Genomic DNA, 57,671 nt, shown 5'->3' on the forward strand with positions numbered 1-57,671 from the left:
TATGACAAAATTGCCACTAAGCATAAGAGAATGGCAATGTCCTGACTGTGAAACAGTGCATGATCGTGATTTGAATGCAAGCTTGAATATACGCAATTTCGCTTTAGCTGATGCACTAGGACATAGTACTGTATAAAGAGTTCCTGTACCGCCATACTGTCAGCGCAGTGCGGTATCGAAAGGTGCAATCTCTAAGATTGCATGGGTCGCAAAGATTCCCCCACCATAGCTCTTAACTTGGTGGTGGGAGTATGTCAAGACGATCTTATTGGGATGAAATTAAGGGAAAATTATGGGCAACCACTTTTGGTCGCCTAGTTATTGCATTGTATCTTGTGGTGGTGCAAGTTTAGAAGTTGTTAAAAAGTATATCGAAAACCAAAGAACACCAACTTCTAAAAAAAATGCAAAAAAATCCATGTCATTAAAAAAGAGCTAACCCGCCCTTAAAAGAGCGAGAATGCGCTCTTTATGCATGTTCAACATTGAATGATCAGGCGTTTTTAGTGTTTTTTAGAAGACAGTGGGGGAACTGGTCTAAAACAATAGCTTGGGCAGCATTAATATGCTGATGTCGTTATGAGTTGTTACCAGAGAAAATGGCTTGAACAAAACGAGAAAAACTTTGGTTTTGTGATGCAAAGAAACTTTGAGTCGGTGCAGCTTTAATAGATGTAAATACTTTTAAATTATCGTCTGTACGGCCTTTACCTTCAGATTTTTGCTGATTAATCGCTTTTTCGATCAATGAGGTACGTTCAGCAGGCATCGTAAGTTTGTTATTCGATGCGGTGCTGGTTGCAGCACACAAAGCAGTCTGTGCAGTAACGCTTAAACTTAAGCCTAGGCATAGTGCGTATGAAAATTTCATGTCCAAATCTCCCCCTAGTTTTGGTGATGGAACTTTTTATTTGCAAAATAGTTTTAATATTTAGACTACGATTTAACCATCTTTCGTAATTAAAAAGTAGAACTACGTCACAATTTTTACAAAAAAACTAAAAAAGTCTGTACTAGGATTACCTAAATAGACTGTTTTCTCCAAATTTTCGGATGTTTTAGCAAACAACTATGAAGATAGCATGGAGATCGCTTTTGATTGTTGCTGCATTAGCAGAATTAAAGCTTTAAATACGTTATTTTTAGATATCTTTAAAACAGAAATAGATTTGAATTTATATTATAGATAGCTGATTGTTAAAGTTATTTTTGATTTATATAGTGCTCTCAAGATCAATTTGAGTTTGAGCAGATGAAAAAAATAATAGCATCGGGCATTTTCGCATTGTTGGGTGGGGTGGCGGTACAGGTGTATGCCGCAAAAGATTTCTTAAATGTCTCATATGATCCAACACGTGAGTTTTATCAGGAATATAACCAAGAATTTGGACAATATTGGAAAAAACGTACAGGACAAGAGATTAATTTTAAACAATCTCACGGTGGCTCTGGCAAACAAGCTCGTGCCGTAGCAACGGGTTTACAAGCAGACGTTGTCACTTTGGCATTGGCCAATGATATTGATGAAATTGTGGCGACCGGACAAATCAATAAAAATTGGCAAAAACAATTTCCACATAATTCTGCTCCGTATACCTCAACCATCGTATTTTTGGTGCGTAAGGGCAACCCGAAAAAAATTAAAGATTGGAATGACCTGACCAAACCGGGCGTTGAAATTATTACGCCAAATCCAAAAACAGGTGGGGCACCGCGTTGGATCTATTTATCAGCTTGGGGATATGCTTTAAAACAACCGGGTGGCAATGATGCCAAAGCCAAAGAATTGGTGAAAAAACTCTATAGCAATGTCAAAGTTTTGGATTCAGGCGCACGTGGTTCACTCACGACCTTTGCTGAGCGCGGCATTGGAGATGTCTTACTATCTTGGGAAAATGAGGCACTATTAGCGACTCAGGGCCTAGGCAAAGATAAATATGACATTGTTTATCCTTCTATTTCGATTTTAGCTGAACCTTCGGTGGCTGTGGTAGATAAAACCGTCGATAAAAATGGTAATCGAAATTTAGCGAAGGGTTATTTAAACTATCTATATTCACCTAAGGGCCAAGAGCTAGCAGGTAAATATTTCTTCCGCCCTCGCGATGCAAAAGCCACTGCAAAGTACGCTGCCCAATTCCCGAAAGTTCAAACCTTTACCATTGATAAAGTGTTTGGCGGTTGGGCAAAAGCGCAAAAGACACATTTTGTGAATGGCGCGATTTTTGATCAAATTTATAGTGAAAAGAATAAAGAGTAAAACACCCCACCATAATGAGCGCTGTAAAAACGGATAATCTGGATTATCCGTTTTTTGCATATGTAATGCATAAAAATCTATATATAGGGAATAAGTAGATTGTTTTTGTGTATTTTAATATGAAAAACAAACAATTAAATTCATAGCGTTAGCTGTATTCAACAAAGCGTCTAAACACGCTGCAATTGCGATTTATGACTTTATTTCATATATTTAGCAGTATTGAATATAACTTTATGCTGGCTGTTATGAAAACTCAATTTAAGGCGTGGCTCAGTGCTGCGTTGCTTGCCACTGGTGTTGCTTTCTCAGCGTCTGCTCAGGCCGCTGATCGTGAATTTTTAAACGTTTCTTATGATGCAACGCGTGAATTTTATGACGAATTTAATAAGTCATTTGGCGCATATTGGAAAGAGCGTACGGGTAAAACGGTTGCATTTAAACAATCACATGGTGGTTCAGGTAAACAAGCCCGTTCTGTAGTAGACGGTTTAAAAGGTGATGTCGTGACTTTGGCCTTGGCCAATGACATCGAAGAAATTGTAAAGTCTGGTCAGATTCAGCCAGGTTGGCAAAAAGAGTTTCCACATAACTCAGCGCCATATACTTCAACGATTGTATTCATGGTGCGTAAGGGCAACCCGAAACATATTAAAGATTGGTCTGATTTAACCAAACCGGGTGTACAAATTATTACCCCGAACCCGAAAACTGGCGGTCTCCCACGTTGGGTTTACTTGTCAGCTTGGGGTTATGCTTTGAAACAGCCGGGTGGTAATGAAGCGAAAGCCAAAGATTTCGTGGGTAAGATGTACCATAACGTAAAAGTAATGGACTCTGCGGCACGTGCATCGATGACTACATTTGCAGAACGTGGTATTGGTGATGTGTTATTGACTTGGGAAAACGAAGCTTTAGTTACGCAAAAAACTTTGGGTAAAAACAAATTTGATATCGTGTATCCATCGATGTCGATTTTGACTGAGCCTTCAGTGGCAATCGTAGACAAAACTGTCGATAAAAATGGTAATAAATGGTTAGCTCAAGGCTATATCAATTATCTTTATTCTCCATTAGGTCAAGAGATGGCAGCTCGTCATTTTTACCGCCCACGTAATGCAGCAGTTTTAGCAAAATATAAATCACAGTTCCCGCCATTAAAAACCTTTACCATTGATGAAGTGTTTGGTGGTTGGGCAAAAGCTCAACAAACACATTTTGTGAATGGTGCGATCTTCGATCAGATCTACAATAACAAGCGCTAATACATCGAAATCTATGATTTGAGATGTTCAAAGACCTCCTTCGGGAGGTTTTTTAATGGATGGCAAAAAATAAAAACGGTTTTCTCTATGGAAAGTAATATTTCTGTACAAAAAGACGTTTGGAGCTTTGCTAAAACAAGGTAATAATGTGCAGTTACATTTTTAGCTGTGTTGAACGAACCCTTATGTCGCATATTTCTGTATTACTTCATGAAACTGTTGATGCTTTACTGGCAGATCGCAATACAGGAATTTTCGTAGATGGCACATTTGGGCGTGGCGGTCATACACGTTTATTACTGTCTAAATTAGATGAAAATGCACGTGTTTATGCCTTTGATAAAGACCCACAAGCATTGGCCGTTGCAGCAGAATTAGAACAAGAAGATGCGCGTTTTAAAATTATTCACGCCAGTTTTGCCGATTTAAAAGAGGAACTGCGTAGTCGTGGTATCGATTTGGTCGACGGTATAATGGCGGATTTAGGGGTGTCATCTCCGCAGTTAGACCAAGCAGAACGTGGCTTTAGCTTTATGAAAGATGGCCCACTTGATATGCGTATGGACAACTCACAAGGCCCAACAGCCGCAGAGTGGTTGGTTGATATTGAAGAAGAAGATTTGGCCAATATTATTTTTAAATATGGTGAAGAACGTTATAGCCGCCGTATTGCCAAAGCGATTAAAGCGGCAGGGTATATTGAAACCACAGCTCAATTGGCCGAAATTGTGAAAGTTGCCCACCCAAAATGGGAAAAAAATAAACATGCAGCGACACGAACTTTCCAAGCAATTCGTATTGCTATTAACAAAGAACTCGACGATATTGATATCTTCTTACCTCAAGCGGTGGATATGCTGAAACCTGAAGGCACTCTTGCAGTAATCAGTTTCCACTCTTTAGAGGATCGTTTAATTAAACAATTTATTCAAAAAGAATCTACACTTGCAGAAGACACAGGCTGGGGTTTACCACAAAAACGCGAAGATACCCGCCGCTTAAAAAAAGTGTCACGAATTAAAGCAAGTGAAGAAGAAGTTAAAGCCAATCCGCGATCTCGTAGTGCTTGGCTTCGTGTGGCAGAGCGTTTAGCTTAAAAGGCAAAGAATGAAAACCGAAGCAGTCGAAAAAAACTCTGATCAATCGCAGTCGAAGAAAATCATTACATACGGCATTTTATTGCTCTTGGTTTTTGTGAGTGCGATTATGGTGGTCTTTCAAGTCTTTGAATATCGCCAAGATTATCGTCAATTGAGTACCTATATGCGTGAAAGGGATGACCTCAACGCAGAATGGGGACGTTTGCTGATCGAACAACAAACTTTCGGTGCAACAGCCCAAATTGGGACACGTGCAGTTACCCAATTACGCATGTATTCGCCTCCTATTGCACAAACCGTTGTTATTTCATTGCCACAAACTCCAGAACAGAAAAAATAGGCTGCCGGTCACATGGTTGAAAAGAGAAACAAACAAACTCCGCGTAAAAAACAGCAGTCTGTTACTGGTCGTACAGCCATTTCGGTGGAGATGTGGCGCTATCACTTGATGTGGGCAGTGGTTTTGCTGTGCTTCATTGCATTGGTGGGGCGGGCTTTTTATGTACAAATCATTAATAAAGACTTTTTACAAAATAAAGCCAATGCTAAAATTTTAAGAACTGAAACCTTAAAAGCCATGCGCGGTGTCATCTATGACCGTCACGGTGTGCCTTTAGCGATTAGTACCCCGATCATGAAAATCGTGATCGATCCACGTGATTATTTTGACAATAAAAAACTCTTTGAAGAAACCACGGCTGAATTGGCTAAAGATCCAAACAATCGTAAATTAAAACGTCAATTACCTGATAAAAATCTAAGCTTAGATGAACTTGCCGATGTTGTCGGTATGGATCGTGCTGAACTGAAACGCAAAATGAATGAGCGTCCACGTTCACGTTATTTGGTTTTAAAGAAAGAAGTACCGCCGCAACAAGCTGAATTGATCATGAAACGTGACTTTCAGGGCGTATATACTGAAAAAAACTATAAGCGCTACTATCCACAGCCTCAGCCAAACTCACAAATTATTGGCTTAACCAATAGTGAGGGTATGGGTATTGAAGGCTTGGAAATGCAGCTGAATGAACGTCTTGCAGGCGTAGATGGTGCGCAGCAAATTGTCCGAGATAAAAAAGGCAACCGCGTTAAAGACCCTGAGATCGTGAAAGAAGTTGAGTCGGGTGAAAATATCACGCTGAGTATTGATTCACGTTTGCAATACATTATGTATCGTGAGTTGACTGCAGCCGGCGTAGCCAATAACGCACGTTCTGCAACCGCGATTGCCGTGGATGTCAAAACAGGTGAAATTTTAGCGATGACCTCTTGGCCGTCGTACAACCCGAATGATAAAAAAGGTGTCTTAAATAAAGATGCTATGCGTAACCGTGGTGCGATTGACTCCTTTGAGCCAGGTTCAACCATGAAGCCAATGACCGTGGCAATGGCGTTGGAAAGCGGTAAATACACGGCAAATACGGTGGTAAATACCACACCGGGTTCTATGCGTGTAGGGAATCATACTATCCGAGATACGCATAACTATGGCCCTCTGACTTTGGGCGGCATTATTCAAAAATCGTCTAACGTCGGTGTGGCAAAAATCGCTTTATCTCTCCCTTATGAAACATTACCAACGTTCTATCAACGTCTTGGCTTTGGTCAACGTTCAGCGGTGAAATTCCCCGGTGAAAGTGCTGGTCTGATTTTGCCGAAGAGCAAATGGAATGTGTCTGAAGTAGCAACCATGGCTTATGGTTATGGTTTGAACGCTACAGTGCTCCAACTGGCTGATGCTTATGCCATGATTGCCAACAAAGGCGTCAAAATGCCACTGAGCTTGTACAAGCTTGAGGAAAAGCCGAAAGGTGAGCAGATGGTTGACCCTAAAATTGCTGATCAAGTGCTTTTAATGATGGAAGCGGTGACCTTACCGGGTGGTACGGCACGTCAAGCCAATATTCCGGGTTATCGCGTGGCGGGTAAAACTGGTACAGCACATAAATTACGTGCAGACCGTAAAGGCTATTCGACTTCAGAATATCGAGCACTCTTTGCCGGTGTCGCACCAGTGAGTGATCCACGTTTGGCCATGATTGTTGTAGTGGAAAACCCGACAGGTCAGTATTACGGTGGTCTGGTGGCTGCACCAGTTTTCGCTCGTGTAATGCAAGAATCTTTACGTTTAATGAACGTACCATTAGATAAACCTTTAGACACTCCTAAGATCCAGTAATAGGTGATGAATGAAAATTACGTTTCAAGATCTATACACCGTTGAACAGCCCGCAGAATGGATGTTGCAATCCTTTCAGGGCTTCAATCTGGATAGTCGCAAAGTTACAGCAGGGCAAATATTTATTGCCCTGACTTCGTTTTCGCAACCTGAAAAAACAGCACAATTTGCAGGTACAGCGTTAGAAAATGGTGCGTTGGCAGTCATTTCAGAAACTGATTTGGGCTTGGATCAAAGTGTCGTGATCGCGGATGTGCGTCAATTGATGGGGCAGTGGCAAAAGCAATATTTACAGGCGACTCAACCGGTTCAAGCTGCACGGATTTTGGCTGTGACGGGTACCAATGGTAAAACCACGATCTCACGCTTAATCGCTGAATTACTCATGCTGCAAGGCAAAAAATGTGCAGTGATGGGAACCACTGGAAACGGGATTTTACCGAATTTAGAAGCCTCTTCTCACACCACTTTAGATGCGTTACATATGCAAAATGCATTGCATGCCTATGCGCTTGAGGGTGCAGAGTTTGCTGCCATAGAGGCAAGTTCGCACGGATTAGAACAAGGTCGATTAAATGGCTGTGCAATTGAAATTGCCGCATATAGCAATTTAAGTCGTGACCATTTGGATTATCATAAAACCCTTGAAGCCTATGCTGAAGCGAAATCACGTTTGTTTCAGTTTCCATCGCTCAAAGTTGCAGTCATCAATCTCGATGATGAACATGCAGAAGTGATGCTGAATGCCGCACGCCAAAACCCGGCTCAGCCTAAAATTTTGACTTATTCAACGCGTCAGGCTGCGGATTATCAAGTGACGGATATTCAATACAGCTTAACGGGCGCAAAATTTAAATTGCGTACTGCTCAAGCTGAATTTGTGGTGCAAAGTCCATTATTGGGACACTTCAATATTGAAAATATTGTGGCGAGCTTAATTTCAGCGGAGCAAGCGGGTTTTGACTTATCTGCCTTGATCGCAACTGCGCCCGAGTTAAAAGGTGCACCGGGTCGTATGCAAGTGATTCGTGATGATGAACGCCTGTTTGTGGTGGATTATGCACATACACCAGATGCTTTAGTTCAAGTGTTACAGACTTTAAAACGTCATGTATCGCAACAGTTATGGGCGGTGTTTGGCTGTGGTGGTGATCGTGACCGTGGTAAGCGTCCATTGATGACACAAGCGGCATTAAACCATGCAGATGTTGCGTTGATTACCTCGGATAATCCACGTACTGAAAACCCAGAACAAATTTTTGCAGATATGAAGGCTGGTATTGATTTTACTGGAAAAACTGTCCATGAAATCCATGACCGCCGTGAAGCGATTAAATTCGCAGTCAACCATGCGCAAGCGGGTGATATTGTGGTGATTGCTGGTAAAGGCCATGAAAACTATCAAGAAATTGATGGTGTTCGACATTGGTTTGATGATGTGGTGGAAGTGAAATCAGCAATTGATTCCCAGCATCACAACACTGACTCGGCTTATCCAGCGCAATAGGAAACAGATATGCATACTTCAACGACCAGTACGGTTCCGTTAGAACCATGGACTGCCGAACAGTTGGTTCAAGCGACACAAGGTCACTGGCATAACAATCAAGCGCCGACAGGTTCTGTAAAACGAATTTTGACCGACTCACGTCATGCAGAGCAAGGTGACGCTTTTCTTGCCCTGAAAGGTGAGCGCTTTGACGCTCATGACTTCCTTGCTCAAGTGGCTGAAAAGGGGTGTGAAATTGCCATCGTTAGTCATCCGGTCGATGTGGATATTTATCAGTTGGTGGTTGCAGATACACGTTTGGCGCTTGGACATTTGGGTGCATTTCGTCGTGCCCAAAACCCAGCTTTAAAAGTCATTGCCTTGACAGGAAGCAGTGGTAAAACTACGACCAAAGAGATGCTCGGGAGTATCCTTTCTCGTCTTGCACCAACGTTGATTACGCGCGGTAATTTAAATAATGACCTTGGCGTACCGATGATGTTACTTGAGTTGCGTCCAGAACATCAGTATGCCGTGATGGAGCTTGGTGCCAGTCATAAGGGTGAAATTGATTACACCTCAAATTTGGTACAGCCTCAGGTTGCCGGTATTTTAAATATTGGCACTGCTCATATGGGTGAATTTGGTGGGCGTGATGGCATTTGTCGTGCCAAGTCTGAAATTTATGCACATATAGCGAAAACAGGAACTTCGATTGTGCCTGCGGCAGATGATTTTACAGATGCCATTCGTCAAGCGGTGCAAACTGAGCAAGTAATGAGTTTTGGTCAGGGCGGGGATGTCTTTGCGACTGAGACGGAGCTTCAGGCTCAATCTTCACGTTTTATCTTAAATACGCCACAAGGTGCACGTCCTGTTCAACTGCCATTTGCTGGTGAACATAATGTGCAAAATGCCACTGCAGCCGCAGCTTTCGCGTTGTCGATTGGTGTGAGTTTAGATGATATCGTTGTGGGGCTTGAACATGCGACAGGTGCCAAAGGCCGTCTAAACTTTATTCAACATAAAGATTATTTGTTTATTGATGATACTTACAATGCAAATCCAACCTCAATGCGTGCTGCTGCTGATGTACTTGCGCAGCAAGATGGCATCAAAGTCATGGTCATTGGGGATATTGGTGAGTTAGGTTCATCTGCTGCACAGCAGCACTACATGTTGGGACGTGATCTTGTATCACACTCTGGTCTTCAATTTGTCGTAGCTGTCGGTGAGTTTTCACCTGCTGTGCAAGAAGGCGCGCGCAGTACACAATATGGTAAAAAATTACAGGCCTTTCTTACTCAAGAACAGGCTTTACCGTTACTAATTAGTCTAGTCAAAACACATCAGCCTCAGTCCATGAGTTTCCTGTTTAAAGGTTCTCGTTATACCCACATGGAAACTTTGATGGCTGAATTGATGGAGAAACTTTAATGCTGTTATGGTTATTTGAGCAGCTTGCGGGTTATCACAGCTCGTTTCAGGTTGTTCGTTATTTAACGCTTCGTTCGCTACTCAGTGTCTTAACGGCATTGGCCATTGGTCTGTTGCTTGGACCTGTGATGATCCGCAAATTGCAAGCTCTCAAATATGGTCAGGCAGTCAGTTCATTTGCACCTGAAAATCATGCCAAAAAAATGGGCACACCGACTATGGGCGGTGTGTTGATTTTACTGTCTATTGGGATTTCAACCTTACTTTGGGCCGATCTTTCAAACCCTTATGTATGGATTGTACTTGGCGTGATGGTGATCTTTGGTGCTGTAGGTTGGGCCGATGACTGGATTAAAATCCGTTATAAAGACAATGCCGGTCTACCTGCGAAGAAGAAATTCTTTTGGACTTCTGTGGCATCGTTAGGCGCCGGTATTGCACTTTATGTGATTGCGACACAGCAAGCAAACCCAGTACATACCTCAAATATGTTGGATCTGCTGATTCCATTCTTTAAAGAAATTAGCATTCCATTGTCTATTATTCCACTCGGTATTGGCTTTATTGTCTTTACTTATTTGGTGATTAACGGCGCATCTAATGCTGTGAACTTAACCGATGGTTTAGATGGCCTAGCAATTATGCCAATTGTTCTGGTTGCCGCTGGTTTAGGTGTATTTGCTTATCTGGCTGGTGATGTTCGTTTTGCCGATTATTTACATATTCCTTATGTGAAATACGCATCTGAACTTGTCGTGATCTGTGCAGCAATGATCGGTGCTGGTTTGGCATTCTTATGGTTTAATGCGCATCCTGCTCAAGTCTTTATGGGTGATGTTGGTGCTTTATCTCTAGGTGCGATGCTCGGTACGATCGCAGTCATGGTTCGTCAAGAAATCGTTTTTGCCATTATGGGCGGTGTCTTTGTGGTTGAAGCTATTTCTGTTTTCTTGCAAATTGGCTCACTGCGTATGCGGAATAAGCGTGTATTCTTAATGGCACCGCTGCACCATCACTATGAGAAAAAGGGATGGCGTGAAACTCAGGTGGTGATTCGTTTTTGGATTATCACGATTATGCTGGTAGTTTTGGGTCTAATGACTTTAAAATTACGCTAAGCAAATATATAAACGAAACCGGCATTTGCTCCCACAGATGCCGGTTTTTTTATTTCAAAAATATAGTGGAGTAAATGATGAACCTGTTGATGTGTCCTGTATGCCGTGAAGCATTAAAACTCACAGAGCGGACATGGCGCTGTGAAAATAATCATAGCTATGATGTTGCAAAACAAGGCTATGTCAATTTACACGTGGTTCAACATAAACACAGTAAAAACCCGGGTGATACGCCTGAATCTGTACAGGCGCGTCGAGCATTTTTAAGTGCAGGTCACTATGCACCTTTGCAACAGGCAGTGGTGGCTTTGATTCAAAAATTAAGGGTTGAAAACTTGTTGGATATTGGCTGTGGTGAAGGCTATTACACTGATGCGATGCAAGCTGAAGTACTACAATGTGTGGGTGTCGATATTGCTAAAAATGCTGTGCAAGTCGCCGCTAAACTGAATAAAGAGGTGACTTGGGTGGTAGGGACAGGGGCGACCTTGCCTGTGTTAGATCACTCAATTGACTTGTGTACGAGTTTATTTAGTCCTATTCCTAAAGAAGAAATCCTTCGTGTGTTAAAGCCTGAGGGGCACTTGATGGTGGTCACACCTGCACCAGAGCATCTTTATGCTATGCGTGAAGCTTTGTTTGAAGAAGTAAAACCCCATGAACCGCATAAATTTGTGGAACAACTGGCGAATGATTTTGAATTGGAAAGTGAACAAGTGGTTCAAGCGAAAATGTCACTTTCTCAGCAGGATCTCAAAAACTTAATTGCAATGACGCCTTATGCGTATAAAGTGAAAGCTGAGCGTCGAGAAGCTCTAGAAAAAAATGAACAATTTGAGTTGCAAGCGCAGTATCAAATTTATCTCTTTAAAAAGAAATAATGCATTGGAAGTGATAAAAAAGCCCTCGTTTGAGGGCTTTTTTTATGCAGTATTTACTGAACTTGATCGATGAGATGATCAAGTGCGTCCGTTTTATGCTCTGCACCTTGTGGTTTAGGCTGCATTGGCGGAGGCGCAGTTCGAGTAGGTGTAAGATTGGTTTCAGCAGCCCTTGGAAGATCTTCAAAATCATTTTGCGTGGCCTGTGGTTTTGGTACAACAGGAGCAGGACGATACAGCGGTTGAGCCATCGGCGGCGTTGCTGCACGATCTTGTTCAGGTTGACCTTGAGTCGCTTTAGCTGAATTGCGATTGATTGGATTCTTGGCATGAGTGTCTAAACGCACCCAAGCTTCAGGTGTGCCTTTGAGTGATTTCGCCATAAAATCTGACCAAATAGGCAATGCTGCAACACCACCATATTCACGGCGACCTAAAGTAGAGGGTTGGTCAAAACCGACCCAAGCCACAGTGACCAATTTTCCATTAAATCCAGCAAACCACGCGTCTTTTGCATCATTGGTTGTACCGGTTTTACCGCCTAAATCACCGCGACCAATTTTTAAAGCCGCACGACCTGTACCGTGTTGAATCACGTCACGCAAGATGTTCGCCATATCAAAGGCTGAACTTGACTTCAAAATCCGCTGAGCTTGTTTATAGTTTGCTGCTTCAGTATCGGAAATTTTTGATTCAGCGGGCTTGTTATCCTGATTAGTGACTTCAATCACTTCATCATCCGGCGTGGTTGGATCTGCAGATTCAACTTCGTCTTTTTGATTAATACATTGAATACATGCATATTCAGGATTGGCTTGATAAATCACTTTGCCATAAGCATCTTCAATACGGCTAATAAAGTGCGGTTGAATACGATATCCACCGTTGGCAAATGTCGCATAACCTGTCGCCATTTGAATCGGTAATACCTGTGGGGTACCTAAAGCAATGGTGTAGTTACTTGGAATTTGGTTTTCTTGTAAGCCAAAATCCATAAATAATTGGCGAGTACGTTCAATCCCAACGACTTGTAATAAGCGAACAGAGACCGTATTACGTGATAAATAGAGGGCACGGCGTAGAGGTATCATCCCTAAATAGCGACCGTCGGAGTTTTTAGGCGTCCACTTGCCAATCGTAATTGGATTGTCATTGACCATGGAATACGGAGTCATGCCACGTTCAAGTGCTAAAGCATAAACAAAGGGTTTAATGGTTGAACCCGGCTGACGCCAGCCTTGTAAGGCACGGTTAAATTTAGATTGATAAAAATTATAACCACCGACAATGGCTTCAATACCACCATTGTTGGGATTAAGGGCAATCAATTGACCTTGTGCTTTGGGAATTTGCACCAAAGCCCATGAGCTTTTATCCGCGTTCGGACGTAGGCGAATAATATCTTTTACTTTAACAATTTGTGAGGCTTTGCTTGGCGCATTGCCTACACTATTGGCATTGCGATAGGGACGTGCCCAAGACAGACCTGACCATGGAACAGTCACACTACTGCCATCTTGCATCAACACTTCGATACTGGTGTTGTTGACTTTAGTGACTTCGGCAGGATAAGTGTTAGCATATGGAATAAAGTTTTTTAATGGCTCATCATGTGCTTCTGCACCACGCCAACCATGTCGTCTATCGTAAGCTTCAAGACCATCTTGCACAGCTTGCTCAGCATAGGCTTGGCGTTGGCTGTTGATGGTGGTATAGACTTTATAGCCAGAATCTATCGCTTGTTCGCCAAACTTTTCTACGAGCTCAGAGCGAACCATTTCCCCGACATAGGGGAATTTGTTGCTAACTCCGCGGTCAGGCATATCGAGATTAATTGGTTCAGCAATTGCTTCTTGATATTCCGATTGATTGATATAACCCAATTGCAACATACGTCCTAAAATCCAATTACGACGCTCTAAAGCACGTTTTGGATTGGCTACAGGATTATATTTTGATGGTGCTTTGGGTAGACCTGAAATCATTGCCATTTGAGCCAAGCTCAAATCTTGCAAGCTCTTGTTATAATAAATTTTTGCAGCTGCTGCGATCCCGTATGCATTTTTGCCCAAAAAGATTTTGTTAACATACAGCGTTAAAATTTCTTCCTTACTTAGATTTTGTTCAATTTTTCGAGCAAGAAAAACTTCGGTTAGTTTACGTTTTAAAGTACGCTCTGGAGTCAGATAATAGTTTTTTGCAACCTGCATGGTAATGGTTGAACCACCCGTTTGCACATCTGAGCCTGTAATACTTTCACTGACGGCACGCCCCAATCCTTTGAAACTAATTCCGCTGTGTTCAAAGAACGAAGAATCTTCCGCAGCTAAAAAGCCATGAATGAAATGAGACGGGATTTGGTCGTACTCTACAGGAACCGAAAGTTTGCCACCATATTCTGCAATCAGCTCATTATCAGCACTATAAACTTGCAATGGTTTTAATAATGGAGCCTTTTTTAAGATGGACATTTCAGGCAAAGACGGGGCAATATAGAGATACATGCCATAGAAACCCATTGGAATTGCGACCAAAATAATAATAATGGCCAAAAAAAATGGATGAACAAGGCCTGAACAAGATAGCTTTTTCATAACAAGTAAGTTTTAATAAGAGCTAATGGCAAACTAATTGGTGGTCAGTATATCCTTTCGATATACGGATTGTTAGATGAGTTATTGTATCTGTATAAAATTATAGACCAATGCTAATTAGTGGGTTAATTTTTTTGGGGATAAAAAAATAATAGGAATTATATTGTGCTCAGGTTATATCGTAAGCCAAATAAGGGGTTAATAGGAGTAGATATTAGTTCGACTTCTGTTAAGGTTTTGGAACTTTCTGTAAAGAGTGGGCGGTATTGGGTAGAAAGCTATGCTTTGGTGCCATTACCAGAAGGAAGTGTTGTTGAAAAGAACATATTGAATCCGGAAGCTGTCGGTGACTGTTTAGAGCGCGCAATTAATTTGGCCAATACACAGACGACCAATGCAGCTTTGGCAGTTCCAACGTCGATGGTGATTACAAAAATCATCGAAATGGACGCAGATATGAACGATGATGAACGTGAAATTCAGATTCGTGATGATGCTGAGCAATATATTCCTTTCCCATTGGATGAAGCGAGCCTTGATTTTGAGGTTTTGCCAGATCGTCTGTCCAACCCAAATCGTGTCAATGTTTTGCTTGTCGCTACACGTATTGAAAATGTCGAAGCGCGTGCGGAAGTTATTCAGCTTGCTGGTCTTACACCAAAAATTGGCGATGTAGAAAGCTTTGCAATTGAAAATGCATTTAAAGTTTTCTCAGATACTTTGCCAATGGGTGTAAATACCGTGGGTATTTTAGATATTGGTCATAGTATGACGACCTTATCTGTTATGCAGAATAACAAAGTGATTTATACCCGTGAGCAAGTGTTTGGTGGCAAACAATTGACGCAGGAAATTCAAAATCGCTATGCATTGTCTTTCGAAGAAGCGGGTCGTGCGAAAAAAACACGTGCCTTGCCAGATGATTATGATATCGAAGTCTTAGAACCTTTCTTAGAAGCTGTCGTTCAACAAGCAGCGCGTTCTTTACAGTTCTTCTTCTCATCTTCACAGTTCAACGAAATTGACCATATTTTATTGGCAGGGGGGAATGCCAATATTCCGGGGCTTGCAAAACTACTTCAACAAAAATTGGGTTACCGCGTCACGATTGCCAATCCATTCTTACAAATGGGTTTTTCACCTCAAATTGATATTAAAAAAATTGAAAATGATGCCTCATCACTCATGGTGGCATGCGGTCTAGCATTGAGGAGTTTTGATTAATGGCAAAAATTAACTTGCTCCCTTGGCGTGATGAGCTAAGAGAGAAACGAAAAAAAGAATTTATTGCACTTTGTATTGGGGCTTTCTTAATTGGGGTAATTGGGGTTGGTTTAACATGGTTGTACTTTGATCACAAATTAAAAGATCAAGAACAAGCGAACCAATTGATTATCAGTCATAACCAAAACTTAGATGTTCAATTAAAGTCTTTGGATGGTTTACAGGAACAGCGTAATGCCATTATTGAACGAATGAAGTTGATTCAAGGCTTACAAGGTCAACGTCCAATCGCTGTACATCTTGTAGATGAATTGGTTCGTGTGACACCAGCTAATATGTACATCACAAAATTTGAGCGTAATGGCGACAAATTTATGATCGAAGGGCGTGCGGAAAGTCCAAATACTGTTGCAGATTTACTGCGTAATTTGGAAGCGTCACCTTGGTATCGTAATGCCTTCATGAGCTCATTCCTTGTGGCTGAAGAGAAAAAAGACAAAGCGCCAACTTCTGTGGTTCCTCGTATAGAAGAATCTTATGGTGCATTTACTGTGACTGCTGATTTGGAGCAAATTGCGCAGCCGACCATTAATGATCCAGCAGCAAATGCAGGACAGTCAGCTTCATCGGCGCAAACATCTGACGCACAAACTGCAGCAACACCAACTCCGGAGGTTGCAAAATGAGTCGTGATGAATTTGAGCAATTGAATCAAGATGCTGTTGTCATTCCGAAAAAGAAAATGACCTTTGATAAGTTTGTACAGCAGTTCAATACGCTAGATCCGAATAACTATGGTGGTTGGCCAATTTCAGTCAAAATTACCTGTTGGATTTTTATCATTATTCTTGTGGCAATTTTGGGCTATTTCTTGGCGATTAAAGGCAAGATTGAAGCTATTTCAAGTGCCAATGCACAAGAACAAAATTTGTTGAATGAGTTTCGTGAAAAAGATTCAAAACTACGTAATTTGCAACAATATCAATTGCAGTTGCAGGATATGGAAGCACGTTTTAATCAACAATTAGAACAATTGCCGAAAGAAACTGAAATTCCAGGTTTGGTTGAAGATATCAACTTAACTGGTGTGAATTCTGGATTGAAATTTAAAATTATTCGTCTTGAGCCTGAAGTGAAGCAAGAATTCTTTACGGAACAACCAATTCATATTGAAGCAACTGGTGATTACCATGCCTTTGGTTCATTTGTGAGTGGTATTGCAGGGCTTTCACGGATTGTGACTTTGCATAATTTAACAATTAAAGCAACTGAAAATAAAGAAAAGAATTCAGATATTCCAAAAATTGACTATGTGATTTCTGCGAAAACATATCGTTATGAAGGGAATGCTGAGCAATCATCTAATGCTGAAGCAAATAGCGCCGATGGGAAAAGCACTCAGGATAGTAAAAATAAATCTATGAATAATTCAAAGAAAAGTAAGGGGGCTAAGTAATGAAAATAACTAAGTTTACATTTGCTTCTCTTGCTGTTTTCTTTTTAGCAGGTTGTGAATCACGTATTGATGTGGTCAATCAAGAGATGGCAAATATACGCAATCAAGCTCCACTAGCGATTGAACCTGCGCCAGATTTTGTACCTGTCGAAACTTTTAATTATGCGGCGCACTCTTTAAAAAGTCCGTTCTTGCCAAGTTCATTGGCAGCAGAACTTAAAATCATGGCAGGCAAGCGTGTTTATCCAAACTTGAGTCGTCAGCCTCAACCTTTGGAGAATTATGCACTCGAAACCCTGAATATGAAGGGTAGTATGCGTAACCAATCTGGGCAAATATTAGCCTTGATTCAGACACCTGATGGTGAAGTTGAGCGTATTCAACGTGGAAGTTATATGGGGCTCAATCATGGTCGAGTGGTAAATATTACCCCTACTCAAATTGATTTGATTGAGATTATTCCGGATGGGCGAGAAGGATATGTAGAGCGTCCTAGAAGTCTCATATTAATTGGACCAGCACCTTAAGCTTAAAGGAATAAAAATGAAGAATAGTGTACAAGATTTTATTTTTGGGGATGGCAATACAATGAATCATGTGTTTCGTCAGTTTTCGATGGGGGCTGTTGCAATGGCGATGATGCAAGTTGCCAATGCTCAGGTGAGTGTAACCAATGTGGTACCAATGCAAATTCCAGGTCAAGGGACTGAGATTCGCGTGATGTTTAATGGCTTGCCGCCGCAACCACAAGCTTATCAACTCGATCAACCATCACGATTGGTTTTAGACTTTGATAAAGCACAGCAAAATTTAAAACAAAGTTCAATTCCTGTTGCAACGGCTGAAGCGAGCACTGTGGATGTGAGTTCGGATGCACAACGTGCGCGCTTAACTGTGAATTTAGCCAATGCTGGCGCTTTTACCACGCGTGTTGAAGGTAATACCTTTATTTTAAAAATCAACTCTGCACAAGCTGCAAATTATGTACAGCCTGTAGCACAACGTCAGCAACAGGGCATCTCAAATATTGGTTTCCACCGGGGTTCTAATGGTGAAGGTCAAGTTGTTGTTGATTTACTGGGTGGAAATACTCCCGTTGATGTTCAACAGCAAGGCAGTAAAGTGGTGATCCGTACTTTAGGCAATAAAGTACCTGCACATTTGACTCGCCGTTTAAATGTCAATGATTTTGCAACACCTGTTGCAACGGTGGATGCACATAATGATGGCGGTAATGGGGTGATTACCATTCAGTCGACGGGCAGCTATGAATATATGGCGTACCAAACTGATAATAAATTAACGGTGAGTTTGAAACGTCCGGAAGATAAGAATCCATTACGTCCTAAAGCTGCCAATCATTATACCGGTAAGAAGATTTCATTAGACTTCCAAGATATTGAAGTACGTCGTGTGCTGCAACTTTTGGCTGATTTCACTGAAATCAATATGGTTGCTGCTGATACGGTTCAAGGGAATATTACACTTCGTTTGAAAGATGTGCCTTGGGATCAAGCGCTAGACATCGTGTTGAAAACTAAGAATTTGGACAAACGTCGTAACGGTAATGTGATTTGGATTGCGCCTGTATCTGAGTTGATTAAAGCGGAAGAAGAAGAAGCAAAAGCCTTACGTCAAAGTATGAAGTTGGCACCATTACAGACTGAATATTTAACGTTAAGCTATGCAAAAGCTGGTGAGATAGAGAAGCTGATTACGCAGTCTAAAACTGCGGGTAATAGCGGTTCGTCAAATAATAGTAATAATGCTGATGATGATCGGGGTAATTTGTTAAGTCCACGCGGAACGATTTCTGCAGATACGCGTACAAATACACTGATTATTAACGATACCGCACAGAATATTGATAAAGTTCGAAAAATGGTTGACCTGCTAGACATTCCGGTGAAGCAAGTGATGGTTGAAGCCCGTATTGTGCGTGCCTCTACAGAATTCAGTAAAGAAATGGGCGTGAAGTGGGGTATCTTGTCACAGGGCATCAATCAAAATAATGATTTGTTGGTCGGCGGAAGTGATACAACTTTATGGGATTTAAAAACACCTGATGATGACGGTAAGTATACGATTCAACGTCCACAGAACTTGAATGTGGATTTAGGTGTAACCAGTCAAGGTGCAAGCCGTATTGCTTTTGGTTTAATTAGTCTATCTGATTTTATGCTGGATTTGGAACTCTCTGCATTGCAAGCTGATGGTTATGGTGAAGTCATTTCTACACCAAAAGTTCTGACTGCAGATAAGCAAAAAGCAAGTGTGCAATCTGGTGTTGAAGTTCCTTATCAGTCTGCTGAAGGTGGTGGTGCAAATGCTGTATCTAAAACCGAGTTCAAAGAAATTGTATTAAAATTAGATGTAACCCCAAGTATTACCCCAGATGGCAAAGTGCAAATGCAACTCGATATTAAAAACGACAGCATTGCAGGTGTAACGAGTCAAGGCGAATTCTATTTAAATAAAAATATGCTTAACACGAATGTTTTGGTAGATAATGGAGAAACAGTAGTCTTGGGTGGGATTTTTGAGCAGGAATCCGCTAATAAACAAACCAAAGTACCATTCTTGGGTGATATTCCTTACGTAGGCCGTTTATTCCGTAAAGATATCAAGTCTGACAATAAGCGAGAGCTATTGATTTTTGTTACACCGCGAATTGTTAATGACAGTGTTACCAGAAATCATTAATATATTTTCAATTTAACAAAAGAAATAGGTGACTCCTTGCCAAGCAAAGAGTTTGAAACCCTACCAAATATATATTTGGTAGGGCCAATGGGGGCAGGAAAAACAACCGTAGGGCGACATTTAGCAGAATTGTTAGGACGTGAATTTCTAGACAGTGATCATGAAATTGAACGTAAAACAGGTGCGACTATTCCTTGGATTTTTGAAAAAGAAGGGGAAAAAGGCTTTAGAAGTCGTGAAACGAATGTCATTGATGAGTTAACTGCAAAGAAACAACTGGTCTTAGCGACTGGCGGTGGTGCTGTGACTCAGCCCCCAAATCGTGAATTTTTAAAACAACGTGGTATTGTTGTTTATCTATATACTCCGGTGGAAATTCAGTTACAACGAACCTACCGCGACAAAAATCGCCCACTTCTTCAAGTGGAAAATCCAGAGCAAAAGCTACGAGATTTATTGGCTGCCCGTGATCCTCTTTATCGTGAAGTCGCGCACTATATTATTGAAACCAATCAAGGTGCCGCGCGAGATCTTGCGCAAAAAATTTTTAATTTAATTGTTTCACAAAATATATCTCGTTAGAAAAGGTTAAATTCATGCAAACCTTACATGTTGAACTCGGTGATCGTCGCTACCCTATTTTTATTGGGAGTGACCTCGATCCACAAACTTTACTTGAGCCTTATATTCAGGGTAAACAAGTGATGATTGTCTCTAATACCACAGTTGCTCCGCTCTATTTAAAACATTATGTAGATGCAATTGAGGTATTAGGGAAAACTGTTGCAACATGTATTTTGCCTGATGGTGAAAAGTATAAAAATTTAGAGCATTTGAATTTAATTTTTGATGCCTTGCTCGAAGCAGGCTTTAACCGCGATTGTACGGTTTTAGCATTGGGTGGGGGTGTCATTGGGGATATGACCGGTTTTGCTTCTGCATGCTATCAACGTGGTGTGTATTTTATTCAAGTGCCGACGACGTTACTTTCTCAAGTGGATTCAAGTGTCGGTGGAAAAACCGGGATTAACCATCCACTGGGTAAAAACATGATTGGTGCCTTCCAGCAACCCCAAGTGGTCCTTGCGGATATGGCGCAATTAAAAACTTTACCAGAGCGTGAACTTTCTGCAGGTTTGGCCGAAGTGATCAAATATGCATTGTTAGGTGATGTTGAATTTTTAGCTTGGCTTGAACAGCATATGGATGCTTTAGTTGCAGGTGATGCAACTTTGTTGGCTGAAGCAGTATATCGTTCATGTGCCCATAAAGCGCGTATTGTGGCCAATGACGAAAAAGAACAAGGCGAACGTGCGTTATTAAACCTGGGTCATACCTTTGGTCATGCGATTGAATCATACTTAGGATATGGTGAATGGTTGCATGGTGAAGCCGTTGCAACTGGTATGGTGATGGCTGCAGATTTGTCCCATCGCATGGGCTGGATCACAGCTGAAGATTTAGAACGTACAAAAAAAATCATTTTACGTGCACAATTACCGATAGTTTGCCCTAAAATTCCGCTAGAGGAATTTTTGGCGTATATGTCCCATGATAAAAAAGTATTGAATGGGCAATTACGACTTATTTTACTGAAATCATTAGGTCAGACCATCATCACCAAAGAGTTTGATGTTGAGTTAATGAAACAGGCAATTTTGGCAAATCAGGCAGAGTAGGTACATCATGGCAGCGCGGCAGTCTCAATGGCAAAAAGTTCATCACTACGCATGGTTGGTGGGTGGAGCTGTGTGTCTGTTCGCTGCATTGGTTTTCTGGGCGATTACAGATACCAAAGAATTGGTTGAAGTTGAAAAACAAGCTGAAACTGAAGTGGATTTGCAAATTCAGCCCGAGAAAGTGGCGGCAATGTCTCATCTTGGTGCATTAAATGAAGAAGTGCGTCCGCTGGATATGACAACCCGTGTGGTTGCTACAGCTCAACATGAGCCAGAATTTCGCGGCACTAAATTTATCAATGATTCTGCCAAACTTTATGGTGTTGAATTATTTCGGGTTTCTGAAGAAGATATTTTAAAAAGCTTCTTACGTAAGCAGCCTGAGCGTCATAAATTTATTTATCTACGTCTTTCTGGTGAAGACCATCCTGAGCAATACGTCATTTTAACTGGACCATATTCGTCGCAAAATGATGCCAAAGCTGCAATGTCGAGCCTCAACATTGCTTTGCCTGCTTCAATTAAACCTGAAGTTGTGGAATTTAAACAATATCAAGCATATGTGAATGACTTGGGCACGGAAGAAATGTCGTCGAGTCAAAAGTTATATGCTGTTAAATTAAAACCTGTGCCTTTACCGAAAATTGATGAAGCTCAAATCGCTGCACGAAAAGCAGCCACTGCAGCGACGGTAAAAACTCCAACTAATGCAACGACAAGTACTACGGTGACTCGTCGTGATGCGGAAGGGAATGTGATTGATGTGCAAAAATCACAAAGTAGTGTAGATGCACCACGTCCAAAACCTGCACCAGTAGAGCAAGAAGTAACCGATCCATTTAATTAGTTCTAAAATAGCGCAAGACCTCTTAGGAAAAGCCCAAACTGCACAGAAAAAGTGCATAAAATAAAAAAAGAACAATTTGAATTATTTGTTATAACTAAAAAGTGCTTGTAATCAGCCATCTTAGGGTAAAGTGAATCAAGTTGGCATACAAATTGCTTAATTGGTGCGTAAATTGAACTTTTCTCCCTGTTTTGGCGCGAAAATGATTCGATAAAAGTGCGAAGTCATTAATCCAGTCGTTATCCCTGATCTGAACTGCAAAAGCAGAAAATTTGACTTTTTATTCATGCATCAAAGATGAATTCGGTTTATCTTAAGGGTGTGAATAAGAAATAATTTTGCTCGACAGAACAATTCATGTGAGTAAGTTAAGACGAATCGCAACAAGAAATTAGTTTGTTAAGTGCTCGAAAGAGCTGTAAAGAAAAGAAGGGTACGCTATGCACATGCCATCGCCTAATACTGTAGCTCCCGCTCAAGGTTTATACCAACCGGATGAGTTTAAAGATAACTGTGGTTTCGGTTTAATTGCCCATATGCAGGGTGATGCAAGCCATGATCTCGTCAAAACCGCAATGCATAGTTTAAGTTGTATGACCCACCGTGGTGGTATTGCCGCAGATGGCAAAACCGGTGACGGCTGTGGTCTACTCCTTGCTATGCCAAAAGAATTTTTCCGTGAAGAAGCGAAAAAACTCAGTGACATTACATTGAGTGAAATCTTTGCTGTAGGTACGGTATTTCTAAACCTAGACCCTGCATTAGCCGCACATGCAAAACAAATTTTAACCAAAGAAATCGAAGACGAAGGTTGTAAAGTCATCGCTTGGCGTGTTGTGCCAACCAATAACGATGCATTGGGTTCAATCGCGATGCAGTCATTGCCTGCATTTGAACAAATTATCGTGAATTGCCCAATGGGTGTTTCAGAGGTTGAATTCAACCGTAAGTTGGTGATGGCACGTCGTCGTGCAGAACAACAGCTGACTGCTGACCCATACTTCTATGTAACCACTTTATGCTCAACTGTGATCAGCTATAAAGGTTTGATGATGCCAGCAGCCATTGCTGATTTCTATACCGATCTTGCTGATGAGCGTTTAAAGTCACACATTGTTGTATTCCATCAGCGTTTCTCAACTAATACCTTGCCTCGTTGGCCATTGGCTCAGCCGTTCCGTTACTTAGCACACAATGGTGAGATCAATACCATTACCGCCAACCGTAACTGGGCGATGGCACGTACCCCAAAATTTGAAAACCCATTATTGCCGGGTTTAACTGAGCTGAATCCAATCGTAAACCGTACAGGTTCGGATTCTTCAAGCTTAGATAATATGCTGGAAATCCTTGTCGGTGGCGGTATGGACTTGTTCCGTGCGCTACGCATGTTGGTTCCACCAGCGTGGCAAAACGTTGAAACTTTAGATGCGGACTTACGTGCATTCTACGAATTCAACTCGAAGCATATGGAAGCATGGGATGGTCCAGCAGGTCTGGTAATTCAAGATGGTCGTCATGCGATTTGTATGCTTGACCGTAATGGTTTACGTCCAGCACGTTGGGTAATTACTAAAAATGGTTACATCACCTTGGCGTCAGAAATTGGTGTTTGGGGTTATGAACCTGAAGACGTTGTATCTAAAGGTCGTGTCGGTCCAGGTCAAATCTTGGTGATCGATACCTTTACTGGCAAAATGCTCGATACTCAAGATGTGAGTAATCACCTCAAACGTATGCGTCCGTACCGTCAGTGGCTGCGTGAAAACTCAGTGCGTGTACAAGGAAGTCCAGAGCTGGAAGAATATTTATGTGAACAAGGCTTAAAAGGCGATGACCTGAAAGCTTCACAAAAAATGTTCATGGTTACCTTTGAAGAGCGTGACCAATTGCTTCGTCCAATCGCTGAAAGCGGTCAGGAAGCCGTGGGCTCAATGGGTGATGATACGCCAATGGCAGTATTGTCTCGTCAGGTGCGCCATGTGTCTGACTACTTCCGTCAGCAGTTCGCTCAGGTTACGAATCCGCCAATCGATCCATTACGTGAATCGATCGTAATGTCGTTAGAGACATGCCTCGGCCGTGAACAAAATGTATTTGAACAAGGTCCAGAACATGCAGATCGTCTGATCATTTCAAGCCCAGTACTGTCAAATTCGAAAATGCATCAAATCCGTACCCTTGGTCGTAAAGGTTACGAGATTGCAGATATCGACCTGAACTATGCAGAAGATGAAGGCTTAGAAGCTGCCATCGCGCGTATTTGTGAAGAATCTGCGCAAGCGATTCGCGATGGAAAGACATTACTTGTATTGTCTGATAAGAAAATCCGTCAAGGTTTCTTACCTGCAAATGCATTGATGGCAACTGGTGCGGTTCACCACTATTTAATCAATGTGGGTCTACGTACAGATGCCAACATCATTGTCGAAACTGGTTTAGCACGTGATGCACACCAGTTTGCGGTGATTCTTGGTTTCGGTGCGACTGCGATCTATCCTTACCTTGCATATGACGTGATTAATGACTTGATCGCGAAAGGCGAATTGTTGGGTGACCCAATTCATGCGCAAGCGAACTTCCGTAAAGGTATTGAGAAAGGCTTATTGAAAGTCCTTTCTAAGATGGGTATTTCTACTGTTGCCTCTTACCGTGGCGGTCAGTTGTTTGAAGCGGTCGGCCTTTCTGATGAAGTGGTTGCAAAATGCTTTACTGGCGTACCGAGCCGTATTAAAGGCGCAACATTCTCTGATCTAGAAAATGACTTGAAAAAATTGGCAGATTTGGCATGGAAATCACGTAAACCAATCGATCAAGGTGGTATGCTGAAATTTGTATTCGGTAAGGAATACCATGCATTTAACCCAGACGTAATTAATGCACTGCATAAATCTGTGCGTTCTGGTAATTATGCGGACTTTAAAGAATACGCAGAGCTAGTGAATAACCGTCCAATCGCGACGATTCGTGACTTATTCAAGCTGAAAACAGATCAATCGATTGCACTCGATCAAGTTGAATCCGTAGAAGAAATTCTGCCGCGTTTTGACTCGGCAGGGATGTCTTTAGGTGCATTATCACCTGAAGCGCACGAAGCCATTGCAATCGCAATGAATACCATTGGCGGTCGCTCGAACTCAGGTGAGGGCGGTGAAGACCCAGCGCGTTACGGCACTATTCGTAACTCGAAAATCAAACAAATTGCATCTGGCCGTTTTGGTGTGACCCCTGCATATCTAACTTCTGCAGAAGTCCTTCAAATTAAAGTGGCGCAAGGTGCAAAACCAGGTGAAGGTGGTCAGTTGCCGGGCGGTAAAGTGAATGGCTTAATTGCACGTTTACGTTACTCAGTGCCGGGTGTGACATTAATTTCTCCGCCACCGCATCACGACATCTACTCAATCGAAGATTTATCACAGTTAATTTTCGATTTAAAACAGGTTAACCCACAGGCGATGGTGTCAGTTAAGCTGGTTTCTGAGCCCGGTGTTGGTACGATTGCGGCTGGTGTAGCAAAAGCATACGCAGACTTCATTACCATTTCTGGTTATGACGGCGGTACAGCGGCTTCTCCACTTTCTTCAATTCACCATGCAGGTTCTCCATGGGAGCTTGGTCTATCTGAGGCGCATCAGGCGCTACGTGTGAATGACCTGCGTGGCAAAGTCCGTGTACAAACTGATGGTGGCTTGAAAACAGGTCTAGACGTTGTGAAAGCAGCGATTCTTGGGGCAGAAAGTTTCGGTTTCGGTTCTACACCGATGATCGCATTGGGTTGTAAATACCTACGTATTTGCCACTTAAACAACTGTGCGACCGGTGTTGCAACACAACAAGATCATTTACGTCAGGAACACTATATCGGTGAGCCTGAAATGCTGATCAATTTCTTCCACTTTATTGCGGAAGAAACACGTGAATGGTTAGCAGCGCTAGGCGTTGCAAGTCTGAAAGATTTGATTGGCCGTACAGATTTACTGGAAATGCTTCCGGGTGAAACTGAAAAACATGCACACCTTGATTTGAGCGCATTGCTCCAATCGCATCCTGCGGCTGAAGGCAAAGCGCAGTACTGTGAAGTACAAGGTAATGCACCATTCGATAAAGGTTTATTGGCTGAGAAAATGGTAGCTGAAATGCTGCCAGCGATTGAAGCAGGCACAGGCGGTGAATATAGCTTCACTATCGGTAACTGTGACCGTTCAATTGGCGCGCGTATTTCGGGTGAGATTGCAAAACGTTATGGCAACCTCAGTATGGAAGCGCACCCTGTTAAAGTTAAATTAACAGGGACTGCAGGTCAGTCATTGGGTGTTTGGAACGCCGGCGGTTTACACATCAGCCTAGAGGGTGATGCGAATGACTACGTGGGTAAAGGTATGGCTGGTGGTCGTATCTCGATCTTCCCACCGAAAGGTTCACCATTCCAAACGCAAAATACTGCGATCATTGGTAACACCTGTTTATATGGTGCAACAGGCGGCAAATTATTTGCTGCAGGTACAGCAGGCGAGCGTTTTGCAGTACGTAACTCGGGTGCGTTTGCTGTAATTGAAGGTGCAGGCGACCACTGCTGTGAATACATGACAGGTGGTATCGTGACTGTATTGGGTAAAGTGGGTCATAACTTTGGTGCGGGTATGACAGGCGGTTTCGCTTATGTGCTTGACCTCGACAATGACTTTGTAGACCATTACAACCACGAACTGATTGAATTGAACCGTATCTCTACAGAATCGATGGAAGAACATAAAGAGTTCTTGTGCCGTATCTTAGATGAACATATTAAAGAAACAGGTAGTGCTTGGGCGTATAAGATCCGCAACGAGTTTGACTTCTATAGCCGCAAATTCTGGCTTGTGAAACCAAAAGCTGCTAATTTGCAGACTTTGTTGAAAACAACTCAAGCTGATCCACAATAATTCCACTACTGCAGATTTGATAGGCAGGTGTAAGTCCAAACATGCTTACACCTACCCACGGAGAGAGACATGGCAGAGCGCCTAAATAATGACTTTCAGTTCCTGGATGTAGCACGCCAAGATCCAGAGAAAAAAGATCTAGTTGTCCGCAAAGCAGAATTTGTGGAAATCTATAAACCGTTTACAGCTGAAGTTGCAAAAAACCAAACACACCGCTGCTTAGGTTGCGGTAACCCGTATTGTGAATGGAAATGTCCAGTACATAACTACATTCCAAACTGGTTAAAACTGATTGCAGAAGGTCGCATTTTCCAAGCGGCAGAATTGTGTCATCAAACCAACACATTGCCTGAAGTTTGTGGTCGTGTGTGCCCACAAGACCGTTTATGTGAAGGCGCATGTACGCTAAATGACGGCTTTGGTGCAGTCACCATTGGTAATGCTGAAAAATACATTAACGATACAGCCTTTGCATTGGGCTGGCGTCCAGATATGTCACACGTTAAGTGGACAGACAAAAAAGTTGCGATTATTGGTGCAGGTCCTGCTGGCCTTGGCTGTGCTGATATTCTTGTACGTAATGGTGTGAAGCCAGTTGTATTCGACAAACGTCCTGAAATTGGTGGTTTGCTGACATTTGGTATTCCAGAATTCAAAATGGAAAAAGACGTAATGAAACGTCGCCGTGAGATTTTCTCTGGCATGGGCGTTGAATTCCGTCTAAATACTGAAATTGGTACAGATGTGACCATTGATCAGCTACTGGCTGATTACGACGCTGTATTCATGGGTATGGGAACTTATACCTACATGAAGGGCGGTTTCGCGGGTGAAGACCTTGTTGGTGTGCATGATGCACTGGATTTCTTGATTGCCAATGTCAACCGTACGCAAGGATGGGAAAAAGATCCATCTGAATACATCAGCATGGAAGGCAAAAAAGTGATTGTTCTGGGTGGTGGTGATACCGCGATGGACTGTAACCGTACCTCGATCCGTCAAGGTGCCGAATCCGTTGTCTGTGCCTACCGTCGTGATGAAGAAAACATGCCGGGTTCACGTCGTGAAGTGAAAAATGCGCGAGAAGAAGGCGTAGATTTCCAATTTAATCGTCAGCCGATTGAAATTGTAGGTGAAAATGGCAAAGTGACGGGTGTTAAAGTTGTGACTACACAGCTAGGTGCACCTGATAGTCGCGGTCGTCGTAGCCCTGAGCCAGTTCCAGGTTCAGAAGAAATTTTACCAGCAGATGCAGTATTGCTTGCCTTCGGTTTCCGTACCAGCCCTGCAGATTGGTTTACTACATCAAACATCAGTATGGATGGTTCAGGTCGCGTCATTGCTGCTGAACAGCAAGAGTTTAAGTTCCAAACATCGAATCCGAAAATTTTTGCCGGCGGTGATATGGTCCGGGGATCTGACCTTGTGGTAACCGCAATCTGGGAAGGTCGCCAAGCTGCAGAAGGTATTCTTGACTACTTAGATGTTTAAGTCATGACATGCCAGTGATTGCATTGGATTTATTCAAAAAACTCGCTTCGGCGGGTTTTTATTTTTTGGAATTTACCTCAAATGACAAGTAAATGGATTTTGCAGATAAATACGCTGAAAAGTTGTCAGACAGCGCTTTAGAATGGTGAATTATGCAAGTGTGCTAGCACATTTTGCCATGTGTGAAAGAGCTTAGGAATTACATACTGCGATCATGATCTAAATCTTAGGAAGCGAGCATGACGCAAGTGACGACACAAAAAACATATTTAAATCGTCCTAAAGCCATTGGCATTACGGTACGTCGAGCACAATTCAATCCTAAAGCGATTCGCAGGCATTATTTTGCCAACTCACCGGTGATGTCGCATTTGTTGACGGCATTGTCATCGACCTTTCCCATTGGTGAGCAATTCTTTGTGCATAGCGTGCGTAATGTACGCGATAAAGTCAGTGATGAAAAATTACAAGCTGAGATCGCGGCATTCATTGGGCAAGAAGCGATACATTCCAAAGCCCATGCTGAATTTAACGATGCTTGGCGCAGTGAAACCTATAATTTAGATCGTTTCCAAGCATGGTTGGCACGTAAAGACAGCTATGTAAAAAACTTACATCCAAAAATACAGTTGGCAATTACCTGTGCATTTGAACATTTTACTGCTTTACTTGGTGGCTATATTTTAAGACATCCTGAAGTGCTCAGTACTTTAGATGATGATGCAGTGAAACTTTGGGTGTGGCATGCGATTGAAGAGATTGAGCATCGTGCGGTAGCATTCGATGTATATCAACATGTCTATGGAGATGACAAAATACGCCGCATGATTATGCGCAGTGTGACCACGGGTTTTGCAAGTCTTACGTTTTATTCTGCAACGAAGCTATTTATGCAGGATAAGAAAAAAAGTTTGCCGAAGGTTGGTGGAAATATTTTCGGCGCGTATTTATTGGCAAAAATGTTTATTCAATTGACGCCAGAATATTTGTCATATTACAAAGCAGAATTCCATCCGAGCGAAATTGATTACAGTCAGATCGTGAAATATTGGAAAGAACGCCTTGCTGATGAATATCAAATGGAAAGTTTTCAGACTGAAATTACACCGCAATTGTATAGTTAATTCAAAATGTTAAAAAAGCCCGAGTTGTGGGCTTTTTTTAATGCTAAATATTTTTCGAGTAGATCAGTTTAATCACAAAGAAAATACATAATTCATTCGAAAAATAAGGTTAGAATGAATTTATTTAAACAATTACAAATAAATACTTGAGGTTAAGGGTTATGAATTCAATGAAAAAAAGCATGCTCGCAATCGCATTAGTCAGTACGTTGACCCTGAGTGGTTGTGGCTATAACACATTACAAGTCAAAGACGAGGCCGTTACAGCAGCATGGTCTGAGGTGCAAAACCAATATCAGCGTCGAGCAGACTTGGTGCCGAATTTAGTGAATGTCGTAAAAGGCTATGCAAAACATGAAGAGCAAGTGTTGACGGAAGTAACGCAGGCACGTGCCAATGTAGCAGGTCTAAAAGTGGATAAAGAAGTTTTAGAAGATCCAGCATTGTTCCAAAAATACCAAGAAGCTCAAGCGCAGATGACCAGCGCACTTTCTCGTTTAATTGCAGTCTCGGAAAATTATCCAGACTTAAAAGCCAATGAGCAATTCCGTGATTTACAGGTACAGCTTGAAGGCACTGAAAACAGGATCGCTGTCGCACGTAATCGCTACATTACTACGGTACAAGACTTTAATGGCTATGCACGCCAGTTCCCGCAAGTGATGACAGCTAAAGTCATCGGTATGGATACCAAGCCTAACTTTAGTGCAGAGCAAAGTGCACAAACTGCACCGAAAGTTGATTTTAATTAATTGGCATCACTGCATTGTGAGGTGGGCTGATGGTGGATTTTGAGCTAAAACATACAGGTTTGTTATGGCTGCAGCGCATGGTTTTAGCATGCTTATTGTGTGTGGTGGGTTTCACACACGCAGAAACTGCCACCGCTACAGATGTAGATGCTGAAACAGTTGTTGTCGGTAAAATATTAAAAGATCAGCAGTCAGCTACACAAAAAGAAACAACAGCACAGCCTGAAATCAAAATTCAGCAGCCGGATATCGCCAATGATATGGCAGATGGCGAGTCGATTCGTGGCTTGCCGACGCTAAATGAACCGGTAGTTGATCAGGCAAATTTACTTTCGGCTGCTGAAAAGCAAGCCATTAGTCAGAAAATTCTACAGTTGCACGAACAAGGTAAGGCACAAATTGGTGTCGTGATTGTGCCAACCACAGGTCAAGAAGATATTTTTGATTACGCCATGCGAGTTGCAGAAAAATGGCAACTCGGTTCAGCAAAACGTGACAATGGGATATTGATGGCGATTGCTGTGAATGATCGTCGCATACAAATATTAACGGGTTATGGGTTAGAAGGAATCATGCCCGATATCATCGTTAGTCGCATTATTCGTAATCAAATCACACCGTATTTTAAGCAAGCCCAATATGCTCAAGGCATTGATGCAGGCTTAACGGAAATAACCCAAATTTTAAATCAAGACCCTGAAGTTGCAGCTCAAGCAGCCCAAGAGTTAAAAGAACGTCAGGAACAAGCCTTACACGAGCAACAAGCCAAAGAGAAAACGTTTACAACGGTTCTCATTATTTTGGTGATTGGTATTTTTGCATCCTTTATTGTGGGTAAACGCTTAAGTGCGTCAACTGCTGCTGTTGCAGGTACCGTTGCGGGTTTGGTCAACGGTGCAGGTCTACTCACCAGTCTGTTGATGGGTGGAGCAATTTTCTTTTTACTGATTACGGCTATTGCTCAAACCATTTTTCAAATGTTCCTTGCTGGTGGTGGGGGCGGTGGAGGCCGTAGCGGAGGTGATGGCTTTGGTGGCGGCGGCTATAGCGGAGGCGGTGGTGGCTTTGGCGGTGGGGGAGCATCAGGTTCATGGTAACGAAAACAGAAACAACAGAAATTGTCACCTGTCCTAAAACACAGGAAATACAGCAACCAAGTTTTAAACGCTGGTTGAAGCACTTTTTTTATATGCCTGCAGCAAACCGGTTTTTTAATAAGCAAGATCAGCAGGCCATTGCACAAGCGGTGACAGAAGCTGAGCATGGCCATGTGGGCGAAATACAGGTGGTGATCGAAGGGCATATTCCTTCGAACCAAGCCTATTATCAAAATACCCGTGCACGTGCTGAACAGCTCTTTGCTGAACTGGGTGTGTGGGATACAGAATTTAATAGTGGTGTTTTGCTTTATTTAAACTTGTGTGAACGTCAGGTGGAAATTGTGATTGATCGTGGGATGAGACAGGCAACCGATGCCCAAGTGTGGCAGGCTATTTGCGCGCGTATTATCCAAAAAATGCAAAATAAACAATACCGAACAGCTTTGATGGTTGGTGTAAAAGAGATTGGTGAAGTGATGGATCACTTTTATGTAGGTAAGTCTGTAGATAGAACGAATGAAATCGCAAATGCGCCCATTATTTTGCGCTAAAAAACGGTGATAAAGTGACACAAATCGTCACTTTTAAACACAAAAAGAGACGTAATGATTACAAAAAATAAAAATATTTTTTTAAAGTGCTGTTTTTTCTGTCATTTTCACTATAATAAATCTTGGCACGCTCTGTGCTATTTATAAAACAAGCTACATAGCTTTATTAAATAATTAAATTAAAAAACATTTGTGGAGAATGTTATGAAATCAGTTCAAAAGGGTTTTACTCTTATCGAATTAATGATCGTTGTTGCAATTATTGGTATTCTTGCTGCAGTTGCGATCCCTGCTTATCAAGATTATACAAAACGTGCAAAAGTTTCTGAAGGTATTGCATTAGCATCTGCTGCTAAGACAACTGTAGTTGAAAATGCAGCAAGTGCAGCTCAATATGACTTAGGTTATTCTGCTCCAACAGAAACTACTGATGTTCAATCAGTTGGGATCGATATTACAAATGGTGAAATTACAATCACTTATAAAGATGCTATTGGTGCTTCTAATCCAACATTAGTTTTAGCTCCATACACTGGTGATACGACTACTGCTGCTCTTCCTGATTCGACAGGTGGTGGTTACACTGCTCCTGCAACTCAAATTAATTGGAACTGTTTAGCAGCAGGTGCTACTCCTAAGGTTACAGGTGCTACTGTTGGTACTTTGGAATCTAAATTAGCTCCATCTAACTGTCGTTAATTTTAGTTCTAGACTAAAAATTAAGTAAAAAGACTGGTTCGCCAGTCTTTTTTTATAATTAAGATCTATAGGATGGTGAAAATGAATGTTAAAAATATTAGTTTTATTGATAAACACACAAAAAATAAAAACTTCGGAATTAATTTTGAAGTGGAGGTAACTCAAAGAATAATAATTCACATTTCTCAAGAGGCTTTACAAGATATTGAGTCCGAAAATAGGTGTGATTCAGTCGAAGAGCAATTTAAATCTAACCGCATTAAATTTGAAGAAATTGCAAAAGAAAAAATTTACAGTATGAATAATAGTATTCATATAAATAGTGATGATGTTTGTAAATAAATAGTCATATATGTTTGAGTAATCTATTATGCCTAAACGCCTAAAATTTTTTCTTAGCCATTTATTTATTTCTATCCTAGTTGTTTTAATGGTAATGGGATTGGTTTTTTTTGTATGGTACCCATCTCCACTCGCAAGTGCCGTTGGTGTTACTCACATTTTTTTAATGATGCTTGCAATTGATGTGATTGTCGGGCCAGTATTGGGGTGGCTAGTCTATAAAGAAGGTAAAAAAACACTTAAATTTGACCTGAGTGTGATTATTCTGATTCAAATCGCAGCCTTATGTTTCGGTATCTTTAGTATTGAGCAAGGTCGTCCTGCATGGCTAGTTTATAACGTCGATCGTTTTGAGCTGGTACGAAAAAATGAAATCATTAAAGAGCGTTTAGAACAAGTAAAATCACAATTCAAACAACCATCGTGGTTGCAACCACAGTATGTTGCGGTTGAATTTGCGCAAGACAAACTACAACGTGAAAATGAGATGTTTGCCGAAGTGTTAGGGGGTATTTCGATTGCACAACGTCCTGAGCGTTATGTGGATTTTACTCAAGCTATACCACAAATTAAACAACGTGCAAAAAGTTTGCAAGAACTTGAGCAATATAATGATCAAAAGCTTGTACAACAGATTTTAGAAAAGTATCCAGAAGCGACAGGCTATGTTCCATTAAAAGCAAATGCTGTGGATATGACAGTATTAGTTAATAAAGAAACAGCTGAAGTCGTAAAAATCGTTGACCTCCGCCCTTGGAATTAAATCAAGATAATAAAGAAACCCGCATCCGCGGGTTTTTTTTTAATAAGTTTAAATCTGACTTTGAATATAATTTTCTATACCCACAGACTCAACAAGGTCTAACTGAGTTGTTGCCCAATCCAACCATTCTTCTTCTTTTTCTAAGATTTCTTGAGCCAGATCTCGAGTGACATAATCTAACTGTTCTTCTGCTAGTTTAACTGCTACTTGAATGGCTTCGATGTTCTCTTTGACTTTACGCACATCACAATTTAAAACTTCAATGGTATGTTGTCCAATATAGAGCTTTCCGAGGTGCTGCAAATTGGGTAGGCCTTCTAAAAACAAAATTCGCTCAATAATTTTATCAGCATGCTTCATTTGACGAATTGATTCTTTATATTCCGCAGAGCCCAGTTGCTCAATGCCCCAATCATTAAACATACGTGAATGAAGAAAGTATTGATTGATCGCAGTTAAATGATGATAAAGCACCTGATTTAACTGATTAATTACATCACGATTGCCTTTCATGTCTGACTCCTTAACTGCAATAAAGCTCGAACTAAGCAATATAATTCGATATTAGAATAGAAATATCTTAAACAACAAAGTGTAATTTAGCGAGTGTTTTATAGAACAGCAAATGAAAATCACAATCAAAACAAGGCACTAATTTTCAGGTTTTAATAAATAAAAACCCGCTTAGAGTCAGAAGCGGGGGAGGAGGAATGGTCTGAGACCATTGGTTTTATAATTATGATTGTTGAGAAAATTTAAAAGCTTGATTTATGCGGCAATTGAGATACGGGCTGCAATTTGCGCAACTTCATCACTGATGATCATACGTGCTTCAGGAGCACAGCGACCACAACAGGTGCCTAAATCGAGCATATCGCGAACTTCACGATAGCTTTCTGCACCATTGGCAATTGCATCTTTAATGTCTTGATCAGTAATACCACGGCACAAACAAACGTACATGAAATCAAACCAAGTGAATAAATGGGATAGGTAATATTATTGATAATTATTATCTTTTGTCAATAAAAATCATTTAAAAATGCTTTTAAGGTGATTGAGTTTTTGAATAAAAAATGTCATTTAAGTGGAAATCTGAGTAATGCTCAGATTTCCATGTGAGGCTTTTGTTCTTTTGGAATGTGATATTTCGTGAAAGGCTTAAGCGATGTTTACTAACTTATTGATTAATAATCACCACGCCATCCATTTCAACTAGTGCACCTTTTGGTAGGCTAGCTACACCGAGTGCTGCGCGTGCTGGGTAGGGTTGAGCAAAGTATTCGCCCATAATTTGGTTGACCAATTGGAAGTTAGAAAGGTCAGTGAGGAAAATATTCAGCTTAGCAATATCTGCTAGCGAACCACCTGCAGCTTCACATACCGCTTTTAAGTTGTCGAATACACGGCGAATTTGAGCTTCAATGCCTTCTACCAGCTCCATGCTATATGGATCTAAGCCAATTTGACCTGATAAATACAAAGTGTCGCCCACTAAAATGGCTTGTGAGTAAGTACCAATTGCAGCGGGTGCATTTTCAGTATGGATTACCTGGCGGGACATCTATTTCTCCTATTATCATCACAGACACAACATATATAAAAATGCGGTGTCAGGTTAGCTGGCAACTTTCGCAGGCTCAGCAATGGCAACAGGTTGTGCCAAACGACTGATGCGTGGGAAGCCAAAATGCATTCTTAAATTACGGATAATTTCGGCAATTTGTTTACGGTTATGTACAACAATATTCACATAGGTTTTTTCTTCATGTGAGCGGACAGTCTCTACACCCACTTTTTCTTTACGGCATAGATAGATCAGTTCTGAAATTTGCTCATCATTTAACAGCATGTTTAGGCATAAATAGGCTGTAAAACTAATGTCTTCACTGTCTTCTGTGGTCCAGTGTAAAGGCATGATATTTTCAGGATGTAAATGCTGTTCATGCAATAAATTATGACAACGTGAACGGTGCACAATCAAACCACGACGTGATAAATGACCTTGAATCGGATCGCCTAAAACCGGGTTACAGCAGTGCGCATATTTCACGTCGACACCGTCAGTACCTAAGATCAAGCGTGCAGAATTTGAACTCTGAATGGTGTCTTGAGCATATAAATGATTGGCAACCAATTGAGGTAGTAAGTCGCCCACGGCAATCTGTTCAAATAATTGTTCTTTATCATTTAAATGACGCCAATTCAGCACATTTTCCCAATCGGCTAATGTCAAATCACTCACAGAACGGTTAAAGAGTTTTAATGCGCGATTTAAAGCTTGTTGACCAACTAAGCGTTGTTCGTCTTGGTCTTGGTCACGGAGGATATTTTGTAATGCACGACGGGCTTTTTGGGTGTTAATAAAGCTCAACCAGTCAGGATTCGGTGTTGCAAGAACATCGGTGATGATTTCAACGACTTGACCACTCAATAATGGTGTTGAAAGGGGTTTGGTTTCACCATTAATTTTCGCACCAACAGCATGGTTGCCCAAAAATAAGCTCGCTGAATAAGCAAAATCAACAGCTGTGGCACCCTGAGGGAGTTCATGCAAATGACCGTGTGGGGTGTAGACCCAAATTTTTTCTTGATGTAGATAATCGAGTAATTCACTAAATGTGGTCTTGGCACATGCGCCATCGACTAACACGTTTAAATTTTGCATGGAGGCTTGGATCGCTGAGCGACAAGCTTGTGGTGCATTTTCTCCGAGGACCACACCAAAGCGCGCCGCTTTACGCATCAGCTCTGTTTGGATAGTCAGTGATAAAATGGTCTTTTCACCTTTTAAGCGCATCATCAGTGACTGGTTGCCACCTGGGAGTGGGCGACGGATATGATCGGCGTAATTTAAAACCTTAAAACTTTCTTTGAGGATGTCTGCAAGTCGGTCACAGTCTGCAATGCTTTGTAAAATAATTTCAAAGGCATGACTATGGGTGAGCTCTTGCAGATCGATATCGTTTTTTACAAAGTGGCGAAGTAATTCAATATTATTATTCTTCTTTTTAATTCGACCTGTAATATGGTGCTGTTCAAGTAGGGTGGTGAGGTTGTTTTCCCACTTGGTTTGGTATTCGCAGCGTTTCGGTTTGGTTTGTAATAAAGCTTCTTGAACATTGTTATACATATCTAAATCTAGATTTTGATAACACAAATGTTCAAGGTTGTCGGCCATTTCATTCATACCGACAAGGCGTGCCATAGGCACAAAAATTTCAAAGGTTTCTTGGGCAATACGAGCACGCTTATCGGGGCGTAAAGCACCCAGTGTGGTCATATTGTGATAACGATCTGCCAGTTTAATAATAATGACACGTGGGTCTTGTAGGGTGGCTTGCAGAATTTTACGGAAGGATGCAGCTTTATTATATTCTTTATCGCTAGAATGGCTGAGTTTGGTGACGCCGTCGACGAGTTCAGCAACGGTCAGACCAAATTTTTCAGTAATATCTTGTTTAGTAAATTCAGTATCTTCGATGACATCATGCAGTAAAGCGGCCATTAAAGTTTCCGCATCAAGACGCATATGCGCCAAAATACAGCTCACCGCAATCGGATGAAGGATGTAGGGTTCGCCACTTTTACGGGTAATACCATCATGGGCAATATCCGCATAGTCGCAAGCTTCAAGCACGCGTTCGACATCACTTACTGAAAGGTAAGCGTCGATTATCACATTTAACTGTTGCTTGGCTTGGCTGACCATTGGGCCTGGCATAGAACACCCTTTTACTACTGATTTACAAATGAAACGGTTAATACTTTAATGAAATGCATATTGCATGACTTGTCAATTTTTTAGTTTAAAAAAATGAAAATCTTTTTCGCTTGCTTTGCACTTCTTAAGCTTATGTTATAACTGTTCTGAGTAAAATATTAAAGAGAATCCATAAAAAAAGCCTAGTTAAAAACTAGGCTTTCAAGGTCAGGTTGATCTTATTGGAAAGAAAAACCGTCTAAGTTTAGGTTATTTGCAGAAAGTGCAAGGTCTAAACTTGAAGTTTGGTAGTCTTGTTCACGTTGTTTCAAAATGTCTTTAGAAACGTGACCCGCTGCGATTTCACGAAGAGCAACAACGGTTGGTTTGTCATTGTCCCACTCAACAGTAGGTTCGATACCTTGACGTGCCAATTGACGCGCGCGTTTGCTTGCCACTAGTACAAGCTCAAAGCGGTTGTCTACATGGTCTAAACAATCTTCAACGGTTACGCGTGCCATAAGAATTCTCGTTTGAATATAAATTTTTAACAGACTGTGCAGTATAAGGTGCTTTGTCTATAGACTCAAGTTTTAATCACTGTTCCGTAGGGGTGATTAATTTCTCAATCAGTTTTTCATGGCGCATGGCTTGTTGTTTTAAAACAAGACGATTGGCAATAATCACAGACTCTAAGTCATGCAGTGCTTTATTAAAGTCATCATTAATAATGACATAGTCAAAATTAACATATTGCTGCATATCTTCTACGGCACAGCTGAGGCGATGTTCAATCACTTCAACAGAGTCTGTACCACGATTGGATAAGCGTTGACGTAAATCGAACTGACTCGGAGGGAGAATAAAAATTTGTCTAGATTCAGGAAAAAGTTTACGAACCTGTTCAGCACCTTGCCAGTCAATTTCAAGTAAAACGTCATGACCTTTGGCCAATTGTTCTTTTACTGTGCGCTGTGCAGTGCCGTAATAATTACCAAAAACCTCTGCATATTCAATGAAGCCACCTTCATTCACCAAAGATAAAAAATCTTCTTTTTTTGCAAAATGGTAATGTACGCCGTCTAATTCGCCAGGACGCTGACCACGAGTGGTATGAGAAACAGAGACATGTAAATTGTTTACACGTTCAAGCAGGGCTTTAACGAGGGATGTTTTGCCTGTTCCCGAAGCAGCAGAAACGACAAACAAGAGACCCGACATGATATTTTTCCTGATATGATAAAATATCTTCTCTATTTTAGAGCAGACGCGCGCCAAACAAAATAGTCAGACGTCTATTGTTTACATTTATTTCAAGTGATACCCGTAAAATTGAGTGGGCATTGAGGATTCTATGGAAATTGTTTTAGCTAATCCACGCGGTTTCTGTGCAGGTGTTGATCGCGCCATCGCGATTGTGAACCGAGCACTGGAATGCTTTAACCCCCCAATTTATGTGCGTCATGAGGTAGTACATAATAAATTTGTGGTGGACGACTTGCGTCAACGCGGTGCAATATTTGTGGATGAACTGGATGAAGTGCCTGATGACAATATCGTGATCTTCAGTGCGCATGGTGTGTCTAAAGCGGTACAACAAGAAGCTGAGCGCCGTGGGCTAAAAGTTTTTGATGCGACCTGCCCTTTGGTGACCAAGGTACATATAGAAGTGACCAAATACGCACGTGAAGGCGTGGAAGCGATTTTGATTGGTCATGAAGGTCACCCTGAGGTTGAAGGTACAATGGGCCAATATGATACCAAAAATGGTGGTTCGATTTATTTGGTTGAAGATGAGCAAGATGTTGCAGATCTAAAAGTAGTGCATCCCGAAAAAGTAGCGTTTGTAACTCAGACAACGCTTTCTATAGATGACACAGCAAAAGTAATTGATGCCCTACGTCAGAAGTTCCCTGAAATTCAGGGGCCACGCAAAGATGATATTTGTTATGCCACTCAAAACCGCCAAGATGCCGTACGAGATCTTGCTGAACAATGTGATGTTGTTTTGGTTGTGGGTTCACCGAATTCTTCGAACTCGAACCGGTTACGTGAACTGGCTGAGCGGATGGGTAAGCATGCCTATTTGGTGGACAATGCCGATCAGTTACAGCAAGAATGGTTTAATGAACAGACTAAAATTGGTGTAACTGCAGGGGCATCTGCACCTGAAATATTAATTAAACAGGTAATTCAGCGCCTACAAGATTGGGGAGCAAAAGCACCGCAAGAGCTTGATGGCCGCGAAGAAAATATTACATTTAGTTTGCCAAAAGAGTTACGTATTCCTGTAACTCAAGCATAAAGTGTTAATGACTTAACATTCTGAATTTTTTTAAGAATTGACAGATAATTGCTTTTTGGCAATTATCTGTTTTTTTATGCCTTTTATCCTTATTTGTGTTTGTTTTGTAATTTAATTAGATATTATTTTTAATAGGGTAAAGTTTGGCGCGCCTTGGGGGGAGTATGCAGAAAAATAATGGATTTACGTTAATTGAGTTGATGGTGACGATTGCTGTGATGGCGATTATCGCCATGCTGGCTGCGCCTTCGTTTGGTAATTTAATAGCTCGTAAGCAGTTAGATATGACTACAAAAGAATTTGCATTATTGTTTGGTGAGGTTCGAGGACAGGCAATTGTTTTAAGAAAGCCGATTACTCTCAAATTAGAATGTCCAGATGATGGTAGTGGCAAACAAGTTTGCCCACCGCATACACCTTCTGTATTTCATTGGGTATCTCCAAATGAGGATATAGCTTTAAGTAGTGATTCAATTGATGTTGTTTTTACTGGTCTAGGTATTGCAAAACAACGTGAAAAGCTTATAGATAACCCGGTATGTAATCCTAAACCCGCTGTGACACCAACTCCTTGTGATACAGATCCAGATGATAATCCAGAAAAAATACCCCAAGTTGTGCCTTTGGAATTTACTTTATGCAATAAAAAAATTGGTGAAAGTCGAACGATTCATGTGTCAAAAGTTGGAACAGTCGATACAATCACTATGGGAACCTGCTCATGATGAATAAGAGTGTACAAAAGGGCGTTGGATTAATGGAGGTCTTAGTTGCTCTATTTATCCTTGCTATAGGCGTATTGGGATTTGCTGCCTTACAATTACGGGCAATGGATGCTGCTCAAGAAGCAACTGAAAATACGGTGGCAATGAATCTCGCACGTGATTTAGCTGAGCGTATACGGGTAAATCGTACAGCTTTATCTGAATATAAAAAGGCAATCAATGAAAAATCTACTAATGATTCTTGTGTAGGTACAAATAGTATTACTTCGCCTAAATCCCTAGCAATCCCAAAGTGCAACTCTACTACTATGGCGAAATATGATGCGATGGAGATATTAGAAAAAACATCTCAAAGTGGCCAATCGATTATTGTAGCTGACTGCGTTAAAAGTAATTTAAATTGTATTTATGTCGCTTGGGGGAAAACGACGATTAGCAGTGATGATTTAACCAATTGTATTGATTCTAATACAGGCACATATGTGGTTGATTCCAAATGTTTAGTTATGGAGACATTTTAATGAGCTTTAATACTAGACAGCGCGGTTTTACTTTAATTGAACTGATGATTGCTCTCGTTTTGGGTCTGTTGGTGAGTGCTATTGCTGTTCAATTATTTTTGACAAGTCAGCGTAGTGTGACTGTGCAGCAAGCCATGATGAATTTGCAAAATTCATCACTTTTTGGTTTGGGTTCGGTTATTGATTCAATTCGATTGGCAAATTTGAATTCTTCACAGCCATATATAAATGATAAGGTTTTATATGGTGGGATCGTTTTAGCTGCTAATAATATTTCAAATAACGTTAAAGCAGATGGTGATTTGGATTTTACAATCGATGAAAGCTTATTAACGCGTGGTGCAATAGGTGAATCAAATTTAAAAGATCAGCATAGTGATCAATTGGTCATTCAATATAAGGTCAACACTCCAAATCAATTTGACTGTGAGGGTACTGGGCTTACTGTAACTGATTATGTTGTTGAACGTTATTTTTTAAGAAAAGATACAAGCCGTAATGATCCAAATGAACCGCTAGCATTTGCCTGTAAAGCTACGCGTTATACAGAAGAGTCAGCAAAAACGAACACAGCTTTAAACGGGTTAACTGGAAATGGAGAAATTATTATTCCAAGAGTTGATCATTTTAGTGTTCGTTTAGGTGTGGCTTATGATGGTGCCAATGAAAGTTGTTCATCTATTACATCAACAGTCAAAGATGGTGATGGTAATGATGTGACTTCTGGAATTGAAGCAGACTCTAAATTGGACTGTTTTAGTTATATAAATATTGAGGATTATCGAGAGCTTGAGGGTGAAAAACCACAAATTGTCTCGGTGCAAATTGGATTGTTGGTCCGTTCTACGGACAGTGTGAATAATAATAAATTCTTTGATAACGAAGATAAATTTAATGTTTTAAATGTAAATTCTAAATTGTCCGAAGATGATCGAAACGCTTTGTATTTTAGGACAGTCGTTACTCAAACCATCGCTCTTAGAAATGGTTTTGGGATTGAGTGAGGATAAGATATGAAAGCTAATAATCTCAAATGGTCACAACAAGGTTCAGTATTAATCGTTGTTTTAATCATGCTTGTATTAATTACATTAATTGGAACTTGGGCTATACGGGGAAGCATTACTTCCTTGAAAATCTCTACGAATGCACAAGCACAAGCATTGCTTAAGCAGACTAGTGATTCAGTGTTTGTGACCCTAGAAAATAAAACTGATGATGATTTGTCTTTTGCAAATATGCGAATTGGTGACGGGATGTTGAATTACACGTTAAGACCTGAAAACAAAGGCAAAGAACTAGTCTTTTGTATACGAGGGGAAACCGCGGATAATTTTGAAGGCAGTCGTTTAGCCAGTGTTGTTTATTGGGAAGGCTCTTCAATCAAAAATAGTGATATGGGCACAAATGGATTTTGTAAGTTAGATCGCTTGACTGATTTTATTAGTGGTCGAAATGCAGTTTTAACGCAAGTTACTGTACGCGCTGCTGAAAATAGTCGAGATTGGGAGCATATGATGGAAGGCGATGATAAGGAAAGTTCGAAAAGTACCGGAATCCAGAAAGTTGTAATTACAGCAACATCAATTCTTCCAAATCTGAGCGAGAGTTCAAAGACAGAAATTAATACATGCCTGAAAAGCTTCACAAGTTTTGTGGATGATGTAATTGATAATGAGACAGTAACAGACTGCTTATCTTCTAAAAATGTGCCATATAGTACGCAGGAAATGGAATATACCATGAAGCCTGTTCGTGCATCGTAATGGGAGAGTAAATCATGAAAAAGTATGAAATGAAAAAATCTGACCTAGATGTACTTGAGCAAAAAGTGCAAGTAAAAAAAGGCTTAAATCAATTTAAGGTTGGTACGATTGCAGCTGCAATAACGTCTTTAATTTGTGCAAGTGCTCCTAGCTTTGCGGCTGATTTGGAAATCTATAAAATTCCTGAGGATAGTACAGGAACTGCAACTTTATTGTTGATGCTAGATACGTCAGGAAGTATGAATTGGACAATGGCTGGAGAGGCGACTTCGAATAATTCTTTAAGGCGTCTAACGATTCTCAAACAAGGTTTGAGAGATGTTTTATCTGGCACAGCAACTATACCTCGAGTAGATGACAAAATCGTCATAGGGTTATCTGATTTTAGTGGAGATACTGGTCGTATCTTAGTACCTGCGAAAGCATTAGGTACAAGAACTGGCAATAAAGTATTGGATTCGACGTATAGAAAACCACTTTGGATAAGGTACACAAATAGGACGAAAAATAAAGGCAAAAATGTAGATACTATTTATTATAATAAATGCACAACATGGGATAATGCTAATTACAACTGTTTAACATGGGCAGGCGATACAACATCTTCAACGGATTATACTGATTCTTCTCCACTTAAATTTACTACAAATAGTGATTGTAACTATGGAAATCGGGATGATTGTAGATTTGTATATGAAGAGATTAATAAATATAGAGACGAAACCCACCGAGATACCTTACTAACAGCGATTAATAATTTAAGTGCGGGTGGAGGTACTCCAACACCTTATGCTTATGCTGAAGCAGCAGCATATTTGATGGGAACAAGACCGACAACAAATATATCGTTACAACAATATTTTGGCATGACTTCTGGTTGGAATAATTATTACGCATATTGTAATACTTATTTTAAATCTGACGGCTCATGTTACGATAATGGTTGGAGATATTGGTATAATGGAAACCCTCCTTCAGGAACTAAGGGTGCTAGTGGTACTATTGATGGATATGTTGGTAATTATTATTTAACTCAACCCTCCTTTTCAGGATTTGCAACAGAATCCATTTCCACATCAAAAAATGGAAATGTTTATCAGTCACCAGACTCCATTACTGCACAATTAGGTAGTAGTGATACAGCAAAAGCCAAAAAAGAATGTAGTGGACAAGGGATCTATTTCCTAACAGATGGTGAACCAGAACCTAATGGTACTGTAGCGAGCGATAAAGCTGGTACATCATATCAGTTAATGAGTAGTGCTTTAGGGAGTAAAGGGAGTTCATTTAACTGTGCAAATAGTCAATTAGGCAAAAGGACAGGTTATAAAAATGATGCTAATTCTTGGACATGTATCGGTAATTTTGCACAAAGTTTATTAGACCCTGAGAAAAACCCAATTGGATTAAAGGTTAAAACTGCAGTAGTAGGATTTAGTTCTGGTTTTAGTTCTGATACAAACCCTGATGTTCAGGATGCTAAGGATTGGGGTACGATTGGTGGTGGTAAATGGTATGTTGGGACGAACTCGAAAAGTGTTGTAGATAGTATTAACAACTTTATTGATGAAATTAGTAAAGATATTCCCTCAATGAGTACGGGTTCTTCTACGGTACCTATGGATGCTTTGAACCCTGAAATTATTCAAAAATATGCCTATTTCCCTCAATTTGAGCCAAAGGTTGATCCAGCAGATACTCGTCAATTGTGGTTTGGTAATTTAAAGAAATATTATGTTGTAAATGGTGGGGTTTATGCCGATGAAAATGGAAGTGTGAGTCAAACGGTTGTCTTAAAAAGCAAATTACAAGATTTAACAGATCAGTGGGCAAAATCAGGTATTACCTATCCTGAAAATGCACCTGTGTTTTCGAAAGGCGGTGCACTGAGTCAGTTGGCTTTAGGCACTACAACAACAATTGATGAGAAAGGTGATTCAACAACAACTGCAGGAAGAAAGTTGTTGACAAACTATGATTACGATGCTTCTAAAGCAGAAGATGAAAGAGTAGGTCAAAATTTCGACTTAAATCGTATCGATTATACTTATACTACTGATGCTAAAACCAAAACTGATAATGCAGCACGAGTTAGAGGTTTGATGACTTTACTTGGCTATAATATTAGTACAGAAACCGAAACAAACAATCTTAATTTAACGAACGCAATTGCAAGTATTCGACAAATGGGTAGTGTTTATCATTCATTGCCAGTTTTATTGACCCAAGAGGGTAAGGCTGTAGCAACACGAAATGCTACAACTCAAAAGGTTGAAATTAGCTCTGTTGACCGAAAAGATTATGTCATGTTTGGTACAACTCAAGGCTTATTGAGCGTTGTAGATGCTGTAACTGGCATTGAAAAGTTTAGCTTTGTTCCAAAGGAGATGATTGAAAAGCAAGCTGAAACTTTTAGAGAAAATGCGGGTAATCTAGCTGGTGGTAAGGATGCTTTGTATTACGGAATTGATGGAGAGTGGACAGCTCATACAGTTTATGTGACTAAATCCGATGGTACTCTAACGGTTAATGGAGCTGTACGTAATGTTATTGGTGGCTCTAAAGATGATGTTGAAAATCTGAATGGAAAACAATGGGTCTATGGCGGTTTACGCATGGGGGGGCGTAGCTATTATTCATTGGATTTAACAAATATTGAGAGTCCAAAATTGAAATTCCATATCGATCCAACGACAGGGAAAGTGTATTCGAAAGCCAATGCAAGTGGAAAAGCATTTAAGGCCATTGAAAATATGGCGCAAAGCTGGTCTAAACCTAAACTGGATTATGTGAACTGGAAAGGGCAACGTAAACTTGTGATGTTTGTTGGTGGTGGTTACGATGCGGGTGGTGATCAAGGTGACGGTTTGTATGCTAATGGTATTCGTACTGGGTATGCGGGTTATGAGCATTATAATTATTCGCAAGATAATAAAAAAGGCTCTGGTGTTTACATGTTTGATGCTGACAATGGCGACCTACTTTGGTATGCGGACTCTTTAGATGAATCTGCAGACGAAGGGGTGCAACATTCAAAGAATACAAATTTAAAATACAGTGTAGCTAGTGACATCAAAACGATTGATCGAAATAATGATGGTATCGTTGATCATATTTACTTTGGTGATTTGGCTGGTCAAGCATTCCGAGTGGATTTCCAAAATGATGGGAAAGCAGATGGCTTTGATTCTCAGGTAACCCAAATTTTAAATTTACAAAACGTTAGTGCAACAGCTACGAAGTATGATGGTATAGCTCCACGATTTTATATGTCGCCTGTTTTTACAGCGCACCATAGTGCAGGTAAGAAAGAAGGTGCGAATATTGTTGTTGTGAGCTTTGTATCTGGAAACAAAAGTTCTCCTTTGTTGGCTACAGATGATTCTCCAGCTACTACAGGTAAAAAAGATCCATTAGGTCTACAATATGATGCTGTTTATGCTATTTATGATTATGATATCCATCCGGATGGCACTTTTTATCCGCAGACGCATATCGGAGCTCGTACATTAGCAACAGAAGATAGTGAGACTGCGTCGACTAGCCAATTGAAATTTATTGATAATGAAAATGTAGTACGTAGTGATAGTACCGAAGCTCTTATATTAGGTGCAAATGCAAATTCATCTACAGGATGGGGGGGATGGTACTACCCATTTAAGAAGAAATTTAGTGCCACACTTGAAAATAGAGAGGATGCTGGTGCGAGCATTATTAAAGGATTGACTCCACTCATTGCTATGGAGGGAAGTCTATATGTTACTCAATATGATGCTTCGAATAACGGTACATCCTCAAGTTGTGGGGCTGGGGTAAAAGGGCACAGCTTTACACAACGACTTTGTTTACCAACGGGTGTATGCCCACAAAATGCTAATTATGTTTACAATTTAGGGGCAGGGATAGTAAATTTAAATGTAGGTCCTTATGAGGATTCAGGCAAAAAATCTATTGTAGTTCCAGATCCAGCTGATATGGGGGTTGGATGTATTGGTGATGATTGCAACACAGATAATAAGTTTATTACTGCTGGTGGTTCTATTAGATTTATTCCTAATCGTTGGTTTGAACGTTATGCAAAAGCGGATTAAGCCTATGATTAAGCCTTTTAAAAGAAAATTGAAACTGAATAAGTGCAATCAAGGATTTACCTTGATTGAACTTATGGTTGTCGTTGTTGTTATTGCAATTCTTGCCGCAATTGCGATACCAAGCTATCAACATTTTGTGCGTAAGGGGAATGCTGCACAAGCGCAACAAGAAATGCAAAAATTAGCGGAGCAATTAGAACGACATAAATCGAGAAATTTTAGTTATCGCGGGTTTAATGCAAGCTATTTGTACCCAACCCCAATTGCACCTAAAGTTTCTTCATTTGATGCGAGTAAACAATTACTTACATTGCCATTAGAAAATTCTACGACCAAATATACTTTATCGATTGTTGATAACATGACTGGGAATCCACTTTTAATAGCAAGTACTTCTACTGGTCAAGGGTGGGCTATTAAAGCTGTAAGTGCAGATCCTAAAAATTTTAATTATTTACTTACGAGTACTGGGGTGCGTTGTAAGCAAACAGCTTCCATAACAGGTTACGTATCATGTTCAGCGGGAGAAAATTGGTGATGCATAAAACAGGTTTTACATTAATTGAACTTATGATTGTTGTAGCAATTATTGGAATATTAGCTGCCATTGCTTACCCTTCTTATCAGAATTATAAAGTTCGTACTCATCGTACAGATGCGCAAGCTGAAATGATTACTATTGGTAAAACCTTAATGCATTTAAAGGTAGCAAAAGGAAATTATTTAAACACTAATATTTCGAAAATATACGGGGCTTCGGTAACACCAATATCTGGTACTTCCTTATATGATCTTTCGTTAAACACCACATCTTCAACTTGGGAGTTGGTAGCTAAACCAAAAGCTGGAACTACACAAGCGGGTAATGGGTGGATTTGTCTCAATGAGCAAGGTCAACGTTTCTGGGAAAAAGGTGTAAATAGTTGTAATGGTCTTTCTGCCACCTCAAACTGGGACGGCAAATAACCTCAAATTCAAAATTGTGGATAAACACTTTTTGATCTTTCATTCAGGGCAAATTTCACGTAAAATATTGCCCTCTATGAAAGGGGTTTGAAATGTATCGATGGTCGGTACAGGGATAATCCGTAAAAACTATAAGGTTCTATCATGGTTGTTATTCGTCTTGCACGCGGTGGTGCTAAAAAACGTCCGTTCTATCAAATCATTGTGACTGATAGCCGTAATGCACGTGACGGTCGTTTCATCGAACGTATCGGTTTCTTCAACCCTACAGCTCAAGGTAAAGCAGAAAAACTTCGTTTAGATGCTGACCGTTTTGCTCACTGGGTTTCACAAGGTGCTCAACCTTCAGAACGTGTTGCTTCTTTAGCTGCTGAAGCTAAGAAAGCTGCAGCTACTGCTTAATTAGTAGTAGGTTACCCATGACACCAACACAGAATGTTCCCGAAAATCGTATTCAGATTGGACAGCTACGTTCAGCATATGGATTAAATGGGTGGCTCTGGGTCTATTCCAATACAGAACCTATGAGCAATATTTTTGACTACCTCCCTTGGTACATTGAGACCAAAGCAGGTTGGCAAATTGTAGATGTAAAACGTTGGAAACCGCATGGTAAAGGCTTAGTCGTTTCGCTAAAAGGTGTGAGTGATCGCACAGCAGCAGATGGCTTAGTTGGTACCAATGTTTGGATTTCAAAAACTCAGTTGCCTCAAGCGGGTGTAGACGAGTTCTATTGGTCAGATTTGAAAGGTCTAACTGTGTTAGGTCTAGATGATGAAGATCAAGAAGTCAATCTCGGTCAAATCCATGAAATGTTTGAGACAGGTGCTAACGATGTGATGGTGGTACGTGCCACTGCCGAAAGTGTTGATAGCGAAGAGCGTATGATTCCATGGCATAAAGATGTGGTACAGCGTGTTGATCTCGAAGCTGGTCGTATCTACGTAAATTGGGGCGTAGATTACTAATCCTTTAAGGATTGACGCAGCAGGAAAATAGAGGAATCTGCGATGTTTTTTGCAGTCATTACGCTTTTTCCTGAAATGTTTGAAGCGATTACAGCGTACGGAATTAGCGGGCGCGCAGCAAAACGTGATCTTGTGCAAGTCCATTGCATCAACCCACGAGAATTTGCTGAAGGGAACTACAAACGAGTGGATGAACGTCCATTTGGTGGTGGTCCAGGTATGGTGATGATGGCTGAGCCTTTAGCAAAGTCAATTCAACGTGCCAAAGAGCTTGCCAAGCAAGCGGGTGCTGTTCATGTTCCTGTGGTGTATATGTCACCGCAGGGCAAAACTCTAAATGAACCGGCAGTACAGCAGTTTGTCGATTACGATGGATTGATTGTGTTATGTGGTCGTTATGAGGGCGTCGATGAGCGCTTAATCCAAAAATATGTTGATCAGGAATGGTCAATTGGGGATTACGTACTCTCAGGCGGTGAACTTCCTGCGATGGTTTTATTAGACAGTATTATTCGACGTTTGCCGAATGCAATGTCTGATGAGCAATCACATGTGCAAGACTCATTTGTGGATGGTCTTTTAGATTGCCCACAATATACCAAGCCAGACCATTTTGAAGGTTTAGATGTTCCTGAAGTATTAAAATCGGGACATCATGCCAATATTGAGAAATGGCGGTTTTTGCAGCGATATCAACGCACTTTAGAACGCCGACCTGAGTTGGTTGAAAAAGTTGAATTGACCAAGCAGCAAAAGAAATGGCTAAAAGATTCCAAGGTTTAAATTTTTTAAATCTTATATTAGGCTCTTTATGCATTGAAGCGGTCAAGCATAAAGGGAAAGTCAATCGGGTCTATGCGCTTTAGCCTCTAGCCCCAGCGATGATTAGACCTCTTCTAACTCGCATAATCGGAGATACCCCATGAGCGGTAAACATCCTTTAGTACAAGCTGTTGAAAATGCACAGTTGAAACAAGACATCCCTGCTTTTGCTCCTGGTGACACAGTAGTTGTTCAAGTTAAAGTAAAAGAAGGTGAGCGTGAACGTCTTCAGGCATTTGAAGGTGTTGTAATTGCTAAGAAAAACCGTGGTTTGAACTCTGCGTTCACAGTACGTAAAATTTCTAGCGGTTTCGGTGTTGAGCGTGTATTCCAAACTCACTCACCAATCGTTGCTGGTATCGAAGTGAAACGTCGTGGTGACGTTCGTCGTGCTAAACTTTACTACCTACGTGAATTGTCTGGTAAAGCTGCACGTATTCGTGAAAAATTACCAGCTCGTAAAGCAAAATAATTTGTTTTACAACGCTGTAAAAAAATGCGCCTTTAGGCGCATTTTTTTATGCATGAAAGAAAGTTATAAACCTTGAAGTTTCAAACGATTGGCATGTTGACGGTAGACTGAAACAGGGTCTGGTGCAAATAGTCCCTTCAAGCCCAATACTTGATTGACTTCATCGAAATGGTTCCATTTGTAATTATCACGGACGGTTTTACCCAATTTACTGCTACATTGGCTCACTAAGCCGTCGTTCGGTTGTCCGCTAAATGCAATTGGCCCCATTGCGGTAAAGATCGTATCTGGATCAAGTAAGTTGGTGGTGTTGGAAATACCTGTCCATGAATAGAAGCTAATGCCATTGGCAACACTTGGGCCATCAGCACATTTGGTTGCAGGCATACCGAGCGGGAATTTTGCATTAAAAGCTTTCACACCTGGTTGAGACATACTGTAGATCGAAGCTTTAAAATTTGAAGGCAGATTAGACTGCTGGGCGAAGTTAATCACTGGGGTCATTAAGGCATCCATAACAGTCGCTAATACGCCATTTAAAATCGGCACACTCTGTACTAAATCTGCCACAGGTGAACCGTCATTGGTTCCTGCGACTGTACTGACAGAGGCAACCAAATCAGGTCGTACACCAGCAATATATCGAGCCGTAGGGCCACCATGTGAGTGACCAATTAAATTCACTTTAGGTTTGCCAGTAATCGCAACTACTTGTTCAACTTGGTCTAACAGTTGTTCTCCACGAACTTCAATGGACTCCAACGGGGAGATTTGTGTAGCAAAGGCCGTAGCCTTATGGCTTGCCAAATCGGGGAGGACTTGATACCAATAATCTAGACTAAAAACGGCACCGCCTAAGCGATTAAAACCAAACATCCCGTGTACAAATACTAGGGGGTATTTGGTTTCAGCATAATTGTCGATGACTTTTTTAGTGGTCGCTTGCTGTATACCTAATGCAGCATGCGTTTGGGTCACTGCCATACTTGCAAGGAGCGTGGCGCAGAGCAATTTTTCATTCCTTTCTTTTTGTTTTGGTATTCAAACTGTGATTCAGTTCAGTTTGGAAATAGACAAACGCGTCTATTTGACAATTTTTATTGTCATTAAGGATTATAAGAAAAGGAAAGTAAAATGTGCGAACTAATCGACGGAATGAAGATGATTTTGTACATTGATTAATGAAAATATCATTAAACCCTGAATTTACAGGGTTTAATGTATAGCTTTACTAAATTATAAACCTTGAAGTTTTAAACGATTGGCATGTTGACGATAAACGTCGACAGGATCTGGTGCGAACAACGCTTTGAGACCAAGCACTTGGTTGACTTCATCTAAATGGTTCCAGTTGTAGTTATCACGAATGGTTTTACCAAACTTGGCACTACAGCGTGATACGAGGCCATCATTGTCTTTTCCGCCATCGATCAGTAATGCGGTCACTTTTAGTGCTGAGTCTAAATCTAAAATATTGGTGATTTGGCCCACACCTGTAAATGAATAGTTATAAATGCCTTTTTCCACGCTATTACCATCAGCACAATTGGATTTAGGCAAGCCCAGAGGGAATGCGGTATTGTACTTTGCAGAACCCGCTAGCGTTAAACTTGAACCACCTGCCAATGCGTCATGAGGGTAAGTCTTTGGATCTAGACCTTGCGCCCAAACGATGGCTTTAGAGACAAAATTCACAGCTCCAACCAAGGGTGCTTCCACAGCGGTGCCTTCAGCTTTTAAAATTAAGTCTGCAACAGGGGAGCCTTGATGAGGTCCTGCAACACTGGTTAATGAAGCCACGACATCTGGGCGAACACCGGCAACATAACGAATCGTTGGTCCACCATGGCTATGTCCAATTAAATTCACTTTATCTGCACCAGTGAGTGCTCGGATTTCAAGGACTTGTTGTAGAAGCTGTTCGCCACGTACTTCGGTGGAGTTAAACGGCGATACGCGCGTTGCCCAGACATTTGCACCATTGCGGGCAAGATCAGGCAGGATTTGATACCAATAGTCGAGTCCAAATGAGTCCGTACCGACGGTAATGAAACCACCCATACCATGGTTAAATACGATTGGATATTTGGTCTTTGCATAGCTAGAACTAGCTTTGGCGGTGACTTGGGTTGCTTGCGATGCAGATACATTACCGATGAATGTAGCTGCAATTAAACCTGCTAAAAATGGTCCGTATTTCATGAGCGATCCTCAATGTATTATTGTTTTATGACAATATTTATTGTCACTTCTAATAAAGCAATAAAGATCACCTGTTGCAAATTGAAAAAGATTAACTGCGCCGCTAAATGTAACAAAATAAAAGATCAAGAACTTCAGATTGATAAAAGTAAATAAGAGGGCCGAAGCCCCCTTAGTGAATTGAAACGTCAACGATAAAAATTAAAGTCCTTGCAGTTTTAAACGGTTAGCATGTTGACGGTACAGTGCCACAGGATCTTGTGCAAATAGACCCGTTAAGCCGAACATCATATTGGCTAAATCGGTATGGTTAAGTTTGTAGCTGTCGTTAATGACTTTACCGATATAAGCACTACAACGTGCAACCATACCGTCATTGTCTTTATTACCATAAGACAATGGCCCGAGTTGCATCAGGATCGTGTCGATATCAAGTAGGTTCGTGGTTTGCGCAACACCGGTCCATGAATAGTATTGAATGCCTTTGCTGTCGACTTGCTTTAAGTTCTTACTGCAATTTTCTGAAGACGCCAAAACACCGTCAGCTACAGCAGATTTTGCAACCGTACTGTTAAATGCAGCAGAACCTGTTTGTGATAATGATTTCATAGAAGCATCGAAATCAATTTCAAGCTCAGGTTTTGCCTGCCCTAAAGCAATCAGTGGGCCGACAATATAATCACCTAAAATATTGAAGGCAGTACGAGAAAGTGAGTTGCCTTGAATATCATCCGCTACTTTAGAGCCGTGATAGGTACCTGCAACACCTGTAATAGACGCAATGTACTGTGGTTTTGTTTGAGCAACATACAATACAGTTGGACCACCATGAGAGTGACCGATTAAGTTAAGTTTTGGCTTCCCTGTAATAGCCAAAACATCTTCAACTTGTGCAATTAACTGCTCGCCACGATGTGTTGTGGTATTTGCAGGAGATAATTGCGCTGCGAATACGGTTGAGCCATTTCGTGCCATATCTGGCAAGATTTGGTACCAATAATCCAGTCCGATGGTGTCGGTGCCGATACGTGACCAACCGAGCCAACCATGCACCATTAAAATTGGATATTTGGTTTTTGCGTAGTCCGATTTTGCCGTTTCCTTCACCTGGAGGACGCTAGGCGCAGCTTGAGTGCTTGCCGATATACTCATCGCTAAGCCTGCAACTGCAGCTACAGAGGCCATCTTGGCCGTGTTTACTAAAGATCGCATAAATGTTCCTTGATCTGATGTTGTTTTTATTACTTTTTAATCATGAAAATACTCTCTGTTTTTAAGCAACATCTTTGTGACTGGCCAGGCCATATCTTTGATTTTAGAGAGTTTGAATAGACAAAGATGCCTTGTCATTTTTTCATGCTCGGTTTGAAATTCCATGTCATTTTAGGACATGGACGGCGTTGAGGTGACAAGTATATTTATATACATTCGTCTTTTATTTTTGCTATTTATTTTAGTTGTTATCATTTAATAACTTATTGAATTAAATTGTTTAATGCGTACAAATAAAAAAATTGTAAACAAAAAAGGACGTCCAAAGACGTCCTGTTCAGTGCTGAAAGGGAGCCAACTTTTGAAGTTACAGTCCCTGTAATTTTAAACGATTGGCATGTTGGCGGTAGAGCGCAACTGGGTCAGGTGAAAATAGGCTGCGTAGACCAAAGACCATATTCACTTCATCTAAGTGGTTGTGATTGTAGTCATCACGGATCACTTGTCCGATGTGGGTGCTACAGCGTCCAACCAAACCGTCATTGTCACGATTTCCATAGGCCAAAGGGGCAAGCTGACTAATCACTGTATCTAATACATCTAATACATTCGTGGCTTGGGCCGTACCAGTCCATGAGTAGTAATACACGCCATTGTCGACTTTGGCACCCGACTCGTTGCAGTTCGCTGCCAGTGCTGCGGTTGGAAATTTTGCATTAAATTCAGCAGAACCTTTTTCACTGATTGCGGTGAGTGATGCATCGACACTATTAGGGAGACTCGAGTTGCCTTCAGCCCAAGTAATAATCGGTGCTAAAAGTTGATCGCCAAGTACACCAAAGACTGAATTAATGGTTTTGTTGGCTTGGATCTTATCTGCGACTAGAGAGCCGCGATAAGTGCCTGCAACCCCAGTTACCGAAGCTACATATTCAGGTTTGATCGCTGCAATATAACGTGTGGTTGGCCCACCATGTGAATGACCAATGAGGTTCACTTTAGGTTGTCCGGTCAGGGCAAGGACTTCTTCGACTTGAGAGAGCAATTGCTCACCGCGAACTTCTGTCGACTCTAGCGGAGAAACTTGGGCAGCAAAGGTATTGGCACCGTTGCGGGCTAAATCCGGCAAAATTTGATAAAAATAATCCATGCCAAAGCTGTCAAAGCCAATGCGAGTAAACCCGAACATGCCATGGGTAAATACAATCGGGTATTTGGTCTTAGCATAGCTTGCCGAGCTATTGGCGGTGACATGTTGAAGTCCAGCTGCAGCTTGGGACTGTGAGGTTGCGGCAGCTGCTGAGGCAGCGATGATTGCGCATAAAAGAGCTTGTGGTTTTTTCATCATTTCATCCTGAAATTGAAGTTATTTTTAAATTGTTATTTGTACTTATTCTGCAAAAGGTAATTTTCCACCTTGATCATGTACAGATTCAAAGGTACTAACGCGGAGCTGATCTTCCTTGGATTTAAAATGTTGATTACGGAGCTGCTGTACTGCTTGTTGTTTAGCACTGTCACTCATATTGCTTTTCACAATACTGTCACGCTCTGTGAGGTATTGATTTACGCTAGATTTCCAAGAGCTGCGCTGGCTGTCTAGATTTTCAAGGCGCTGAGTGGCTTCTGGACCAACTAAATTTAACCGCATTTGATGGATTTCTTCGCTTGATCCACCACGGGCTTTAATGTCCGCTGTGAGTTTGCGTAAATCTTCAAGTTTATTGATTTGTTCCAGATTTTCTTTCCAATCTTCTGGGAGTTCATCAAACAGGGCTTTTAGTTTTTTGGCTTTTTCAGACTCAGACAGTTTTTTGTCATTTACTACTTCCATGCGATTTAGCGTGTATTCGTGATAAGTATTTTCCTTGCCAAATAAACCTTCAATTTCATAATCAGAAAAGAACTGTTTTCTTAAATTCTGGGTGCTGCTATAGATCGAGCGATAATATTGAGGTGATTCTTTGTCGTCACTCGGTGGCTGTAAATGACCTAATTGTTCACGATATTTCATATAGCGATCCCACAAATCATAAATTTGGGACAGCGCCGGTTCTTTATGACCTTGTGCAATGTAGGCTTTAAAATCCTTTTTGATTTGATCGATCGACTTTTCACCATATTGAGTGATGAAATATTCAAAACAATTCCGCGTTTGTTCGTTCACGATCAGACGGTTTGAACCATCCATACTGATTTGACAGTTAACTTCCGTGTCTTGTTGACTTGGACTGAGCAGTGAAGAACCGCTTGTAGCTTGTGCTGTAGAGCTTTCGCCCTGAGCTAAAGGCGTATTTTGTTGTTGAATCGATTGATCTGAAGGATCATTTTGTGATGCTTTTGGCGCCAGCCAAAATATAAATGCAGCAACAGCGATAACGACCAAGGCAATGATGAGCCAAAGTTTATTTTTTTGCATATCCCAATGCACCTTTATTCCGTTTTTAATTGTTTTAGAGTTCTAAATGCGAACTCAATATGACATAAAACGCAGATAAAAACATAGAAGAGTTGTAAACGTTAGAGGTGGGTTGTTACCATTGCGCTGTTCCTGTATTAGCCAAATTTTGACATGAAAAAAGCCTCTCCTAAGATCCAACGTCGTCCTGTACATGGTGTATTTCTTTTGAATAAGCCATTAGGTATTAGCTCGAATGCAGCCTTACAGAAGGTTCGTTGGCTATTTCGTGCTCAAAAAGCAGGGCATACCGGTGCGCTTGATCCGCTGGCTTCAGGTTTATTGCCGATTTGTTTGGGTGAAGCGACGAAATTTTCACATTTCTTGCTCGACTCGACCAAGCGTTATCAAACCACGGTCTTTTTAGGACACAGCACCACGACGGGTGATGTGGAAGGTGAGGTACTGATGGAACAAGCCGTACCTGTTTTGACGGAAGCCACGATTCAGCAGGTGTTGGCACAGTTCTTGGGAGATATTCAACAAATTCCACCGATGTATTCTGCGCTGAAAAAAGAAGGTCGCCCGCTGTACGAGTTGGCGCGTAAAGGCATAGAAATAGAGCGTGAAGCACGTCCAATTTCGATTTATGCCATCGAGTTATTATCATTTAATGAGAATAGTATTACACTCGACATCACCTGTTCCAAAGGCACGTATATTCGTGTTTTAGGCGAAGATATTGCCAAAGCATTAGGTACTTTTGGACATTTGACCTATCTACACCGTACGCAAACGGGGCATTTTGACCTTAATCCAACTTACACCATTGAATATTTGGAAAGCTTGACTGAAGTGGAGCGTGAAGCATTATTGCTGCCGGTGTATTCACCCGTCGATCATTTCTGCAAAGTGCAAGCGCCAGAAGGGCGTGCAGAATATTTCAGTCGTGGCATGGAAAGTAATATTGAACATGAGGCAGAAGCGCAGGTCTTGGTATTTGAAGGTGAGCGTTGTTTAGGGCTGGCTGAAATTACAGACCGTAAACGTTTGGTGCCTAAGCGTGTGTTAAATCTAGAGTAGCTGATACAGCATTGAAGAGTTCTTATGGACATTGAAATTATTTTAAGCCTCTTATTTTTTGCATTTTTTGCCGGTGCAATTGATGCAGCAGTGGGGGGCGGAGGATTAATTCAAATTCCAGCCATTATGAATGCCATGCCGCACTTATCTCCGGCGACGGTGTTTGGCACCAATAAGTTGTCTTCGATCTTTGGTACGGCTTCAGCGTCCTATTCCTTTTTACGCCAAGTTAAACTACGTTGGAAATTACTTGCGGTCATTGCAAGTTGTGCATTCGTTGCCTCCTTTGTGGGCGCAGCTTGTGTATCGATGATTCCAAAAGAAGTCTTACGGCCTTTTGTTTTGGTCATGTTGATCGTGATTGCGATCTATACCTTTGCCAAAAAACAATTTGGTCAGGTGCATGTACGCCAAGAACTGACCCCTAAAATTCTCGGTCTTGCCGCTCTTGGTAGTTTGGT

The 57,671-nt window shown here is 41.1% G+C and carries 54 protein-coding genes and 1 pseudogene (1 of these 55 running past the window's edge); 42 read left to right on the forward strand and 13 right to left on the reverse strand.

What is annotated here, in order from left to right:
• The first annotated feature begins 1 nt into the window (after nucleotide 1).
• Both FTV03_RS00005 and FTV03_RS00010 read left to right on the forward strand, forming a co-directional pair.
• Entirely contained in the window at nucleotides 2–136 is a 135-nt protein-coding gene (locus FTV03_RS00005; protein WP_180039353.1) for a zinc ribbon domain-containing protein, read from the forward strand.
• A 171-nt stretch (nucleotides 137–307) separates the two neighbouring features.
• Nucleotides 308–439 (forward strand): annotated as a pseudogene (locus FTV03_RS00010) (transposase); the annotation flags it as partial.
• A gap of 138 nt (nucleotides 440–577) precedes the next feature.
• On the opposite strand, the gene FTV03_RS00015 reads toward FTV03_RS00010, so the two are convergent.
• A complete protein-coding gene (locus FTV03_RS00015; RefSeq protein WP_180039355.1) occupies nucleotides 578–871 on the reverse strand; it encodes a hypothetical protein in 294 nt (97 codons plus the stop codon).
• Between the two features lie 381 nt (nucleotides 872–1,252).
• Between FTV03_RS00015 and FTV03_RS00020 the strand changes: the two genes are divergently transcribed.
• The 9 genes from FTV03_RS00020 to FTV03_RS00060 all read left to right on the forward strand — a co-directional run bounded on the left by FTV03_RS00020 (nucleotide 1,253) and on the right by FTV03_RS00060 (nucleotide 11,729).
• Nucleotides 1,253–2,260, forward strand: a complete 1,008-nt coding sequence (locus tag FTV03_RS00020) for a sulfate ABC transporter substrate-binding protein (RefSeq protein ID WP_078189392.1) — start codon at nucleotides 1,253–1,255, stop codon at nucleotides 2,258–2,260.
• 248 nt (nucleotides 2,261–2,508) lie between these two features.
• On the forward strand, nucleotides 2,509–3,525 hold the full coding sequence (locus tag FTV03_RS00025; RefSeq protein WP_078189545.1) for a sulfate ABC transporter substrate-binding protein: 1,017 nt from the start codon (nucleotides 2,509–2,511) through the stop codon (nucleotides 3,523–3,525).
• A gap of 185 nt (nucleotides 3,526–3,710) precedes the next feature.
• Nucleotides 3,711–4,622 (forward strand): 16S rRNA (cytosine(1402)-N(4))-methyltransferase RsmH, encoded by a 912-nt coding sequence (gene rsmH, locus FTV03_RS00030; RefSeq protein ID WP_180008673.1) that lies wholly within the window; start codon nucleotides 3,711–3,713, stop codon nucleotides 4,620–4,622.
• Between the two features lie 10 nt (nucleotides 4,623–4,632).
• Nucleotides 4,633–4,965: a cell division protein FtsL gene (ftsL, locus tag FTV03_RS00035; RefSeq protein WP_180039357.1), complete on the forward strand. Its 333-nt coding sequence runs from the start codon at nucleotides 4,633–4,635 to the stop codon at nucleotides 4,963–4,965.
• Nucleotides 4,966–4,977: 12 nt separating this feature from the next.
• Entirely contained in the window at nucleotides 4,978–6,804 is a 1,827-nt protein-coding gene (gene ftsI / locus FTV03_RS00040; RefSeq protein WP_180039359.1) for a penicillin-binding protein PBP3, read from the forward strand.
• Between the two features lie 10 nt (nucleotides 6,805–6,814).
• Entirely contained in the window at nucleotides 6,815–8,311 is a 1,497-nt protein-coding gene (locus FTV03_RS00045; protein WP_180039361.1) for a UDP-N-acetylmuramoyl-L-alanyl-D-glutamate--2,6-diaminopimelate ligase, read from the forward strand.
• 9 nt (nucleotides 8,312–8,320) lie between these two features.
• On the forward strand, nucleotides 8,321–9,730 hold the full coding sequence (gene murF, locus FTV03_RS00050) for a UDP-N-acetylmuramoyl-tripeptide--D-alanyl-D-alanine ligase (RefSeq protein WP_180039363.1): 1,410 nt from the start codon (nucleotides 8,321–8,323) through the stop codon (nucleotides 9,728–9,730).
• The gene (gene mraY / locus FTV03_RS00055) at nucleotides 9,730–10,848 is read left to right on the forward strand and encodes a phospho-N-acetylmuramoyl-pentapeptide-transferase (RefSeq protein WP_078189386.1); all 1,119 of its coding nucleotides are present in this window, start codon (nucleotides 9,730–9,732) and stop codon (nucleotides 10,846–10,848) included. The genes murF and mraY overlap by 1 nt, the downstream gene beginning before the upstream one ends.
• Nucleotides 10,849–10,925: 77 nt before the next feature.
• On the forward strand, nucleotides 10,926–11,729 hold the full coding sequence (locus FTV03_RS00060; protein ID WP_180039504.1) for a putative RNA methyltransferase: 804 nt from the start codon (nucleotides 10,926–10,928) through the stop codon (nucleotides 11,727–11,729).
• A gap of 53 nt (nucleotides 11,730–11,782) precedes the next feature.
• On the opposite strand, the gene ponA is transcribed toward FTV03_RS00060, so the two are convergent.
• Nucleotides 11,783–14,323 carry a penicillin-binding protein PBP1a gene (ponA, locus tag FTV03_RS00065; protein ID WP_180039366.1) on the reverse strand — a complete coding sequence of 847 codons (2,541 nt, stop codon included), beginning with the start codon at nucleotides 14,321–14,323 and terminating at the stop codon, nucleotides 11,783–11,785.
• A 165-nt stretch (nucleotides 14,324–14,488) separates the two neighbouring features.
• Here ponA and FTV03_RS00070 point away from each other — a divergent pair, with 165 nt between their 5' ends.
• The 17 genes from FTV03_RS00070 to tfpZ all read left to right on the forward strand — a co-directional run bounded on the left by FTV03_RS00070 (nucleotide 14,489) and on the right by tfpZ (nucleotide 33,976).
• Nucleotides 14,489–15,547 carry a pilus assembly protein PilM gene (locus FTV03_RS00070; protein ID WP_078192532.1) on the forward strand — a complete coding sequence of 353 codons (1,059 nt, stop codon included), beginning with the start codon at nucleotides 14,489–14,491 and terminating at the stop codon, nucleotides 15,545–15,547.
• Entirely contained in the window at nucleotides 15,547–16,233 is a 687-nt protein-coding gene (locus tag FTV03_RS00075; RefSeq protein WP_111884138.1) for a PilN domain-containing protein, read from the forward strand. Before FTV03_RS00070 ends, FTV03_RS00075 begins: the two co-directional genes overlap by 1 nt.
• The gene (locus FTV03_RS00080) at nucleotides 16,230–17,003 is read left to right on the forward strand and encodes a type 4a pilus biogenesis protein PilO (protein ID WP_180039368.1); all 774 of its coding nucleotides are present in this window, start codon (nucleotides 16,230–16,232) and stop codon (nucleotides 17,001–17,003) included. The genes FTV03_RS00075 and FTV03_RS00080 overlap by 4 nt, the downstream gene beginning before the upstream one ends.
• Nucleotides 17,003–17,530: a pilus assembly protein PilP gene (locus FTV03_RS00085; protein ID WP_180039370.1), complete on the forward strand. Its 528-nt coding sequence runs from the start codon at nucleotides 17,003–17,005 to the stop codon at nucleotides 17,528–17,530. The genes FTV03_RS00080 and FTV03_RS00085 overlap by 1 nt, the downstream gene beginning before the upstream one ends.
• Before the next feature lie 16 nt (nucleotides 17,531–17,546).
• Complete coding sequence (gene pilQ / locus FTV03_RS00090; RefSeq protein WP_180039372.1) at nucleotides 17,547–19,706, forward strand: type IV pilus secretin PilQ; 2,160 nt, start codon at nucleotides 17,547–17,549, stop codon at nucleotides 19,704–19,706.
• Nucleotides 19,707–19,742: 36 nt separating this feature from the next.
• A complete protein-coding gene (aroK, locus tag FTV03_RS00095) occupies nucleotides 19,743–20,288 on the forward strand; it encodes a shikimate kinase AroK (protein WP_078189378.1) in 546 nt (181 codons plus the stop codon).
• A 14-nt stretch (nucleotides 20,289–20,302) separates the two neighbouring features.
• Complete coding sequence (gene aroB, locus FTV03_RS00100) at nucleotides 20,303–21,385, forward strand: 3-dehydroquinate synthase (RefSeq protein WP_180039374.1); 1,083 nt, start codon at nucleotides 20,303–20,305, stop codon at nucleotides 21,383–21,385.
• A 7-nt stretch (nucleotides 21,386–21,392) separates the two neighbouring features.
• Entirely contained in the window at nucleotides 21,393–22,232 is an 840-nt protein-coding gene (locus FTV03_RS00105) for a hypothetical protein (protein WP_180039376.1), read from the forward strand.
• Between the two features lie 446 nt (nucleotides 22,233–22,678).
• Nucleotides 22,679–27,154, forward strand: coding sequence for a glutamate synthase large subunit (gene gltB / locus FTV03_RS00110; RefSeq protein ID WP_180039378.1), 4,476 nt, complete (start codon nucleotides 22,679–22,681; stop codon nucleotides 27,152–27,154).
• Between the two features lie 69 nt (nucleotides 27,155–27,223).
• Nucleotides 27,224–28,645, forward strand: a complete 1,422-nt coding sequence (locus FTV03_RS00115) for an FAD-dependent oxidoreductase (RefSeq protein ID WP_078189374.1) — start codon at nucleotides 27,224–27,226, stop codon at nucleotides 28,643–28,645.
• Nucleotides 28,646–28,884: 239 nt separating this feature from the next.
• Nucleotides 28,885–29,769: a metal-dependent hydrolase gene (locus FTV03_RS00120; protein WP_180039380.1), complete on the forward strand. Its 885-nt coding sequence runs from the start codon at nucleotides 28,885–28,887 to the stop codon at nucleotides 29,767–29,769.
• 161 nt (nucleotides 29,770–29,930) lie between these two features.
• Nucleotides 29,931–30,521 carry a LemA family protein gene (locus tag FTV03_RS00125; RefSeq protein ID WP_078189372.1) on the forward strand — a complete coding sequence of 197 codons (591 nt, stop codon included), beginning with the start codon at nucleotides 29,931–29,933 and terminating at the stop codon, nucleotides 30,519–30,521.
• Nucleotides 30,522–30,550: 29 nt separating this feature from the next.
• Nucleotides 30,551–31,618, forward strand: coding sequence for a TPM domain-containing protein (locus FTV03_RS00130; RefSeq protein WP_180039382.1), 1,068 nt, complete (start codon nucleotides 30,551–30,553; stop codon nucleotides 31,616–31,618).
• Nucleotides 31,612–32,172 carry a TPM domain-containing protein gene (locus FTV03_RS00135; RefSeq protein ID WP_180039385.1) on the forward strand — a complete coding sequence of 187 codons (561 nt, stop codon included), beginning with the start codon at nucleotides 31,612–31,614 and terminating at the stop codon, nucleotides 32,170–32,172. Before FTV03_RS00130 ends, FTV03_RS00135 begins: the two co-directional genes overlap by 7 nt.
• Nucleotides 32,173–32,376: 204 nt before the next feature.
• Nucleotides 32,377–32,871 carry a pilin gene (locus FTV03_RS00140; protein WP_180039387.1) on the forward strand — a complete coding sequence of 165 codons (495 nt, stop codon included), beginning with the start codon at nucleotides 32,377–32,379 and terminating at the stop codon, nucleotides 32,869–32,871.
• An 81-nt stretch (nucleotides 32,872–32,952) separates the two neighbouring features.
• Nucleotides 32,953–33,213, forward strand: coding sequence for a DUF1488 family protein (locus tag FTV03_RS00145; RefSeq protein ID WP_180039389.1), 261 nt, complete (start codon nucleotides 32,953–32,955; stop codon nucleotides 33,211–33,213).
• Nucleotides 33,214–33,241: 28 nt separating this feature from the next.
• Nucleotides 33,242–33,976, forward strand: coding sequence for a TfpX/TfpZ family type IV pilin accessory protein (tfpZ, locus tag FTV03_RS00150; RefSeq protein WP_180039391.1), 735 nt, complete (start codon nucleotides 33,242–33,244; stop codon nucleotides 33,974–33,976).
• 48 nt (nucleotides 33,977–34,024) lie between these two features.
• On the opposite strand, the gene bfr is transcribed toward tfpZ, so the two are convergent.
• The 6 genes from bfr to gmk all read right to left on the reverse strand — a co-directional run bounded on the left by bfr (nucleotide 34,025) and on the right by gmk (nucleotide 38,900).
• The gene (gene bfr, locus FTV03_RS00155; RefSeq protein ID WP_180039393.1) at nucleotides 34,025–34,489 is read right to left on the reverse strand and encodes a bacterioferritin; all 465 of its coding nucleotides are present in this window, start codon (nucleotides 34,487–34,489) and stop codon (nucleotides 34,025–34,027) included.
• A 255-nt stretch (nucleotides 34,490–34,744) separates the two neighbouring features.
• On the reverse strand, nucleotides 34,745–34,939 hold the full coding sequence (locus FTV03_RS00160; protein WP_218950587.1) for a bacterioferritin-associated ferredoxin: 195 nt from the start codon (nucleotides 34,937–34,939) through the stop codon (nucleotides 34,745–34,747).
• A gap of 217 nt (nucleotides 34,940–35,156) precedes the next feature.
• Nucleotides 35,157–35,540 (reverse strand): RidA family protein, encoded by a 384-nt coding sequence (locus tag FTV03_RS00165; RefSeq protein WP_180024298.1) that lies wholly within the window; start codon nucleotides 35,538–35,540, stop codon nucleotides 35,157–35,159.
• Nucleotides 35,541–35,594: 54 nt separating this feature from the next.
• Nucleotides 35,595–37,700 (reverse strand): bifunctional (p)ppGpp synthetase/guanosine-3',5'-bis(diphosphate) 3'-pyrophosphohydrolase, encoded by a 2,106-nt coding sequence (locus FTV03_RS00170; protein WP_180039395.1) that lies wholly within the window; start codon nucleotides 37,698–37,700, stop codon nucleotides 35,595–35,597.
• Nucleotides 37,701–37,918: 218 nt separating this feature from the next.
• Complete coding sequence (gene rpoZ / locus FTV03_RS00175) at nucleotides 37,919–38,200, reverse strand: DNA-directed RNA polymerase subunit omega (protein WP_067762989.1); 282 nt, start codon at nucleotides 38,198–38,200, stop codon at nucleotides 37,919–37,921.
• Nucleotides 38,201–38,276: 76 nt separating this feature from the next.
• Nucleotides 38,277–38,900 (reverse strand): guanylate kinase, encoded by a 624-nt coding sequence (gene gmk / locus FTV03_RS00180; protein WP_078189363.1) that lies wholly within the window; start codon nucleotides 38,898–38,900, stop codon nucleotides 38,277–38,279.
• 133 nt (nucleotides 38,901–39,033) lie between these two features.
• Here gmk and ispH point away from each other — a divergent pair, with 133 nt between their 5' ends.
• From ispH to rplS, 12 genes are all read left to right on the forward strand, one after another.
• Nucleotides 39,034–39,984 carry a 4-hydroxy-3-methylbut-2-enyl diphosphate reductase gene (gene ispH, locus FTV03_RS00185; protein WP_078189362.1) on the forward strand — a complete coding sequence of 317 codons (951 nt, stop codon included), beginning with the start codon at nucleotides 39,034–39,036 and terminating at the stop codon, nucleotides 39,982–39,984.
• A 164-nt stretch (nucleotides 39,985–40,148) separates the two neighbouring features.
• Entirely contained in the window at nucleotides 40,149–40,709 is a 561-nt protein-coding gene (locus tag FTV03_RS00190; protein WP_180039397.1) for a Tfp pilus assembly protein FimT/FimU, read from the forward strand.
• Nucleotides 40,709–41,230, forward strand: coding sequence for a type IV pilus modification protein PilV (gene pilV, locus FTV03_RS00195; RefSeq protein ID WP_180039507.1), 522 nt, complete (start codon nucleotides 40,709–40,711; stop codon nucleotides 41,228–41,230). Before FTV03_RS00190 ends, pilV begins: the two co-directional genes overlap by 1 nt.
• Nucleotides 41,230–42,234 (forward strand): PilW family protein, encoded by a 1,005-nt coding sequence (locus FTV03_RS00200; RefSeq protein ID WP_180039399.1) that lies wholly within the window; start codon nucleotides 41,230–41,232, stop codon nucleotides 42,232–42,234. Before pilV ends, FTV03_RS00200 begins: the two co-directional genes overlap by 1 nt.
• A gap of 9 nt (nucleotides 42,235–42,243) precedes the next feature.
• Entirely contained in the window at nucleotides 42,244–42,996 is a 753-nt protein-coding gene (locus tag FTV03_RS00205) for a PilX N-terminal domain-containing pilus assembly protein (RefSeq protein ID WP_180039401.1), read from the forward strand.
• Between the two features lie 14 nt (nucleotides 42,997–43,010).
• Nucleotides 43,011–47,087, forward strand: a complete 4,077-nt coding sequence (locus tag FTV03_RS00210) for a hypothetical protein (protein ID WP_180039403.1) — start codon at nucleotides 43,011–43,013, stop codon at nucleotides 47,085–47,087.
• 4 nt (nucleotides 47,088–47,091) lie between these two features.
• Nucleotides 47,092–47,625, forward strand: coding sequence for a type IV pilin protein (locus FTV03_RS00215; RefSeq protein WP_257220646.1), 534 nt, complete (start codon nucleotides 47,092–47,094; stop codon nucleotides 47,623–47,625).
• Nucleotides 47,625–48,053: a type IV pilin protein gene (locus FTV03_RS00220; protein WP_218950588.1), complete on the forward strand. Its 429-nt coding sequence runs from the start codon at nucleotides 47,625–47,627 to the stop codon at nucleotides 48,051–48,053. The genes FTV03_RS00215 and FTV03_RS00220 overlap by 1 nt, the downstream gene beginning before the upstream one ends.
• Nucleotides 48,054–48,197: 144 nt before the next feature.
• Complete coding sequence (rpsP, locus tag FTV03_RS00225) at nucleotides 48,198–48,455, forward strand: 30S ribosomal protein S16 (RefSeq protein WP_078189354.1); 258 nt, start codon at nucleotides 48,198–48,200, stop codon at nucleotides 48,453–48,455.
• A gap of 17 nt (nucleotides 48,456–48,472) precedes the next feature.
• Entirely contained in the window at nucleotides 48,473–49,021 is a 549-nt protein-coding gene (gene rimM / locus FTV03_RS00230) for a ribosome maturation factor RimM (protein WP_180039409.1), read from the forward strand.
• Between the two features lie 42 nt (nucleotides 49,022–49,063).
• Entirely contained in the window at nucleotides 49,064–49,804 is a 741-nt protein-coding gene (trmD, locus tag FTV03_RS00235; RefSeq protein ID WP_180039411.1) for a tRNA (guanosine(37)-N1)-methyltransferase TrmD, read from the forward strand.
• Nucleotides 49,805–49,943: 139 nt separating this feature from the next.
• Entirely contained in the window at nucleotides 49,944–50,315 is a 372-nt protein-coding gene (rplS, locus tag FTV03_RS00240; RefSeq protein ID WP_078189351.1) for a 50S ribosomal protein L19, read from the forward strand.
• A gap of 63 nt (nucleotides 50,316–50,378) precedes the next feature.
• On the opposite strand, the gene FTV03_RS00245 is transcribed toward rplS, so the two are convergent.
• From FTV03_RS00245 to FTV03_RS00265, 5 genes are all read right to left on the reverse strand, one after another.
• Nucleotides 50,379–51,299, reverse strand: coding sequence for a triacylglycerol lipase (locus tag FTV03_RS00245; protein ID WP_180039509.1), 921 nt, complete (start codon nucleotides 51,297–51,299; stop codon nucleotides 50,379–50,381).
• A gap of 252 nt (nucleotides 51,300–51,551) precedes the next feature.
• Nucleotides 51,552–52,517 (reverse strand): triacylglycerol lipase, encoded by a 966-nt coding sequence (locus tag FTV03_RS00250; protein ID WP_180039413.1) that lies wholly within the window; start codon nucleotides 52,515–52,517, stop codon nucleotides 51,552–51,554.
• Nucleotides 52,518–52,718: 201 nt separating this feature from the next.
• Nucleotides 52,719–53,729, reverse strand: a complete 1,011-nt coding sequence (locus FTV03_RS00255; protein WP_180039415.1) for a triacylglycerol lipase — start codon at nucleotides 53,727–53,729, stop codon at nucleotides 52,719–52,721.
• A gap of 367 nt (nucleotides 53,730–54,096) precedes the next feature.
• On the reverse strand, nucleotides 54,097–55,074 hold the full coding sequence (locus tag FTV03_RS00260) for a triacylglycerol lipase (protein ID WP_257220640.1): 978 nt from the start codon (nucleotides 55,072–55,074) through the stop codon (nucleotides 54,097–54,099).
• Nucleotides 55,075–55,119: 45 nt separating this feature from the next.
• On the reverse strand, nucleotides 55,120–56,148 hold the full coding sequence (locus tag FTV03_RS00265; RefSeq protein WP_180039419.1) for a lipase secretion chaperone: 1,029 nt from the start codon (nucleotides 56,146–56,148) through the stop codon (nucleotides 55,120–55,122).
• A 153-nt stretch (nucleotides 56,149–56,301) separates the two neighbouring features.
• Here FTV03_RS00265 and truB point away from each other — a divergent pair, with 153 nt between their 5' ends.
• Both truB and FTV03_RS00275 read left to right on the forward strand, forming a co-directional pair.
• Nucleotides 56,302–57,210 (forward strand): tRNA pseudouridine(55) synthase TruB, encoded by a 909-nt coding sequence (gene truB / locus FTV03_RS00270; protein ID WP_180039421.1) that lies wholly within the window; start codon nucleotides 56,302–56,304, stop codon nucleotides 57,208–57,210.
• A gap of 24 nt (nucleotides 57,211–57,234) precedes the next feature.
• A protein-coding gene (locus FTV03_RS00275) for a TSUP family transporter (protein ID WP_180008735.1) crosses the window boundary here: on the forward strand, nucleotides 57,235–57,671 show its 5' portion. 337 nt of this gene lie beyond the right edge of the window; the window shows 437 of its 774 coding nt (coding positions 1–437); the start codon lies at nucleotides 57,235–57,237; its stop codon lies off the right edge, out of view.

The organism is Acinetobacter sp. YH12218 (assembly GCF_013417925.1).
GTDB lineage: Bacteria > Pseudomonadota > Gammaproteobacteria > Pseudomonadales > Moraxellaceae > Acinetobacter > Acinetobacter amyesii.

Excerpts from the sequence above, each read along its gene's own strand:
- trmD (WP_180039411.1), top strand. The coding sequence starts at position 49,064 with ATGTTTTTTGCAGTCATTACGCTTTTTCCTGAAATGTTTGAAGCGATT.
- FTV03_RS00125 (WP_078189372.1), top strand. The coding sequence starts at position 29,931 with ATGAATTCAATGAAAAAAAGCATGCTCGCAATCGCATTAGTCAGTACG.
- FTV03_RS00255 (WP_180039415.1), bottom strand. The coding sequence starts at position 53,729 with ATGCGATCTTTAGTAAACACGGCCAAGATGGCCTCTGTAGCTGCAGTT.
- FTV03_RS00160 (WP_218950587.1), bottom strand. The coding sequence starts at position 34,939 with ATGTACGTTTGTTTGTGCCGTGGTATTACTGATCAAGACATTAAAGAT.
- FTV03_RS00105 (WP_180039376.1), top strand. The coding sequence starts at position 21,393 with ATGGCAGCGCGGCAGTCTCAATGGCAAAAAGTTCATCACTACGCATGG.
- FTV03_RS00085 (WP_180039370.1), top strand. The coding sequence starts at position 17,003 with ATGAAAATAACTAAGTTTACATTTGCTTCTCTTGCTGTTTTCTTTTTA.
- ftsI (WP_180039359.1), top strand. The coding sequence starts at position 4,978 with ATGGTTGAAAAGAGAAACAAACAAACTCCGCGTAAAAAACAGCAGTCT.
- pilV (WP_180039507.1), top strand. The coding sequence starts at position 40,709 with ATGAATAAGAGTGTACAAAAGGGCGTTGGATTAATGGAGGTCTTAGTT.
- rpsP (WP_078189354.1), top strand. The coding sequence starts at position 48,198 with ATGGTTGTTATTCGTCTTGCACGCGGTGGTGCTAAAAAACGTCCGTTC.
- FTV03_RS00045 (WP_180039361.1), top strand. The coding sequence starts at position 6,815 with ATGAAAATTACGTTTCAAGATCTATACACCGTTGAACAGCCCGCAGAA.
- FTV03_RS00075 (WP_111884138.1), top strand. The coding sequence starts at position 15,547 with ATGGCAAAAATTAACTTGCTCCCTTGGCGTGATGAGCTAAGAGAGAAA.
- FTV03_RS00170 (WP_180039395.1), bottom strand. The coding sequence starts at position 37,700 with ATGCCAGGCCCAATGGTCAGCCAAGCCAAGCAACAGTTAAATGTGATA.
- FTV03_RS00145 (WP_180039389.1), top strand. The coding sequence starts at position 32,953 with ATGAATGTTAAAAATATTAGTTTTATTGATAAACACACAAAAAATAAA.
- mraY (WP_078189386.1), top strand. The coding sequence starts at position 9,730 with ATGCTGTTATGGTTATTTGAGCAGCTTGCGGGTTATCACAGCTCGTTT.
- bfr (WP_180039393.1), bottom strand. The coding sequence starts at position 34,489 with ATGAAAGGCAATCGTGATGTAATTAATCAGTTAAATCAGGTGCTTTAT.
- gltB (WP_180039378.1), top strand. The coding sequence starts at position 22,679 with ATGCCATCGCCTAATACTGTAGCTCCCGCTCAAGGTTTATACCAACCG.
- FTV03_RS00025 (WP_078189545.1), top strand. The coding sequence starts at position 2,509 with ATGAAAACTCAATTTAAGGCGTGGCTCAGTGCTGCGTTGCTTGCCACT.
- rplS (WP_078189351.1), top strand. The coding sequence starts at position 49,944 with ATGAGCGGTAAACATCCTTTAGTACAAGCTGTTGAAAATGCACAGTTG.
- pilQ (WP_180039372.1), top strand. The coding sequence starts at position 17,547 with ATGAAGAATAGTGTACAAGATTTTATTTTTGGGGATGGCAATACAATG.
- FTV03_RS00060 (WP_180039504.1), top strand. The coding sequence starts at position 10,926 with ATGAACCTGTTGATGTGTCCTGTATGCCGTGAAGCATTAAAACTCACA.
- FTV03_RS00210 (WP_180039403.1), top strand. The coding sequence starts at position 43,011 with ATGAAAAAGTATGAAATGAAAAAATCTGACCTAGATGTACTTGAGCAA.
- FTV03_RS00245 (WP_180039509.1), bottom strand. The coding sequence starts at position 51,299 with ATGGCAGTGACCCAAACGCATGCTGCATTAGGTATACAGCAAGCGACC.
- FTV03_RS00250 (WP_180039413.1), bottom strand. The coding sequence starts at position 52,517 with ATGAAATACGGACCATTTTTAGCAGGTTTAATTGCAGCTACATTCATC.
- FTV03_RS00015 (WP_180039355.1), bottom strand. The coding sequence starts at position 871 with ATGAAATTTTCATACGCACTATGCCTAGGCTTAAGTTTAAGCGTTACT.
- FTV03_RS00005 (WP_180039353.1), top strand. The coding sequence starts at position 2 with ATGACAAAATTGCCACTAAGCATAAGAGAATGGCAATGTCCTGACTGT.
- FTV03_RS00200 (WP_180039399.1), top strand. The coding sequence starts at position 41,230 with ATGAGCTTTAATACTAGACAGCGCGGTTTTACTTTAATTGAACTGATG.
- FTV03_RS00120 (WP_180039380.1), top strand. The coding sequence starts at position 28,885 with ATGACGCAAGTGACGACACAAAAAACATATTTAAATCGTCCTAAAGCC.
- ftsL (WP_180039357.1), top strand. The coding sequence starts at position 4,633 with ATGAAAACCGAAGCAGTCGAAAAAAACTCTGATCAATCGCAGTCGAAG.
- rimM (WP_180039409.1), top strand. The coding sequence starts at position 48,473 with ATGACACCAACACAGAATGTTCCCGAAAATCGTATTCAGATTGGACAG.
- ponA (WP_180039366.1), bottom strand. The coding sequence starts at position 14,323 with ATGAAAAAGCTATCTTGTTCAGGCCTTGTTCATCCATTTTTTTTGGCC.
- FTV03_RS00265 (WP_180039419.1), bottom strand. The coding sequence starts at position 56,148 with ATGCAAAAAAATAAACTTTGGCTCATCATTGCCTTGGTCGTTATCGCT.
- FTV03_RS00130 (WP_180039382.1), top strand. The coding sequence starts at position 30,551 with ATGGTGGATTTTGAGCTAAAACATACAGGTTTGTTATGGCTGCAGCGC.
- FTV03_RS00215 (WP_257220646.1), top strand. The coding sequence starts at position 47,092 with ATGATTAAGCCTTTTAAAAGAAAATTGAAACTGAATAAGTGCAATCAA.
- FTV03_RS00260 (WP_257220640.1), bottom strand. The coding sequence starts at position 55,074 with ATGAAAAAACCACAAGCTCTTTTATGCGCAATCATCGCTGCCTCAGCA.
- ispH (WP_078189362.1), top strand. The coding sequence starts at position 39,034 with ATGGAAATTGTTTTAGCTAATCCACGCGGTTTCTGTGCAGGTGTTGAT.
- FTV03_RS00115 (WP_078189374.1), top strand. The coding sequence starts at position 27,224 with ATGGCAGAGCGCCTAAATAATGACTTTCAGTTCCTGGATGTAGCACGC.
- FTV03_RS00140 (WP_180039387.1), top strand. The coding sequence starts at position 32,377 with ATGAAATCAGTTCAAAAGGGTTTTACTCTTATCGAATTAATGATCGTT.
- FTV03_RS00135 (WP_180039385.1), top strand. The coding sequence starts at position 31,612 with ATGGTAACGAAAACAGAAACAACAGAAATTGTCACCTGTCCTAAAACA.
- FTV03_RS00190 (WP_180039397.1), top strand. The coding sequence starts at position 40,149 with ATGCAGAAAAATAATGGATTTACGTTAATTGAGTTGATGGTGACGATT.
- FTV03_RS00165 (WP_180024298.1), bottom strand. The coding sequence starts at position 35,540 with ATGTCCCGCCAGGTAATCCATACTGAAAATGCACCCGCTGCAATTGGT.
- truB (WP_180039421.1), top strand. The coding sequence starts at position 56,302 with ATGAAAAAAGCCTCTCCTAAGATCCAACGTCGTCCTGTACATGGTGTA.
- rsmH (WP_180008673.1), top strand. The coding sequence starts at position 3,711 with ATGTCGCATATTTCTGTATTACTTCATGAAACTGTTGATGCTTTACTG.
- gmk (WP_078189363.1), bottom strand. The coding sequence starts at position 38,900 with ATGTCGGGTCTCTTGTTTGTCGTTTCTGCTGCTTCGGGAACAGGCAAA.
- FTV03_RS00080 (WP_180039368.1), top strand. The coding sequence starts at position 16,230 with ATGAGTCGTGATGAATTTGAGCAATTGAATCAAGATGCTGTTGTCATT.
- aroB (WP_180039374.1), top strand. The coding sequence starts at position 20,303 with ATGCAAACCTTACATGTTGAACTCGGTGATCGTCGCTACCCTATTTTT.
- FTV03_RS00220 (WP_218950588.1), top strand. The coding sequence starts at position 47,625 with ATGCATAAAACAGGTTTTACATTAATTGAACTTATGATTGTTGTAGCA.
- FTV03_RS00205 (WP_180039401.1), top strand. The coding sequence starts at position 42,244 with ATGAAAGCTAATAATCTCAAATGGTCACAACAAGGTTCAGTATTAATC.
- tfpZ (WP_180039391.1), top strand. The coding sequence starts at position 33,242 with ATGCCTAAACGCCTAAAATTTTTTCTTAGCCATTTATTTATTTCTATC.
- murF (WP_180039363.1), top strand. The coding sequence starts at position 8,321 with ATGCATACTTCAACGACCAGTACGGTTCCGTTAGAACCATGGACTGCC.
- rpoZ (WP_067762989.1), bottom strand. The coding sequence starts at position 38,200 with ATGGCACGCGTAACCGTTGAAGATTGTTTAGACCATGTAGACAACCGC.
- FTV03_RS00020 (WP_078189392.1), top strand. The coding sequence starts at position 1,253 with ATGAAAAAAATAATAGCATCGGGCATTTTCGCATTGTTGGGTGGGGTG.